This window comes from Streptomyces sp. NPDC056224, from assembly GCF_042267665.1.
GTDB lineage: Bacteria > Actinomycetota > Actinomycetes > Streptomycetales > Streptomycetaceae > Streptomyces.
This window is the reverse complement of record NZ_JBHJTK010000026.1, coordinates 1-56,652: the sequence shown is the minus strand read 5'-3', so window position 1 is coordinate 56,652 and position 56,652 is coordinate 1. Positions and strand designations below refer to the sequence as shown.

Annotated in this window: 51 protein-coding genes and 2 pseudogenes (1 of these 53 only partly in view); 28 read left to right on the top strand and 25 right to left on the bottom strand. The window is 71.8% G+C overall.

What is annotated here, in order from left to right:
- The 3 genes from ACFCZ1_RS26000 to ACFCZ1_RS25990 form a co-directional block, all read left to right on the top strand.
- Positions 1–149: the 3' portion of a GNAT family N-acetyltransferase gene (locus ACFCZ1_RS26000; protein WP_376680673.1), read on the top strand. The gene continues 376 nt to the left of window position 1, outside the view; only the last 149 of its 525 coding nucleotides appear in the window; its start codon lies beyond the left edge, outside the window; the stop codon is at positions 147–149.
- Positions 150–225: 76 nt separating this feature from the next.
- Positions 226–738, top strand: a complete 513-nt coding sequence (locus ACFCZ1_RS25995; RefSeq protein ID WP_376680672.1) for a SigE family RNA polymerase sigma factor — start codon at positions 226–228, stop codon at positions 736–738.
- A 59-nt stretch (positions 739–797) separates the two neighbouring features.
- A complete protein-coding gene (locus ACFCZ1_RS25990; RefSeq protein WP_376680671.1) occupies positions 798–2,078 on the top strand; it encodes a hypothetical protein in 1,281 nt (426 codons plus the stop codon).
- A 70-nt stretch (positions 2,079–2,148) separates the two neighbouring features.
- Here the strand turns inward: ACFCZ1_RS25990 and ACFCZ1_RS25985 are convergent, their stop codons facing one another.
- Positions 2,149–3,834: a bifunctional 3'-5' exonuclease/DNA polymerase gene (locus ACFCZ1_RS25985; protein ID WP_376680670.1), complete on the bottom strand. Its 1,686-nt coding sequence runs from the start codon at positions 3,832–3,834 to the stop codon at positions 2,149–2,151.
- A 733-nt stretch (positions 3,835–4,567) separates the two neighbouring features.
- On the opposite strand from ACFCZ1_RS25985, the gene ACFCZ1_RS25980 reads away from it, so the two are divergent.
- Both ACFCZ1_RS25980 and ACFCZ1_RS25975 read left to right on the top strand, forming a co-directional pair.
- Positions 4,568–5,746 (top strand): DUF2786 domain-containing protein, encoded by a 1,179-nt coding sequence (locus ACFCZ1_RS25980; RefSeq protein WP_376680669.1) that lies wholly within the window; start codon positions 4,568–4,570, stop codon positions 5,744–5,746.
- A gap of 207 nt (positions 5,747–5,953) precedes the next feature.
- Positions 5,954–6,199, top strand: a complete 246-nt coding sequence (locus ACFCZ1_RS25975; protein WP_376680668.1) for a DUF397 domain-containing protein — start codon at positions 5,954–5,956, stop codon at positions 6,197–6,199.
- Positions 6,200–6,314: 115 nt separating this feature from the next.
- On the opposite strand, the gene ACFCZ1_RS25970 is transcribed toward ACFCZ1_RS25975, so the two are convergent.
- A complete protein-coding gene (locus tag ACFCZ1_RS25970) occupies positions 6,315–6,833 on the bottom strand; it encodes an ATP-binding protein (RefSeq protein WP_376680667.1) in 519 nt (172 codons plus the stop codon).
- 339 nt (positions 6,834–7,172) lie between these two features.
- Between ACFCZ1_RS25970 and ACFCZ1_RS25965 the strand changes: the two genes are divergently transcribed.
- The 6 genes and pseudogenes from ACFCZ1_RS25965 to ACFCZ1_RS25940 form a co-directional block, all read left to right on the top strand.
- A complete protein-coding gene (locus tag ACFCZ1_RS25965; RefSeq protein WP_376680666.1) occupies positions 7,173–8,051 on the top strand; it encodes a helix-turn-helix domain-containing protein in 879 nt (292 codons plus the stop codon).
- 89 nt (positions 8,052–8,140) lie between these two features.
- Positions 8,141–9,598 carry an aldehyde dehydrogenase family protein gene (locus ACFCZ1_RS25960; RefSeq protein WP_376680665.1) on the top strand — a complete coding sequence of 486 codons (1,458 nt, stop codon included), beginning with the start codon at positions 8,141–8,143 and terminating at the stop codon, positions 9,596–9,598.
- A 57-nt stretch (positions 9,599–9,655) separates the two neighbouring features.
- A complete protein-coding gene (gene mrdA, locus ACFCZ1_RS25955; RefSeq protein ID WP_376680664.1) occupies positions 9,656–11,743 on the top strand; it encodes a penicillin-binding protein 2 in 2,088 nt (695 codons plus the stop codon).
- Positions 11,744–11,828: 85 nt separating this feature from the next.
- Positions 11,829–12,341, top strand: coding sequence for a DinB family protein (locus ACFCZ1_RS25950; RefSeq protein WP_376680663.1), 513 nt, complete (start codon positions 11,829–11,831; stop codon positions 12,339–12,341).
- A 74-nt stretch (positions 12,342–12,415) separates the two neighbouring features.
- Positions 12,416–13,174, top strand: a complete 759-nt coding sequence (locus ACFCZ1_RS25945) for a MerR family transcriptional regulator (protein ID WP_376680662.1) — start codon at positions 12,416–12,418, stop codon at positions 13,172–13,174.
- Positions 13,175–13,292: 118 nt separating this feature from the next.
- A pseudogene (locus ACFCZ1_RS25940) lies at positions 13,293–13,940 on the top strand (DedA family protein); the annotation flags it as partial.
- A 133-nt stretch (positions 13,941–14,073) separates the two neighbouring features.
- Here the strand turns inward: ACFCZ1_RS25940 and ACFCZ1_RS25935 are convergent.
- A complete protein-coding gene (locus ACFCZ1_RS25935) occupies positions 14,074–15,714 on the bottom strand; it encodes a threonine/serine exporter ThrE family protein (RefSeq protein WP_376680661.1) in 1,641 nt (546 codons plus the stop codon).
- 188 nt (positions 15,715–15,902) lie between these two features.
- Positions 15,903–16,397 carry an inorganic diphosphatase gene (locus ACFCZ1_RS25930; protein ID WP_008742522.1) on the bottom strand — a complete coding sequence of 165 codons (495 nt, stop codon included), beginning with the start codon at positions 16,395–16,397 and terminating at the stop codon, positions 15,903–15,905.
- A 161-nt stretch (positions 16,398–16,558) separates the two neighbouring features.
- Here ACFCZ1_RS25930 and dacB point away from each other — a divergent pair, with 161 nt between their 5' ends.
- From dacB to ACFCZ1_RS25895, 7 genes are all read left to right on the top strand, one after another.
- Positions 16,559–18,025 (top strand): D-alanyl-D-alanine carboxypeptidase/D-alanyl-D-alanine-endopeptidase, encoded by a 1,467-nt coding sequence (dacB, locus tag ACFCZ1_RS25925; protein ID WP_376680660.1) that lies wholly within the window; start codon positions 16,559–16,561, stop codon positions 18,023–18,025.
- 26 nt (positions 18,026–18,051) lie between these two features.
- On the top strand, positions 18,052–19,197 hold the full coding sequence (locus ACFCZ1_RS25920; RefSeq protein ID WP_376680659.1) for a zinc-dependent metalloprotease: 1,146 nt from the start codon (positions 18,052–18,054) through the stop codon (positions 19,195–19,197).
- Between the two features lie 206 nt (positions 19,198–19,403).
- Positions 19,404–20,459, top strand: a complete 1,056-nt coding sequence (gene tilS, locus ACFCZ1_RS25915) for a tRNA lysidine(34) synthetase TilS (protein ID WP_376680658.1) — start codon at positions 19,404–19,406, stop codon at positions 20,457–20,459.
- Positions 20,460–20,524: 65 nt separating this feature from the next.
- Complete coding sequence (gene hpt, locus ACFCZ1_RS25910) at positions 20,525–21,085, top strand: hypoxanthine phosphoribosyltransferase (protein WP_362394741.1); 561 nt, start codon at positions 20,525–20,527, stop codon at positions 21,083–21,085.
- A gap of 222 nt (positions 21,086–21,307) precedes the next feature.
- Positions 21,308–23,344, top strand: a complete 2,037-nt coding sequence (ftsH, locus tag ACFCZ1_RS25905) for an ATP-dependent zinc metalloprotease FtsH (protein WP_376680657.1) — start codon at positions 21,308–21,310, stop codon at positions 23,342–23,344.
- 76 nt (positions 23,345–23,420) lie between these two features.
- Positions 23,421–24,029: a GTP cyclohydrolase I FolE gene (gene folE, locus ACFCZ1_RS25900; protein ID WP_376680656.1), complete on the top strand. Its 609-nt coding sequence runs from the start codon at positions 23,421–23,423 to the stop codon at positions 24,027–24,029.
- A gap of 315 nt (positions 24,030–24,344) precedes the next feature.
- Positions 24,345–24,701: a hypothetical protein gene (locus ACFCZ1_RS25895; RefSeq protein ID WP_376680655.1), complete on the top strand. Its 357-nt coding sequence runs from the start codon at positions 24,345–24,347 to the stop codon at positions 24,699–24,701.
- Here the strand turns inward: ACFCZ1_RS25895 and ACFCZ1_RS25890 are convergent.
- Positions 24,698–25,186, bottom strand: a complete 489-nt coding sequence (locus ACFCZ1_RS25890) for a DUF3180 domain-containing protein (protein ID WP_376680654.1) — start codon at positions 25,184–25,186, stop codon at positions 24,698–24,700. The genes ACFCZ1_RS25895 and ACFCZ1_RS25890 overlap by 4 nt on opposite strands.
- Positions 25,187–25,467: 281 nt before the next feature.
- On the opposite strand from ACFCZ1_RS25890, the gene ACFCZ1_RS25885 reads away from it, so the two are divergent.
- Positions 25,468–27,420: a zinc ribbon domain-containing protein gene (locus ACFCZ1_RS25885; RefSeq protein ID WP_376680653.1), complete on the top strand. Its 1,953-nt coding sequence runs from the start codon at positions 25,468–25,470 to the stop codon at positions 27,418–27,420.
- On the opposite strand, the gene folK is transcribed toward ACFCZ1_RS25885, so the two are convergent.
- From folK to ACFCZ1_RS25860, 5 genes are all read right to left on the bottom strand, one after another.
- The gene (gene folK / locus ACFCZ1_RS25880; protein WP_376680652.1) at positions 27,380–27,988 is read right to left on the bottom strand and encodes a 2-amino-4-hydroxy-6-hydroxymethyldihydropteridine diphosphokinase; all 609 of its coding nucleotides are present in this window, start codon (positions 27,986–27,988) and stop codon (positions 27,380–27,382) included. The two genes, ACFCZ1_RS25885 and folK, sit on opposite strands and share 41 nt — an antisense overlap.
- Positions 27,985–28,344, bottom strand: a complete 360-nt coding sequence (gene folB / locus ACFCZ1_RS25875) for a dihydroneopterin aldolase (RefSeq protein ID WP_030010912.1) — start codon at positions 28,342–28,344, stop codon at positions 27,985–27,987. The genes folK and folB overlap by 4 nt, the downstream gene beginning before the upstream one ends.
- Positions 28,345–28,475: 131 nt before the next feature.
- Positions 28,476–28,919 (bottom strand): nuclear transport factor 2 family protein, encoded by a 444-nt coding sequence (locus tag ACFCZ1_RS25870; protein WP_376680651.1) that lies wholly within the window; start codon positions 28,917–28,919, stop codon positions 28,476–28,478.
- Positions 28,920–28,941: 22 nt separating this feature from the next.
- Entirely contained in the window at positions 28,942–29,814 is an 873-nt protein-coding gene (folP, locus tag ACFCZ1_RS25865; RefSeq protein WP_376680650.1) for a dihydropteroate synthase, read from the bottom strand.
- 80 nt (positions 29,815–29,894) lie between these two features.
- A complete protein-coding gene (locus tag ACFCZ1_RS25860) occupies positions 29,895–31,745 on the bottom strand; it encodes a phosphatidylglycerol lysyltransferase domain-containing protein (RefSeq protein ID WP_376680649.1) in 1,851 nt (616 codons plus the stop codon).
- A 154-nt stretch (positions 31,746–31,899) separates the two neighbouring features.
- Here ACFCZ1_RS25860 and ACFCZ1_RS25855 point away from each other — a divergent pair, with 154 nt between their 5' ends.
- Positions 31,900–33,009, top strand: a complete 1,110-nt coding sequence (locus tag ACFCZ1_RS25855; RefSeq protein ID WP_376680648.1) for an alpha/beta hydrolase — start codon at positions 31,900–31,902, stop codon at positions 33,007–33,009.
- Positions 33,010–33,077: 68 nt separating this feature from the next.
- On the opposite strand, the gene ACFCZ1_RS25850 is transcribed toward ACFCZ1_RS25855, so the two are convergent.
- Positions 33,078–34,046, bottom strand: coding sequence for an ABC transporter ATP-binding protein (locus ACFCZ1_RS25850; RefSeq protein ID WP_376680647.1), 969 nt, complete (start codon positions 34,044–34,046; stop codon positions 33,078–33,080).
- A gap of 144 nt (positions 34,047–34,190) precedes the next feature.
- Between ACFCZ1_RS25850 and ACFCZ1_RS25845 the strand changes: the two genes are divergently transcribed.
- From ACFCZ1_RS25845 to ACFCZ1_RS25830, 4 genes are all read left to right on the top strand, one after another.
- On the top strand, positions 34,191–34,922 hold the full coding sequence (locus ACFCZ1_RS25845; RefSeq protein ID WP_376680646.1) for an ABC transporter permease: 732 nt from the start codon (positions 34,191–34,193) through the stop codon (positions 34,920–34,922).
- Between the two features lie 4 nt (positions 34,923–34,926).
- Positions 34,927–35,598 (top strand): ABC transporter permease, encoded by a 672-nt coding sequence (locus ACFCZ1_RS25840; RefSeq protein ID WP_376680645.1) that lies wholly within the window; start codon positions 34,927–34,929, stop codon positions 35,596–35,598.
- Positions 35,599–35,629: 31 nt separating this feature from the next.
- Positions 35,630–36,616 carry an ABC transporter substrate-binding protein gene (locus ACFCZ1_RS25835; RefSeq protein ID WP_376680644.1) on the top strand — a complete coding sequence of 329 codons (987 nt, stop codon included), beginning with the start codon at positions 35,630–35,632 and terminating at the stop codon, positions 36,614–36,616.
- Positions 36,617–37,009: 393 nt separating this feature from the next.
- Complete coding sequence (locus ACFCZ1_RS25830; protein ID WP_376680643.1) at positions 37,010–37,966, top strand: hypothetical protein; 957 nt, start codon at positions 37,010–37,012, stop codon at positions 37,964–37,966.
- A 6-nt stretch (positions 37,967–37,972) separates the two neighbouring features.
- Here ACFCZ1_RS25830 and ACFCZ1_RS25825 read toward each other — a convergent pair whose 3' ends face one another.
- The 7 genes and pseudogenes from ACFCZ1_RS25825 to ACFCZ1_RS25795 form a co-directional block, all read right to left on the bottom strand.
- Positions 37,973–39,214: an alpha/beta hydrolase family protein gene (locus ACFCZ1_RS25825; RefSeq protein ID WP_376680642.1), complete on the bottom strand. Its 1,242-nt coding sequence runs from the start codon at positions 39,212–39,214 to the stop codon at positions 37,973–37,975.
- Positions 39,215–39,323: 109 nt separating this feature from the next.
- Positions 39,324–39,659, bottom strand: coding sequence for a hypothetical protein (locus ACFCZ1_RS25820; RefSeq protein ID WP_376680641.1), 336 nt, complete (start codon positions 39,657–39,659; stop codon positions 39,324–39,326).
- 70 nt (positions 39,660–39,729) lie between these two features.
- Positions 39,730–39,945 carry a hypothetical protein gene (locus tag ACFCZ1_RS25815; RefSeq protein WP_376680640.1) on the bottom strand — a complete coding sequence of 72 codons (216 nt, stop codon included), beginning with the start codon at positions 39,943–39,945 and terminating at the stop codon, positions 39,730–39,732.
- Positions 39,946–39,973: 28 nt separating this feature from the next.
- Positions 39,974–40,825, bottom strand: coding sequence for an arylamine N-acetyltransferase (locus tag ACFCZ1_RS25810; protein ID WP_376680639.1), 852 nt, complete (start codon positions 40,823–40,825; stop codon positions 39,974–39,976).
- 14 nt (positions 40,826–40,839) lie between these two features.
- Positions 40,840–41,193: pseudogene (locus ACFCZ1_RS25805) on the bottom strand (recombinase family protein); the annotation flags it as partial.
- A 42-nt stretch (positions 41,194–41,235) separates the two neighbouring features.
- A complete protein-coding gene (locus ACFCZ1_RS25800) occupies positions 41,236–41,859 on the bottom strand; it encodes a histidine phosphatase family protein (RefSeq protein ID WP_376680638.1) in 624 nt (207 codons plus the stop codon).
- A gap of 181 nt (positions 41,860–42,040) precedes the next feature.
- Complete coding sequence (locus tag ACFCZ1_RS25795) at positions 42,041–43,183, bottom strand: NADH-quinone oxidoreductase subunit D (RefSeq protein WP_376680637.1); 1,143 nt, start codon at positions 43,181–43,183, stop codon at positions 42,041–42,043.
- A 31-nt stretch (positions 43,184–43,214) separates the two neighbouring features.
- Here ACFCZ1_RS25795 and ACFCZ1_RS25790 point away from each other — a divergent pair, with 31 nt between their 5' ends.
- Positions 43,215–43,706, top strand: a complete 492-nt coding sequence (locus tag ACFCZ1_RS25790) for a PH domain-containing protein (RefSeq protein ID WP_376680636.1) — start codon at positions 43,215–43,217, stop codon at positions 43,704–43,706.
- A complete protein-coding gene (locus tag ACFCZ1_RS25785; protein ID WP_376680635.1) occupies positions 43,703–45,247 on the top strand; it encodes a PH domain-containing protein in 1,545 nt (514 codons plus the stop codon). Before ACFCZ1_RS25790 ends, ACFCZ1_RS25785 begins: the two co-directional genes overlap by 4 nt.
- Before the next feature lie 95 nt (positions 45,248–45,342).
- Here the strand turns inward: ACFCZ1_RS25785 and ACFCZ1_RS25780 are convergent, their stop codons facing one another.
- Positions 45,343–46,020 carry a response regulator gene (locus ACFCZ1_RS25780; protein ID WP_376680634.1) on the bottom strand — a complete coding sequence of 226 codons (678 nt, stop codon included), beginning with the start codon at positions 46,018–46,020 and terminating at the stop codon, positions 45,343–45,345.
- 17 nt (positions 46,021–46,037) lie between these two features.
- Complete coding sequence (locus tag ACFCZ1_RS25775; protein ID WP_376680633.1) at positions 46,038–47,240, bottom strand: sensor histidine kinase; 1,203 nt, start codon at positions 47,238–47,240, stop codon at positions 46,038–46,040.
- 107 nt (positions 47,241–47,347) lie between these two features.
- Between ACFCZ1_RS25775 and ACFCZ1_RS25770 the strand changes: the two genes are divergently transcribed.
- Entirely contained in the window at positions 47,348–48,349 is a 1,002-nt protein-coding gene (locus ACFCZ1_RS25770) for an SAM-dependent methyltransferase (RefSeq protein WP_376680632.1), read from the top strand.
- Between the two features lie 15 nt (positions 48,350–48,364).
- Here the strand turns inward: ACFCZ1_RS25770 and ACFCZ1_RS25765 are convergent, their stop codons facing one another.
- The 5 genes from ACFCZ1_RS25765 to ACFCZ1_RS25745 form a co-directional block, all read right to left on the bottom strand.
- Positions 48,365–49,444, bottom strand: coding sequence for a C40 family peptidase (locus ACFCZ1_RS25765; protein WP_376680631.1), 1,080 nt, complete (start codon positions 49,442–49,444; stop codon positions 48,365–48,367).
- Between the two features lie 48 nt (positions 49,445–49,492).
- Positions 49,493–49,975, bottom strand: coding sequence for a poly-gamma-glutamate biosynthesis protein PgsC/CapC (locus ACFCZ1_RS25760; RefSeq protein ID WP_376680630.1), 483 nt, complete (start codon positions 49,973–49,975; stop codon positions 49,493–49,495).
- The gene (pgsB, locus tag ACFCZ1_RS25755) at positions 49,972–51,810 is read right to left on the bottom strand and encodes a poly-gamma-glutamate synthase PgsB (protein WP_376680629.1); all 1,839 of its coding nucleotides are present in this window, start codon (positions 51,808–51,810) and stop codon (positions 49,972–49,974) included. The genes ACFCZ1_RS25760 and pgsB overlap by 4 nt, the downstream gene beginning before the upstream one ends.
- A gap of 6 nt (positions 51,811–51,816) precedes the next feature.
- Positions 51,817–54,057 carry a cache and HAMP domain-containing protein gene (locus ACFCZ1_RS25750; protein ID WP_376680702.1) on the bottom strand — a complete coding sequence of 747 codons (2,241 nt, stop codon included), beginning with the start codon at positions 54,055–54,057 and terminating at the stop codon, positions 51,817–51,819.
- 145 nt (positions 54,058–54,202) lie between these two features.
- Positions 54,203–55,456: a CapA family protein gene (locus ACFCZ1_RS25745; RefSeq protein WP_376680701.1), complete on the bottom strand. Its 1,254-nt coding sequence runs from the start codon at positions 55,454–55,456 to the stop codon at positions 54,203–54,205.
- A 158-nt stretch (positions 55,457–55,614) separates the two neighbouring features.
- Here ACFCZ1_RS25745 and ACFCZ1_RS25740 point away from each other — a divergent pair, with 158 nt between their 5' ends.
- Positions 55,615–56,517 (top strand): hypothetical protein, encoded by a 903-nt coding sequence (locus ACFCZ1_RS25740; RefSeq protein WP_376680628.1) that lies wholly within the window; start codon positions 55,615–55,617, stop codon positions 56,515–56,517.
- Positions 56,518–56,652: the final 135 nt, after the last annotated feature.

Here is a 56,652-nt window from a genome sequence, read left to right as displayed (position 1 = left end):
TGCGCGAGGTGCTGCGCCTGGCCCGCGAGGCCGGGGTGGCCGGGGTACAGCTGGAGACCGCGTACGGCAACACGGTGGCGCAGGGGCTCTACGAGGCGGAGGGCTTCGTCCGCGACGAGTTCCACGTCTACTTCCACGACCTGGGCTGATCCGCTTGCGGCAGGGGTGAAACATTCCCGCACCGCCGTCGCGTCAATGGGGTGGGACGGGCGCGAGGGGGAGTGCATGCGGCAGGGTCGCAGGGACGGGTTCCGCGAGTTCGCGGCAGGCAGGTCGGGGCATCTGTACCGGTCGGCGTGCCTGCTGGCGAGCGGGGACACCCATCTCGCGGAGGACCTGGTGCAGGAGACCCTGGGGCGGATGTACCTGCTCTGGGGGCGGATCTCCCGCATCGACAATCCGGCGGCGTACGCGCAGACGGTGCTGGTCCGGGAGTTCCTGACCCATCGGCGTCGCCGGTCGGCGGGAGAGCGCCCGGTCGGGGAGCTCCCCGACCGGGGCGCGGCGGACGGCGACGCCGATCCGGCGCTGCGGATGACGCTGCTGGAGGCACTCGGGCGGCTGTCGCCGAAGGACCGGGCCGTGCTGGTGCTGCGCTACTGGGAGGACCGCAGCGTCGAGGAGACCGCCGACGCGATGAACGCCAGCTCGGCTGCGGTGCGCACCCGGACCTCGCGGGCCCTGGGCCGGCTCCGGGAGCAACTCGGCGGAAATCTGGCCGAGTTCGCGGAGCGCTGAGACCGCCGGTCCGTTCCCCGCTTTCCTCACCCACCTTGAAATGGAAGGTTTGGTTCCGCATGCCCTTTGAAGATGAGCTCGGCGAAGCGCTCCGGCGCGCGGGGGACGGTTTCACGGCCGACCGGCTGGCCCTCGCCGCGGCCGGCGAGCAGCGCGGCCGACGGCTGGTGGCCCGCCGCCGCGCCGCGGTGGTCGGCGGATCGGTGCTGGCCCTGGCCGTGATCGGGATGGCCGGCGCCTACTCCGGCGGGCTGCTCGGCGGCTCCCGCTCCGGCTCCGGCCCCGGACAGGTCGACGTGGCGGCGCCGCCGACCCTGCCGAGCAGCGGGTCCGGCAAGAACGGCGGCTCCGACCCGAACCTGAAGGGAACCGGCACCGGAGCGGTCACCGCCGACCAGCTGCTGGCCGTGTTGCAGGAGTTGCTGCCCGGCGGGAAGCTGATCGGCACCCAGGCGCGCGGCAGCGACCAGTCCCCGATGGTCTCCGGGGTGTACGACGACGGCGGCGGCAAGGCTGCCATCAGCGTCGGCCTGTCCCGGGTGGACCCGAACGGCAGCAATGCCCGCGAGCTGACCCGGTGCGGGGACAAGAACATCCAGGAGTACGACGACTGCACCACCGAGCAGCTGGCGGACGGTTCCAGGCTGCTGCTCTACAAGGGCTACGAGTACCCGGACCGCCGGGTGGACACCAAGGTCTGGCGGGCCGCGCTCGTGACCCCGCAGGGCTTCATGGTCGACGCGTCCGAGTGGAACGCGTCCGCGGAGAAGGACGCCCCGCTCTCCCGGCCCAACCCGCCGCTGACCAGCGCCCAGTTGAAGACCGTGGTCACCTCGGCCCTGTGGCACCCGGCGCTGAACGACCTGCGCCCGGCCGAGACGGAGCGGGCCGCCCCGCCGGAGTCGTGGGGCGCGCTGCCGTCCATGAGGCCCGAGGCGGCCCTGGAGCGTCTGGCGGCCGACCAAGGGATTCCGGTCGTCTCCAAGGGCGGGCAGGACTCCTCGTACGGTTACGTCGTGCTCGACGACGGCAAGGGCAAGTCCCTGGTCCAGCTCAACGTGAGCAACGCCGAGAGCACTTCGGGCTTCACGGGCGCTGGTGTCACCACGCTGCCCGACGGCACCAGGGTGAAGGTCACGCAGCGGCCCGCCGAGAAGGGCAGGGGCGTGGTCGAGTGGACGGTCGACACCCTGCGCAAGAACGGGTTGCGCGTGGTGGTCTCGGCCTACAACACCGCCAACCAGAGCGGCACGGCCACCCGCGAGACGCCCGCGCTGACGCTGGAGCAGCTCAAGGAGCTCGTGCTGGCCCCCGGCTGGGACGGGAGCCAGAACTCCTAGGTGCGGTGCGGCCCCACAGGTTGGCCGGGGGCCGTGCCCCGGTGAACCCTGCCGGTCACGGCACGCGCGCTCATTTGGCGTCGGCGTAGCACTCGACGACCGCCGTCGTGAACGGGAAGCGGACCGGGGTGTCGCCGAAGGCGATCCGGCCGGCCCGGTCGCCGGCGGCGCGGATCGCCTCGGCGACGGCCCCGGCCTCCTCGGTCGGGCAGTGCACGATCACCTCGTCGTGCTGGAAGAACACCAGCTCGGCGCGCATCCCGGCGAGGGTCTGCCGCAGGGCGGCGAGCAGCAGCAGGGCCCAGTCGGCGGCGCTGCCCTGCACGACGAAGTTACGGGTGAACCGGCCCCGGGCCCGGGTGTCGGCCGAGGCGTAGCCCGGGGTCCAGCCGCGGTTCTCCCGGTCCTCCCGGTCCTGCGGGATCCCGGCCTCGCCGTCGTCGGACTCGGCGGAGCCCACCGGCGGCGGGCAGGTGCGGCCCAGCCAGGTCCGTACGAGCCGCCCCTCCTCGCCCGCCTTCGCCGCGTCGTCGACGTACGCCACCGCCCGCGGGAAGCGGCGGCGCAGCGCGGCCAGGTTCTTGAGGCCGTCCCCGGAGGTCTGCCCGTAGACGGCGCCCAGGACGGCGAGCTTGGCCTTGTCCCGGTCGCCGGAGAAGCCCTGGCGGGAGACGGCGGTGTAGAGGTCCTCGGGCCGGCCTGCCACCTCCATGAAGGCGGGGTCGCGGGAGATCGCGGCGAGCACGCGCGGCTCCATCTGGTCGGCGTCGGCGACGACCAGCCGCCAGCCCGGATCGGCGACGACGGCCCGGCGGATCACCTTGGGGATCTGCAGGGCCCCGCCGCCGTTGGTCACCCAGCGGCCGGTGAGGGTGCCGCCGGGGATGAACTCCGGGCGGAAGCGGCCCTCGTGGACCCAGTCCGCGAGCCAGCCCCAGCCGTGGGCGGTGTAGATCCGGTACAGCTTCTTGTACTCGATCAGCGGCTCGACGGCCGGGTGGTCCAGCTCCTGGATCGCCCAGCGGCGGGTCGACCCGAGCTTGATCCCGGCCTCCGCGAAGGCCTTGATGACGTCGGCGGGCAGATCGGGGCGCACGCGTCGGCCGAAGGCGGCGGAGATCCGGTCGGCGAGCTCGGCGAGCCGGCGGGGCTCGCCGCCGCCCGCGTACCGCTCGCCGAGCAGCTCGGTCAGCAGGGCCCGGTGCACGTCGGCCCGCCAGGGCAGACCCGCGCGGTTCATCTCGGCGGCCACGAGGAAGGCGGCGGACTCGGCTGCCGTGAGCAGCCGCATCCGGTCGGGGTGGGCGGTGGCGTCGAGCCGTCCCGCCTGGTCGGCGTGGAGGGCGAGCAGGGCGTCGAGGGGGACGGGTGCGGGCTGCGGGTCGAAGAGGGAGTCCTGCGTGCCGGGCACGGCGGCGCGCTGCGGGGGATCGGGCGGTACGGGGGCGTTGTTGAGCCGGGCCCAGGCGGCCGCCGCCGAGCGGGGCTCCCCGGACCGCCCCTCGTGGCCGAGCAGCAGCAGCTCGCAGTCCTCGATGTCGTGGCACCGCTCGACCCGCACCCCTGCGGCGAGCAGCCGGGGGTACACGGCGGTGGTGGACCGCCAGACCCACCGCGTCCCGGCCGGCGCGGCCCGCACCGCCTCGGCGGGCTCGCGCACGCGGATCCGCGCCCCCGCGCCCGGTTCCACGGGCGCGGCGTGCCACCACCCGTCGCCGTCTTCGGCGAGGGCCCACCGGGACGCGCGGTCGCTCATGGGTGCGAGTGTCCCACCGCCCTCTGACACTCCCCGCCTGCGCCGCGCTGCCGGGGACTCCGCCCCCGCCTGCGCCGGGGGACTCCGCCCCCGCGCCTCACACGCCGGTGGGGCTGGATCCCGTTCGAGGCGCGGGGTCCGGGGCGGAGCCCCCGGCAGCGGCGCCGCGGACGGGCGCCGGGCCCGGGCGCGGGGCACCGACCGCGCGTCCACCGCCAGGGCGGACGCCGGGGCGCGGTCCGGGAGCTCGGGGAGGACGCCCGCGTCCGGAGGCGTCCAGGAAGCCCGCGGCGATCGCCGAGTGCGTCGCCACCGGCACCGGCACCGGCACCGGCACCGGCACCTCGACCGGCTGCGCGGCCGAGCCCGACAGCGCGGCCCGGGCCCGCTGCGGCCCGGGCCCGCTGCGCCCCGGGCCCGCTGCGCCCCGGACAGCGAGCCCGGGGCGCAGCGGGCCCCGACGGCCCCGGCCGGCTCCGCTCCGCCCGGCGCGCGCTGCGGCGTCCCGCAGCGGATGCCCACCCGCACCGTCCGCCGCCGGAGCGCGACGGCCCGGTCATCCGGACCGTGTACCCCACGGCGGCGCCGCGGGTCGGGTACGAGCCGACCGGGCTCGGCCGCAGCCTGACCGTCCTGGCCAGGGCCTCGGCGCCTGGTCGCCCGCCCACCGCCCGCGGATCGAGGCCCCCCGCCGGGAAGAGGACGAGAAGGCGGACATGCCAAGCTGAGAGGTGTGAGAGACCTTGCCGAGACCGTCGACCGAGCCTTCGCCGCCGCCCTCTACGCCCAGGACGACACCGGGCTGGACACCGGGGCCTCGCTGCTCGCCGCCGAGCCGGCGCGATGGGGCGGGGTCGGGCGGGAGCTGCTGGCGCGCGGGGAGGCGTTCGTACGGCAGGGCTGGGAGCGCGGCTGGCAGCCGGCCGACGTGCTCCGGCTGGTCCGGCGCGACCTGGAGGAGCGGCACCTGCGGATCACCGGCGACCTGATCGCCGCCGAAGCGCGCAGGTACGCCCGTCTCCCGGAGCGGTGGAGCGGGGCCGAGGTGTGGTGGACGAGCGACGAGGAGTACGCCGAGCAGCTCGCCCGGCGCGAGAAGGCGGACCGGTTCACGCTGGCCACCGCCTGCCTGGAGGTGTTCCGGCTGCTGGTCCGGCTGCCCTCGATCGAGCCGGTGGGCCCGCTGCCCGGTGACCCGGCCGACGCCCTCGCCGGACACGCGCACATCGAGCCCCGGATGCTCGGCCGCATCCGGGCGCTCCTGGCGAAGGCCGAGGCCACCACCTTCCCGGAGGAGGCGGAGGCGCTGAGCGCCAAGGCCCAGGAACTGATGGCCCGGCACACCGTGGACGAGGCGCTGCTGGCGGCGCGCGGCGGGGCTCCCGCGCAGGTCCCGGGGGCCTGCCGGATCGGTGTGGAGCCGCCGTACGAGGAGGCCAAGGCGGTATTGCTCGACGCGGTGGCCACCGCCAACCGCTGCCGGGCGGTGTGGAACAGCGGCTTCGGGTTCTCGACGGTGGTCGGCTTCGAGAGCGACCTGGAGGCCGTGGAGCTGCTGTACACCTCGCTGCTCGTACAGGGCACGGCGGCGATGACCCGGGCGGAGGCCGCGCAGCGCGCCGGGGGACGCAAGCGGACCAAGACGTTCCGCCAGTCCTTCCTCCTCGCGTACGCCAGCCGGCTCGGACGGCGGCTCGCCGAGACCGCCGAGCACACGGTGAGCGAGGCCCCCGGCAACCTGCCGGCCCTGGTGGCCCGCGACGTCGCCGTCACCTCGCGGGCCGAGGAGATGTTCCCGCGGACCACGACGACCCGGCTGCGCGGGGCGACCGATCTCGCGGGCTGGGAGGACGGCACGGCGGCGGCGGACGCGGCGCACGTGGGCGGCCGGGGCAAACCGCTGCCGCGGTAGCCGGTGCCGCGGTAGCCGGTGCTCCGCGGGGCCGCCGGGCAGCTCCTGGACTCGTTCGACGAGGTGGCGAACGCCCTTCGCCCGTAAGGGTGATCCCTATCTGTGACCAGGGAAGCACCCCGCGTGCACGTGCATCTGCCCATGCATGCACTTATGAACACAGCTATGATCCGGTGCAGTTGACATCTGCACTATCGGGGGCTTCCTGTGGACCACGCGTACAACGGGACGGCAGCTGCAGAACTCGCTTCCTTGTTTGAGCTGACGTGGCAGAAGAGCAGACACAGCAACTCGCAGGGTTCCTGCGTTGAGTTCGCGAAGCTGCCCGGCGGCGACGTCGCCATGCGCAACTCGCGCTTTCCGGACGGTCCGGCGCTCGTCTATACGCCGGCCGAGATAGAGGCCCTGCTCCTGGGTGTCAAGGACGGCGAGTTCGACCACCTGATCGGCTGACGGAACAGCGCATCCAATCAAGCCGTGCACGTGCACTGGCCGGGAATGATCATTGCGATCAGTCCCGGCCAGTTGTCGTGAATCGTCTGTGCGAATCGCCCGCTGGATCGGCTGTTCAGTCCTGTCGGTCCTGGAGCAGGAAGAGCGCCCAGACCACCTTGCCGGTCAGCCGTCCCGCGAGCGGGTGCCAACCCCAGCTGTCGCTGTACGAGTCCACCAGGAACAGCCCGCGCCCGGACTCCAGGTCGAAGTTCTCCGCCGTCCGCTCGGGGGAGAAGGAACCCCCGGGCCGGTCCTCGCTGGGATCGCGCACCGCGCACACCAGCCGGGTGCTCCACCGCATCAGGTGCAGCCGTACCGGCGGCTCCGACTCGCCGCCCCCGCACCGCGATTCCTCAGGCAGGGCATGGCGCAGCGCGTTGGTGACGAGCTCGGAGACGACCAGTGACACGTCGTCGAAGCGTTCTTCGAGACCCCATTGGCCCAGTGTCGACCGACAGAAGGAGCGGGCGCCCCGCACCGCTTCGAGCCGTGCGGGCAGAGCGCAGGAGGCAGACCCGGAGACAGCCGTGGGGTCGACCGGGGGAAGCCCCTGCCGTAACGGCTCGAGCATGGTCGATCCATTCGTCCCCATGCGAGGCACTCCCGGGATTCGCGGCCGGAGCGGTCAACTCCGTCCAGAAAGAACTGCGGGGTGGGTCCGCGGCGCCGGCGCTGAGTGCACGCAGGTGCGCGGGGACCATCGTTCCGAATGGCGGAGCCGGATGCAAGGGCAGATGCACGTGCACGCGCCGGACCTGTCCACTCCCGTGATGGTTCTTGCTCATTTCTTCCTACGCATCCTGACGGACTTCTTTTCCGGGAGCCCGGATTCCGTTACAGAACGAGTACGGACCGATGCGTTTTGGTGGCAGACTGCGGCCCTGGGGTACGGGGGCCCCCGACGCGCACACGCCACGCGCACGCCATTGCGATGGGGAGGGCAGTACTAGTGACCGCAGAAGCGAGCGGTTCTGTGGTGCGCCGCATCCTCCTGGGCTCCCAGCTCAGGCGACTCCGAGAATCCCGCGGCATCACCCGTGAGGCGGCCGGCTACTCGATCCGCGCATCCGAATCGAAGATCAGCCGCTTGGAGTTGGGAAGGGTGAGCTTCAAGGCCAGGGACGTCGAGGACCTCCTCACTCTCTACGGGGTCACCGACACCGCCGAGCGCGAGTCCCTGCTGGGGCTGGTCCGGGAGGCCAACGCCACGGGCTGGTGGCACAGTTACGGCGACGTGCTGCCCGGCTGGTTCCAGACGTACATCGGCCTGGAGGGCGCCGCCTCGCTCATCCGGATCTACGAAGTGCAGTTCGTCCACGGGCTGTTGCAGACCGAGGCCTACGCCCACGCCGTCGTCAGCCGCGGCATGCCCGGAGCCACCGCCGCCGAGATCGACCGCCGCGTCGCGCTGCGCCTGGAGCGCCAGAAGGTCCTCGTCTCCGAGAACGCGCCGGTCTTCCACGCCGTCCTCGACGAGGCCGCGCTGCGCCGCCCGTACGGAGACCGCGACGTCATGCGCGGCCAGCTGGAGCACCTCATCGAGGTCTCCCAGCGTCCCAACGTGCAGCTCCAGGTGATGCCGTTCTCCTTCGGCGGCCACGCGGGCGAAAGCGGAGCCTTCACCCTGCTGCGCTTTCCCGAGTCGGACCTCCAGGACATCGTCTATCTGGAACAGCTCACCAGTGCCCTCTACCTGGACAAGGACGAGGAAGTGGGGCAGTACGGCCGGGCGATGGAGCGGCTCCAGGCCGACTGCCCGGACGCGGACCGGACCCGGGATCTTCTCCGTGGCCTGCTCCAACTGTCTTGATTCGCACGTAGTATGACGTCTGATCAGTGCATGATGACCGATCGGTCTCCGGTGCAGCGCACGGGTGCGCGCTCGCAGTAAGGGATGGCATGTCCATATTCAGCGACCTCGCTCACCAGTACATCGACGGCGAATGGCTGGCCGGCACCGGTTCGTGGGACATCATCGACGTCAACCCGTACAACGGGGAGAAGCTCGCCGCCATCACCGTGGCCACCGTCGAGCAGGTGGACCAGGCCTACCGCGGCGCCGAGCGCGCACAGCGGGAATGGGCCGCCACCAGCCCGTACGCCAGACGCGCGGTCCTGGAGCGCGCCCTGCGGATCACCGAGGAGCGCGAGAAGGAGATCATCGAGGCGATGATCGACGAGCTCGGCGGGACCCGTCCCAAGGCCGAGTACGAGGTCTACCTCGCCCAGGAGTTCATGCGCGAGGCGATCCAGCTCGCCGTCCGGCCCGAGGGCCGCATCCTGGCCTCGCCGGTCGAGGGCAAGGAGAACCGGGTCCAGCGCCTCCCGGTCGGCGTGATCACCGTGATCAGCCCGTTCAACTTCCCCTTCCTGGTCACCCTGAAGTCGGTCGCCCCGGCGCTGGCGCTGGGCAACGCGGTGGTGATCAAGCCCAACCAGAACGCACCCGTGGTCGGCGGCGGGGTCATCGCCAGGATCTTCGAGGACGCGGGACTGCCGGCTGGCCTGCTCAACGTCCTGGTGACCGACATAGCGGAGATAGGCGACGCGCTCCTGACCCACCCCGTCCCCAAGGTCATCTCCTTCGCGGGTTCGGACCGGGTCGGACGGCACGTCGGGGAGGTCGCCGCCAAGCACTTCAAGCGGACGGTCCTGGAGCTCAGCGGCAACAGCGCGCTCGTCGTCCTCGACGACGCCGACCTCGACTACGCGGTGGACGCGGCCGTCTTCAGCCGCTTCGTCTACCAGGGCCAGGTCTGTATGGCCGCCAACCGGATCCTGGTCGACGCCTCCGTCGCGGAGGAGTTCACCGAGAAGTTCGTCGCCCGTGTGCGGGCGCTGAAGACGGGCGACCCGCACGAGGCCGACACCCACATCGGCCCTCTGATCAACTCCTTCCAGGCCGACGCCCTGACCGCACTCGTGGACCTGGCCGTGGAATCCGGCGCGCAGGCACTCGTGCGGGGGTCTACGCGCGGCAACCTCGTCGAGCCGACCGTCCTGACCGGCCTGCCCGAGGACTCCCCGCTGCTGGGCCAGGAGATCTTCGGCCCGGTGGCCCTGCTGGTGGTCTTCGACGGCGAGGACGAGGCCGTACGGCTGACCAACGCGACCCCGTACGGGCTGAGCGGCGCCGTGCACACCCGGGACGTGGAACGCGGCGTCCGCTTCGCGCAGCGGATCGAGACGGGGATGATGCACGTCAACGACTCCACCATCGGGGACGAGCCGCTGGCCGCCTTCGGCGGGGAGAAGGCGTCGGGGCTGGGCCGCCTCAACGGCGAGGCCACCGTCGAGGCCTTCACCACGCAGAAGTGGATCTCCGTGCAGCACGGCCGGACGCGCTTCCCGTTCTAGCCGGCGGTCGCTCTAGACTCGGCCGGGCGTACGCGGCGCCGCCCGGGGGAGAGCAAGTTGAGCAACATACCGGAGACCGGCCGGACCCCTCGGGTCCAGAACCGGCTCGTCGTCATCCAGATCGTGGTCTTCTCGCTGCTGCTCACCCTGGGCGGACGCCTCTGGTACCTCCAGATACGCAATGGCCAGGAGTACACGGACGAGGCGAAGAACAACCACGTCCAGCGCGTGGTCCAGCCCGCCGTCCGCGGCTCGGTCCTCGACTCGCGCGGGGTCCCGCTCGCCGACAGCCAGACCCACCTCGTGGTCTCCGCCAGCCGCACCGAGCTGCTGGCGATGAAGGACAAGGGCAAGGCCGTCCTCACCCGCCTCGCCGGCGTCCTCGGCATGGATCCGCAGGAGGTCACCGACAAGGTCCGGCTCTGCGACGCCAAGACCAAGCAGCCCTGCTGGAACGGCTCCCCCTACCAGCCGATCCCGGTCAGCGCCGAGGCCACCACCGAGCAGGCGCTGCAGATCCACGAGCACGCCGAGGACTTCCCCGGCATCACCGCCGAGCCCACCGCCATGCGCCGTTACGCCGGGCCGGACGGGGCCAACACCTCCCAGGTGCTCGGCTACCTCTCGCCGGTCACGGACGAGGAGATCGCCAAGGCGAAGAACTCCGACTCCCCCTACCTGCGCTCCGACCAGGTCGGCCGCTCCGGCCTGGAGCGCACGTACGACAAGGAGCTGCGCGGCAAGGCGGGCATCACCCGCTACGAGGTGGACAACCTCGGCCGGGTCACGGGCCAGGGCCAGACCGACAAGGCGGTGCCCGGCTCGAACATCGTGACCTCGATCGACTCCCGCGTGCAGGCGGTCGCCGAGCGCGAGCTGAACAACGCGATGGTCGAGGCCCGCAAGACGTACGACAAGAACACCCGCCGCAGCTACGAGGCGGACGCGGGCGCCGTCGTCGTCATGGAGACCAAGACGGGCCGGGTCGTGGCGATGGCCTCGAACCCGACCTACGACCCGAACGCCTGGGTCGGCGGCATCTCCGCCAAGGACTACGCCGCGCTCACCGACAAGGACTCGAACTACCCGCTGCTGAACCGGGCGATCCAGGCCCAGGCGGCGCCCGGCTCCATCTTCAAGGTGGTCTCCTCGACCGCGGCCGTCAATGCCGGGTACCCGTTCAACAACCGCTACCCCTGCCCCAGCTCGTACTCGGTGGGCAGCCAGACCTTCACGAACTTCGAGTCGCAGGGCCACGGCGACATCACCATCGGCCGGGCCCTGGAGGTCTCCTGCGACACCGTCTACTACTCCATCGCGGACCAGGAGTGGAAGAAGGACGGCGGCATCAACCCGAAGAAGACGCCGAACGACTGGTTCTTCAAGACCGCCCACGACTTCGGGCTGGGCAAGCCCACCGGCATCGACCTGCCGAACGAGGTGAGCGGCCGGATCCCCGACCGCAAGTGGAAGCAGGACTTCTTCGAGGCGAACAAGGCCGCCTGGTGCCGGGACGGCAAGAAGAACGGCACCTTCGCCGAGAAGATCGCCTACGAGAACTGCCGCCAGGGCAACCAGATGCGCGAGGGCGACGCCATCAACTACTCGATCGGCCAGGGTGACACGCTCGTCACGCCGATCCAGATGGCCTCCGTGTACGCGGCCATCGCCAACGGCGGCACGCTCCACCAGCCCAGCATCGGCAAGGCCGTCGTGAGCGCCGACGGCAGCTCGGTCCGGGAGATCGCGCCGAAGGTGCAGGGCAAGCTGCCGATGGACGAGAAGACCCGCGACGACATCGACGAGGCCCTCGCCGGTGTGGCCACCAACGGCAGCGCCGCCTGGCGCTTCGGCGGCTGGCCGCAGAAGCAGATCCCGATGCACGCCAAGACCGGCACCGCCGAGGTGCAGGGCAAGCAGACCACCTCGTGGTTCGCCTCGTACACCGACGACTACGCGATCGTCATGACGATCTCCCAGGGCGGCACCGGCTCCGGCGCGTCGGGGCCCGCCGTCCGCAAGATCTACGAGGCGATGTACGGGCTCGACCCGACGGGCAGGCAGGACCTCTCCAAGGCCCTGCTGCCGCAGCCCGCCACCGCGCTCCCCGCCCTTCGTCCGGACGGGGAGGACGCGCCCAACTGAGGGCCGATTTAGGACGGGTGCTGACCTCAATGGTCCGTAGCGTGGTTCTCGTCAGCAGGAGACGGCAACACGGAGGCGGCAGACCATGACCCAGAGTTCCCCCGAGGTCCCCGGCGACGAGCGCGGCACGCTCCTCGCCTTCGTCGAGGCCCAGCGCGCGGCGCTGCGCCGGTCCGTGCTCGGGCTCACCGAGGAGCAGGCCGCGAGCCGCCCCAGCGCCAGCGAGCTGTCGCTGTCGGGGCTGCTGAAGCACGCGGCCGAGGTGGAGCTCGCCTGGCTGCGGATGGCCCAGCAGCAGCCGAACGAGCGGCAGCGCGGAAGGGAGACGTGGAGCGAGGGCTTCCGCCTCGTCGGGGGCGAGGGCATCCCGGACGTCCTGGCCTTCTGGGACGGGGTCGCGGCGGAGACGGCGGCCTTCGTCGCGGCCCTCCCCGGCCTCGACGAGACCTTCCCGCTCCCCCCGGCGCCCTGGTTCCCCAAGGACGGCAAGGTCTCCATGCGCTGGATGCTCCTGCACCTGGTGGAGGAATTCGCCCGGCACGCGGGCCACGCGGACGTCATCCGCGAATCCATCGACGGCACCAAGGCCATGGGTTAGCACTCCGGGCTTGCACCTCACGTGGCGTGAGGACCCACAGTGAAGGGCGTTACCCAACCAGAGGAGCGGAAGCGATGGGCTACTCCGTGGGCCAGGTCGCCGGATTCGCCGGAGTCACGGTGCGCACCCTGCACCACTACGACGAGATCGGCCTGCTCTCCCCGAGCGGCCGCAGCCACGCAGGTCACCGGCGGTACGACGACGCCGACCTGGACCGGCTGCAGCGGATCCTGTTCTACCGGGAGCTCGGCTTCCCCCTCGACGAGGTCGCGGTCCTGCTGGACGACCCGGAATCGGATCCGCGGGAGCATCTGCGCCGGCAGCATGCCCTGCTGACCGACCGGATCGCCCGGCTCCAGCAGATGGCCAAGGCCGTTGAGCACGCCATGGAGGCGAAGAAGATGGGCATCAACCTCACGCCCGAGGAGAAGTTCGAGGTCTTCGGGGACAAGGACCCCGAGCAGTACGCGCAGGAGGCGGAGCAGCGCTGGGGCGGCACCGAGGCTTATGCGGAGTCGCAGCGGCGGGCCGCCTCGTACACGAAGGACGACTGGAAGAGGATCCAGGACCAGGTCGCCGACTGGGGCGCCCGCTACGCGGCGCTGATGGAGGCCGGCGAGCCCGCCGAGGGCGGGCGCGCGATGGACCTGGCAGAGGAGCACCGGCTGCACATCTCCACCTGGTACTACGACTGCCCGTACGAGATGCACACGTGCCTCGGTGAGATGTACGTGGCGGACGAGCGCTTCAAGGCGTTCTACGACGCGATGGGGCCCGGTCTCGCCGAGCACCTGCGGGACGCGATCACGGCCAACGCCGTGCGCAAGGCGTAGCCGAATCGTCACTCATGCGACCCCCTCCGGCTCTGGAACCGGGCGGGGGTCGTGTGCGTTGATAATTGAGACCGCCCGCTCCGCAGCACGCCCCCCGATCCAGGAGAGTCCGGAAACCGTGTACACGCTTGCGCTCGGCCCTCAGTGGCTGTCCCCGGACTACCTGATTTCGCATTTCGGACTGATCGGCATCCTGGTCATCGTCTTCGCGGAGTCGGGACTCTTCGCGTTCCTGCCCGGCGACTCGCTGCTGTTCACGGCGGGTCTGCTCGTCGCCAACGGCGAGTACATCAAGCAGCCGCTCTGGCTGGTCTGCACGCTGATCTCGGCCGCCGCGATCATCGGTGACCAGGTCGGCTACATGATCGGCAAGTTCTTCGGGCCGAAGCTCTTCAACCGGCCGAAGTCCAAGGTCTTCAAGCGGGAGAACCTCGACAAGGCGCACGAGTTCATGGACAAGCACGGCCCGAAGGCCATCGTGCTCGCCCGGTTCGTGCCGATCATCCGCACCTTCGCCCCGATGGTCGCGGGCGCCGGCTCGATGAAGTACCGCACGTTCCTGACGTACAACGTCATCGGCGGCATCGGCTGGGGCGCGGGCATCACGATCGCGGGCTACTGGCTCGGCCAGATCGACCTCATCAAGACCAACATCGAGGCGATCCTGGTCCTGATCGTCCTCGTCTCGCTCATCCCGGTGATCTTCGAGGTCCTCAAGGCCCGCAAGGAGAACAAGGCGAACGCCGCCGAGGAGCCCTTCGAGGCCGACGGCTCCCAGACGCAGGGTCAGCGCCGCCGCCACGCGAAGCGCTGAGGCCCGCCTGTCGGCCCGTGCGGCCCGTACGGCGCACGAACGCCCCGGAGGCCCCGCAAGGGCCGCCGGGGCGTTCTCGTGCCCCTCAGAAGCCGCGGGTGCGCTTGGCCGCGCGACGCTTGGCGGCGCTGGCCGCCCCCGGGATCCGCATGAACAGCCGTGAGGTCTCCGACCCCAGGTTGACCCCGATCGCGATGGCGAGGGCGATGGCCGCGGCGTTCACCAGTGAGCCGAGGCCCTCGTTCAGCCGGTCCTCGGCGATCAGCAGCAGCCCGTAGTACGTCGCCGAACCGGGCAGCAGCGGTCCGATCGCCGCGGTCGTGTACGGCAGGGCGGAGGCGAAGCGGTAGCGGGAGAAGAGCTGCCCGAACAGGCCCACCAGCCCGGCGGCGATGGCGGTGGACGGCACGGGCGGGATGCCGCCCGCGTAGTGCAGGGCTCCGAAGGTCACCCAGGCGACCCCGCCGTTCAGCGTCACGATCCACACGGTGGAGCGCTCCTGCTGGAGCAGGATCGCGAAGGTGAAGACCAGCACCATCGAGGCCGCGATCTGCAGCGGCGGCCGCTGCTGGATCTGCAGGACCTCCTCCGGCCGCGGGGAGGCGTCGAACTGCAGCCCGACGTACAGGACGACCAGCACGCCCATGATGATGCCGATGAAGAGGTACATGACCTCCAGCAGCCGGGCGGAGGCGGTGATGTAGAACCCGGTCAGGCCGTCCTGCACGGCCGCGACCAGGGCCCGCCCGGGCAGCAGCGCGAAGAGCCCGCCGGTGATCACGGCGGAGGCCTTGACGTCGATCCCCGTCATGCTCAGCGCCACCCCGATCGCGGCGGGCGGCATCGCCGCGACCACGAACTGGTAGAACTCCGGCAGCCCGCGCCCGGCGCACAGCCATGCCAGCCGGTCGCCGAGCACTGCCCCGAGCGCCGCCGCGAAGAACACCAGCACCCCGCCGCCGACCAGGGTGGAAGCGGCCCCGGCGAGCAGCCCGGCCGCGGCGGTGAGCATCCAGCCGGGGTACGGGTGGCGGTTGCGGCGGATCTCGGCGAGGCGCCGGTAGGCCTCCTCCAGGGAGACGTCGATCTCGGGGGCGCTGATGTCGTCCACCAGCCGGTAGACGGCCGCGAGCCGGTTGTAGTCGGTGCCGCGGCGGCGCACGGTCCGGTTCGCCGAGACCGGGTGGTCCACCAGCGAGGGCTGGTGGGTGATCGACAGCAGGGTGAAGGTGACGGTGGGCTCGCAGCGGTCCAGCCCGTAGGAACGGGTCACCGCGAACATGGCGGCCTCCACGTCCTCGGCGCCCTCGCCGCCCGCGAGCAGCAGCTCGCCGATGCGCAGGGTCAGGTCGAGCACGCGGCCCACGGCGGGCCCGGTCTCGGTCTGCCGCTGCACCAGGTCGGGGACGGGCCGTACGTCGACCGGCATGCGCAGCATCGTGCGCATCCGGTCCTGCCAGGGGGACTCCGTCAGGCCGGCGACGGGAAACCCCTGGCCGGGCGTGTAGGCGGGCGGGGAGTGCGCGGCGCTGTAGGTGGCGGGGGCGGCGAAGGCCGATCCCCCGGGTTCGGGCTGCACCGTCCCGGTGCCCGCCGGAAGGGCGAACTCCGAGGTGGGCTGATCCTCCTCGTGAACGTCCGGCTCCATCCCGGGCGGCGCAGTGAAGGCGCTCCGCGCCTCGTCGGACTGGGGCTTCCGGTCCTCCACCCCATCGGCTTCCGCCACGCGCCCTCCAGTCCGTGATCACCCGCGCTACCAGTATGCGGAACCGTTTCCTCCCCCGCGTACCCCGGCCCGCCCGGATGTCACCCGCCCCCGGACGCGACAGCGGGCGGCACCCCCGCAGGGGTACCGCCCGCCATGTCACAGGGGGCGCGGGGGATTCCCCCGGCCCGTTACCGCCGAGCCCGAGCTCAGTGGTGGCCGCCCTGGGCCTCAAGACGCTTGTACGAGGCCTCGATCTCGGCCTCGGCCTCGGTGCGGCCGACCCAGTTCGCACCCTCGACCGACTTGCCCGGCTCCAGGTCCTTGTAGACCTCGAAGAAGTGCTGGATCTCCAGGCGGTCGAACTCGGACACGTGGTGGATGTCGCGCAGGTGCTCGACACGCGGGTCGGAGGCCGGCACGCACAGCAGCTTGTCGTCGCCGCCCGCCTCGTCCGTCATGCGGAACATGCCGATGGCGCGGCACTTGATCAGGCAGCCCGGGAAGGTCGGCTCGTCAAGGATGACCAGCGCGTCCAGCGGGTCGCCGTCCTCGCCGAGGGTGTTCTCGACGAAGCCGTAGTCGGCCGGGTAGCTGGTCGAGGTGAAGAGGCGACGGTCCAGACGGATCCGGCCGGTCTCGTGGTCCACCTCGTACTTGTTCCGCGAACCCTTGGGGATCTCGATGGTGACGTCGAACTCCACGTCCTGCTCCTCCATGATCAGCTTCATTGCTTCGAGACTGCTTCGATTGGACTGCGTGCGCGTCCGGACCAGCCTCCCCCAGCTACCGCTGGGAGGTGCCCCCAGCCGGGTGGGGTGCCATGCTCGCGGCAAGACGCAGTGGTTAAGTGTCCCTCACGCATATGTGTGATCGCGAAAGGGGCTGGTCCGAGGTGCCATTGGTCAAGACGTGGCAGCTCACCGCGGGCTCGGCCGTCGCCGGCCTCGCCCTGTCGGTGGCAGTGGTGACCGCCGCCGGTCCGTGGGACTCCGGCCAGCGTAAGGCCGAGCGGGACAAGGCCGCCTCCTGGGGCCGTACGGGTGGCGCAGATCACGGCGACGGGGCCCTGCCGCAGGCCGCCCCCAGCGCGGCCGGCGTACTCGTCGGCATCGGCCCCGGCACCCCGCGCACGGAGGCGGCGGCCGCCTCCGAGGGCCTCGCCGCCGTGCTGCGGCCGCTCCTCGCCGACCCGGCCCTCGGCACCGTCCGTACCGCCTCGGTCGTCGACACCGCCACCGGGCAGGTGCTGTACGAGTCCGGGGCGCGGGACGCGATGACCCCCGCCTCCACCATCAAGATCGCCACGGCCGCGGCGGCCCTGGCCGCCCTCGGACCCGAGCACCGGATCAGGACCACCGTCGTGCCCGGCGCCGCTCCCGGGCAGATCCTCCTCGTCGGCGGGGGCGACCCCTCCCTCACCGCCAAGAAGAAGAGCCCCGCCGGATCCGGCGGCAGCCTCGTCGCCCTCGCGGCCGACACGGCCCAGGCCCTCAAGGCCGCCGGCACCGACACCGTGACCGTGGGCTATGACGACAGCCTCTACAGCGGCCCCGCCCGCCACCCGATCGGCGAGAACCCCAACATCGCACCCGTCACCGCCCTCGCCGCCGACGAGGGCCGGCCCGACGATTCCACCTCCGGCCCGGTGGACCGGACCGCCGACCCCGCCAAGGACGCCGCCCGCTCCTTCGCCGCCCTGCTGACCGAGCGCGGCATCAAGGTCACCGGCCAGCCCGCCCGGGCCACGGCCGCGGACGGCGCACAGCCGCTCGCCGCCACCCTCTCCACCCCGCTGGGCGGCCTCGTCGAGCGGATGCTGACCAACAGCGACAACGACATCGCCGAGGCCCTGGCCCGCCAGACCGCCCTCGCCTCCGGCCAGCCGGCCAGCTTCGAAGGCGCCGAGAAGGCCGTCACCGACCGCCTCGCCGCCCTCGGCGTCGACGTGTCCGGCTCCCGCTTCGCCGACGGCAGCGGCCTGGGCCGGTCCGACAAGATCAGCGCCGGCCTGCTGACCGGGCTGCTCGCCAAGGCCGCCGACCCCGAGCGCCCCGAACTGCGCCCGGTCCTCACCGGACTGCCCGTCGCCGGGTTCACCGGGACCCTGCGCACCCGCAACGCCGGCGGCTCCCCGGCCGCCGGCCTGCTCCGCGCCAAGACCGGCACCCTGACCGGCGTGAACTCCCTCGCGGGCACCGTCGTCGACCCGTCCGGCCGACTCCTCGCCTTCGCCTTCCTGACCGCGAACAGCGCCGACGGCCCGGCTGCAGAGAAGGGCCTCGACAAGCTCGCCGCGGCGGTGGCCGGCACTCCGCAGGGGGTCCGCTGAAGGCCTGGTCCACGTACGGTTGACGCATGACGAGCATCAGTGGTGCGGAGATGGTCGACTGGAACCTCGCGGTGGCGACCGCGACCCGGCTGGTGCGGCCCGGCCCGGAGGTCAGCCGGGACGAGGCCCGGGCCGTCGTCGCGGAACTGCGCGGGCACGCCAGAACCTCGGAACGGTACGTACGCGAGTTCACCCGGATGATCCAGGACGGGACGCCGGCCCACGACACCCCGGTCCTGGTCGTCGACCGGGCCGGCTGGATCAAGGCCAACGTGGCCGGCTTCCGCGAGCTGCTCCAGCCGCTCCTCGGCAAGATGCAGGAACGCCGGGACGGGACCCCCGGCGCGGCCGTCTTCGGCACCGTCGGGGGCAAGGTCACCGGTGTCGAGCTGGGCATGCTGCTCAGCTTCCTGGCCTCCCGGGTCCTCGGCCAGTACGAGACCTTCGCGCCGGTCTCCCGCGACCTTCCCGGCTCGGCGGCGCAGGGCGGCCGGCTGCTGCTCGTCGCGCCCAACATCGTGCACGTCGAGCGCGAGCTGGAAGTGAGCCCGCACGACTTCCGGCTGTGGGTCTGCCTGCACGAGGAGACGCACCGTACCCAGTTCACGGCCGTCCCGTGGCTCCGCGACCACCTCGAAGGCGAGATCCAGACGTTCCTCGGCGCCACCGAGCTGGACCCGATGTCCGTCCTGGAGCGCCTGCGCGACGCCGCCCAGTCCTTCGCCGGCGCCCGCCCCGACGCAGAGCGGGCCGAGGAGGGCCGTTCCCTCGTCGAACTCGTGCAGACCCCCGAGCAGCGGGAGGTGCTGGGCCGCCTCACCGCCGTCATGTCCCTGCTGGAGGGCCACGCCGACTTCGTCATGGACGGGGTCGGTCCGCAGGTGGTGCCCTCGGTCGCCGAGATCCGGGAGAAGTTCCAGCAGCGCCGGGCCAGCGGGGCGGGCCGCCTCGACGTCGCCCTGCGCAAGCTGCTCGGCCTCGACGCCAAGCTGCGCCAGTACCGCGACGGCGAGCGCTTCGTGCGCGCCGTCGTCGGCCAGGTCGGCATGGACGGCTTCAACCGGGTCTGGACCTCCCCGAACACACTGCCGACCAAGGCGGAGATCGCCCGGCCGGCGGACTGGGTGGCCCGGGTCCACCGCAAGGGGAGCGAAGAGAGCGAAAAGGCGTGACGCAGGGGGCGTAAACATGTCTCACTGGGGGAAGCAGCATCACCCGTCCGAGGGACCGTGGGCCGTGGAAGGGCGTGCGATGCTCGGGGAACGGCTCGGCTCTGTCACCATCGACGCACTCTGAGTGACATTCCCCGTCTCCTGGGGCAACCGGGCAGCACCCCCAAGCCTCCGAGGCATCCGAACACCATCGAAGGGCACCGGACATGGGTCCCCATCCTGCGGTCGCGGCGATACGCCTGGCGGTCCGCCGCGTACTCCACGACGTCCTCACCGACCTCACCGACCTCCCCCCGACCCGGTCCGGGCGGACCGCCCGCGCCGACACCCGCGGGGGAGCGCTGCCGCTCGTCCTCGTCGCCTGCTCCGGCGGCGCCGACTCCATGGCGCTCGCCTCGGCCCTCGCCTTCGAGGCCCCCAAGCTCGGCATCCGGGCCGGCGGCATCACCGTCGACCACGGGCTCCAGGCCGGCTCCGACCTGCGCGCCGCCGAGGTCGTCAGCCGCATGACCGCCCTCGGCCTCGACCCGGTGGAGTCCGTCGCCGTGCGCGTCGGCCGCGAGGGCGGACCCGAGGCCGCCGCCCGCGACGCCCGCTACGGCGCCCTGGACGAGGCCGCCGACCGGCTGGGCGCCGCCGCCGTGCTGCTCGGCCACACCCGGGACGATCAAGCCGAAACCGTCCTGCTGGGCCTCGCCCGCGGCTCCGGCATCCGCTCGCTCTCCGGCATGGCGGAGGTCTCGGGCGGTCCCGGCCGCAGCCACCGCTACCGCCGCCCCTTCCTGCAGATCGACCGGCAGACCGCCCGCAAGGCCTGCATGGTCCAGTCCCTCCCCGTTTGGGACGACCCGCACAACATCGATCCCGCCTACACCCGCTCCCGCCTGCGCCACGAGGGACTGCCCGCCCTGGAGAAGGCGCTGGGCAAGGGGGTCGTGGAGGCGCTCGCCCGCACCGCCCAGCTCTCCCGCGACGACGCCGACGCCCTGGACGCCTGGGCCGCCGAGGCGGAGACCGGCGTCCGGGACGAGGACGGCCGCCTGGAGTGCGCCAAGCTGTACGCCCTGCCCCCGGCCGTCCGCCGCCGGGTCCTGCGCAGGGCCGTGGTCGCCGCGGGTTCCCCCTCGGGATCGCTCTTCGCCCGGCACATCGAGGAAGTGGACCGTCTCATCACCGGATGGCGCGGTCAGGGCGCCATCAACCTGCCCGGCCGGGTCGAGGCCCAGCGTCAGGGTGGCAGACTGGTCATTCGGCAGGGCTGATTGGTGCTGAAACACGGCTGAGTCCTCCGGGGGCACCCCCGGAGCCCCGGTCGACAACGAAAGTGATGCGGGTGGACGAGAAGGACATGGGCGGCGACCTCCAGTCGGTGCTCATCACCAAGGAAGAGATCGACGCGAAGCTGGCCGAGCTGGCCGCGAAGATCGACGCGGAATACGCGGGCAAGGACCTGCTCATCGTCGGCGTCCTCAAGGGCGCGGTGATGGTGATGGCGGACCTGGCGCGCGCCTTGTCCACCCCGCTCACCATGGACTGGATGGCGGTCTCCTCGTACGGCGCCGGGACCCAGTCCTCCGGCGTGGTGCGGATCCTCAAGGACCTGGACACCGACATCAAGGACAAGCACGTCCTGATCGTCGAGGACATCATCGACTCCGGTCTGACGCTGTCCTGGCTGCTGTCGAACCTCGGCTCGCGCCAGCCGGCCTCCCTGGAGGTCGTCACGCTGCTGCGCAAGCCCGACGCCGCGAAGGTCGCGATCGACGTGAAGTGGGTCGGCTTCGACATCCCGAACGAGTTTGTCGTGGGCTACGGCCTCGACTACGCGGAGAAGTACCGCAACCTGCCGTTCGTCGGCACGCTCGCCCCGCACGTCTACGGCGGCTGATCCCGCTCCGGCCCCTGTTCCCGTTCCCGTCCCCGGGGCGCCTGTGCGGGCTCCGGGGAACCTGAGGGCGATTCCCGCCGTTGGAGCAGGGGAAAGCGGGTCTGTCAGCCGTCCCACGAGGCCGCGGGTGACAATACAGGGGTACATTCCGAAGAACAGTCTTTACTCACAGCAGCATTTACCTACGGGCAGGAGGGACGGGGTGCCTGGCGCCCCGTATGGATGGACGTGAAGCGATACTTCCGTGGGCCGGTCATGTGGATCGTGCTGGCCGTCCTCGCCGTGGTCGTGTTGATGAATGTCGTCGGCTCCGGCGGCGGCTACAAGTCGGTGGACACCAGCGAGGTCATCAAGGCGATCAACAGTGGCCAGGTGGAGACAGCCAAGCTGACCACCGGCGACAGCCAGATGATCAAGATCGAGCTCAAGAAGGACCAGAAGCTCGGCAAGCACGAAGGCACCAAGTTCCAGGCCAACTACATCGGGGATCAGGGCGTCCAGCTCGCCCAGAACCTCCAGACCAAGTACGAAGCCGGTCAGATTCCGGACGGCTACTCCGTCACTCCGGACAAGACCAGCCCGTTCCTGAGCGTGCTGCTCTCGCTCCTGCCCTTCGTCCTCATCGTCGTGGTCTTCCTGTTCCTGATGAACCAGATGCAGGGCGGCGGCTCCCGGGTCATGAACTTCGGGAAGTCCAAGGCCAAGCTCATCACCAAGGACACCCCGAAGACGACGTTCTCCGATGTCGCGGGCGCGGACGAGGCCGTCGAGGAACTCCACGAGATCAAGGAGTTCCTCCAGGAGCCGGCGAAGTTCCAGGCCGTCGGCGCCAAGATCCCCAAGGGTGTGCTGCTGTACGGCCCGCCCGGCACCGGTAAGACCCTGCTCGCGCGCGCCGTCGCGGGCGAGGCCGGTGTCCCCTTCTACTCGATCTCCGGTTCCGACTTCGTCGAGATGTTCGTCGGTGTCGGTGCCTCGCGTGTCCGCGACCTGTTCGAGCAGGCCAAGGCCAACGCCCCGGCGATCGTCTTCGTCGACGAGATCGACGCAGTCGGCCGGCACCGCGGTGCGGGTCTCGGCGGCGGTCACGACGAGCGCGAGCAGACCCTCAACCAGCTGCTGGTCGAGATGGACGGCTTCGACGTGAAGGGCGGCGTCATCCTGATCGCCGCCACGAACCGTCCGGACATCCTCGACCCGGCGCTCCTGCGCCCGGGCCGCTTCGACCGGCAGATCGCGGTCGACCGTCCCGACATGCAGGGCCGGCTGGAGATCCTCAAGGTCCACCAGAAGGGCAAGCCGGTCGCCCCGGACGTCGACCTGGGCGCGGTCGCCCGTCGTACGCCCGGCTTCACCGGTGCCGATCTCTCCAACGTCCTCAACGAAGCGGCCCTGCTGACCGCCCGTACGGACAAGAAGCTGATCGACAACCACTCGCTGGACGAGGCGATCGACCGCGTCGTGGCGGGCCCGCAGAAGCGGACCCGGATCATGTCGGACCGGGAAAAGAAGATCACCGCGTACCACGAGGGCGGACACGCCCTGGTCGCGGCGGCCTCCCCGAACTCCGACCCGGTCCACAAGATCACGATCCTGTCCCGCGGCCGGGCACTGGGCTACACCATGGTCCTGCCCGACGAGGACAAGTACTCGACCACGCGCAACGAGATGCTCGACCAGCTGGCGTACATGCTGGGCGGGCGCGCGGCCGAGGAACTGGTCTTCCACGACCCGACCACGGGCGCGGCGAACGACATCGAGAAGGCCACCGCCACGGCGCGGGCCATGGTCACGCAGTACGGCATGACCGAGCGTCTCGGTGCGATCAAGTTCGGCGGCGACAACACCGAGCCGTTCCTGGGCCGCGAGATGTCGCACCCCCGGGACTACTCGGAAGAGGTCGCGGCGCTGGTCGACGAAGAGGTCAAGAAGCTCATCGAGACCGCGCACAACGAGGCCTGGGAGATCCTCGTCGAGAACCGCGACGTTCTCGACAACCTGGTCCTCGCGCTGCTGGAGAAGGAAACGCTGAACAAGGAGCAGATCGCCGAGATCTTCTCCACGATCGTGAAGCGTCCGGCCCGCCCCGCGTGGACCGGCTCCTCCCGCCGCACCCCCTCCACCCGTCCGCCGGTGCTCTCTCCCAAGGAGCTCCAGCTGACGAACTCGGCGAACGGCACCTCGGCGGCGACCGCCGTCACGCCGGTCTCCACGGAGAAGGGCATCGAGGTGGCCCCTGAGGACCGCCCGGAGGCCTGATCCACCCGGAATGGAAGCAGCGCCCCCCAGGTTCTAGCCTGGGGGGCGCTGCAGTTTTCAAAGGAACGAGGAACAGATGACCGACCCAGTGACCCTGACCGGTGGCGAGGGCAGGATCGGCGAGTTCGACGAGAAGCGGGCCGAAGCGGCCGTACGTGAACTCCTGATCGCGGTCGGCGAGGACCCGGACCGCGAGGGCCTTCTGGAGACGCCGGCGCGCGTGGCGCGGGCGTACCGGGAGATCCTGGCCGGTCTGTGGCAGAAGCCCGAGGATGTGCTGACCACGGTGTTCGACCTGGGACACGACGAGCTGGTCCTCGTGAAGGGGATCGAAATCGTATCTCTGTGTGAACATCACCTGCTGCCGTTCCACGGTGTCGCCCACGTCGGCTATATCCCGGCGGAGAACGGCAAGATCACCGGCCTGTCGAAGCTGGCCCGCCTCGTGGACGTCTACGCTCGCCGCCCGCAGGTGCAGGAACGTCTTACTACGCAGATAGCAGACTCCCTGATGGAGATCCTCGACGCGCGCGGTGCCATCGTGGTGATCGAAGCCGAGCACATGTGTATGTCGGTCCGCGGCATCCGCAAGCCGGGTGCCAAGACCACCACGTCCGCGGTCCGCGGCCAGCTCCGCGCCACGGCCACCCGAGCTGAGGCTATGAGCCTCATCATGGCGCGCTAGTCGGATTGTCAGTGCTGTCCGCTACGGTTCCCCTCCGTGACTTCACAGAGGGGACCGGTGCTTTGGGGTCTACCGAGTAGGCAGACCGTCAACACTGTTGGCGGGCGGCTCCGGGCCTGCGATGTCCGCCCAGGAGATCACTTATGGACACTGCGGGAAGGCCGGACTGAACAGACCGTGGTCACCGACGTGCGAGCGGCGAGGACCCGCGCACTCGTCGACGTGACGACGGACCACGCGACGTTCGCCGTAGCTCCCGATCAGCTGCTGTGAACCCCTGACGGATGGACCCACGCACGCGACGCCGTCGGCACCGTGGTGGCCTGGGCTCACGCGCGCAAGCTGAGCCGGGAACGGCTTTCGATTCAGCCGGGATACCAGTTCGGCTATCTGTTTCTGGCGGAGCTCGCCGAGATCATCGGCGCGCGGTTCACGCCCCGCCCGAGTGGCTCGGCATCGCAGCTCGTGGTCGCCGACAGCTGGCCGACGCGCGGGACGTTCCAGGCGGAGGAGCACCCCGTCGAACTCGATGAGTCGGCATGGGTCGAGGTCAGGTCCGTCACGCTGCGCGCACCGAGTACCAAGCCGTCCACGCTGTACGACTTCGGGCTCACCCCTCACCCAGACTTTCTCGTGAACGGGCATCTGGTCCGCACGCCGTGGGAGACCTAGGCGCGGGACGCGGCCTCGGGGGGCTGGTCGTCGTCCTCAGGGAGCTTGAGGACGTGCTCCAGGAAGAGCGCGGCGGCAATGACCGCCGCGCCCGCCAGGACCGAGAAGCCGGCGTACCAGGCCTGGTCGCGGCGGGCGGGGACGTCGAGGGAGTCGGTCAGCAGGAAGATGCCGACACCGCCGTACGCGCCGGCCACCAGGGCCGCCACCAGTGCGCTGGCCTGGCCGAAGACGACCGCGCGGGCCGCCATCAGCGGCTCCACGCCCTTGGCCCCCGGCCGCCGCTCGCGCTGCGCCCTGAGGCGGGAGCGCATCGACAGGGCCGTCGCCAGCAGCACCGCGGCGATGACGCCCAGGACGATTGGCGCGGCCAGTGGAACGCCCGGCAGCGTGCCGTACGCGTTCCACAGGCGGGCACCCGCCCAGGACAGCACCCCGGCGACGACGAAGATCCCCGCCAGGACCGCAGGCCTCAGTTGCTTCACGTGCCCGTTCCCCGCTTTCCGCGCCGATCAGTCAGGCAGTCCACAGGCTCGCACAGTTCGCTGTGCATGCGTAGCGACCGTGTCGGGTTCTCGCCGTGATGTCCGTCCTGCGGGGATGTCGTATGTGAGTTTGTGCGTCGAATGCGTGACTTTCTTTTGGGGTCGTCGTTGATCGGATGACAGCACTGGACGGCAGGGGGCGAACGGTGAATCGGAGGGTGCGGCTCGCCCGGGGTGAGGTCGCTCGGACCGCTTGTGCCCGTGGTCTGTTGCGGAGGGGCGTGGACGACGAGAGCGGTGATCAGCTGTCCTCGTCCGTGCTGGCGGAGCGGGTCGGCTGGTGTGCCGATCTGGTGGCCGGCATGGTCGCCGACCTGCTGGCTTCGCACTGGAATGCCGCCGATGTGGATGTGCTCGCCTCCGGAGAGGACTACGGAGGCAGAAGGTTGCCGCCCAACGCGTGCGTGGCGCTGCGCCGCCTGGGATGGACCGTCGCGCCGCCGAAGGGTGTTCGTGTCAATGACCGGATCGTGCGCATGGCGCAGGAGCAGGCCGGACGCCTATTGCGGTCGGTGAAGTGGCGTGCCGACCTGATTGGCGGGGTGCTTGCGACCTGGCCCGCCGACCCGGCAGGGCGCACGGGACGGGAGTGGGATGCGGTGCGTGCGGCGGTGCCGGACGGGAAACATCTGCCATCCAGCATCCTCAAGGGCCGCACCCGGCAGATCAGCGCGTTCCTCGGGAAGCACGGCGCGATGCCAGCCGATCTCTTCGAGGTGGAGGGAGTGCCCCAGGCGGCAAGGATGCTGCTGCTTTCCACCTGTGACAGGCAGCAGGCCACCATCGAGCGGGCGGATGAGCCGGGCCGTGTGCTGCTGCGCTTGCAGCTTCCCACCCGTCCCGACCCGCAGTCATACCGGGATTGGACATGGGTGTCCTGCCCGGTCTCCCTGCCGCCGACGATCCCCATGGGCGCGGCGCTGCACCTGCCCACCCTTCGTCTGTCCAGGGGCTGCGTACGCGCCGATCTCCCCTACACCCACCCGGTGCCGAAGACCGCCCGCACTGGGCACACGGTCGGGCTCGGCGTGGACTGGGGCTTGAACACCCTGCTCAGCGCGGGCGCGGCCCGGCTGCACGACGACGGGCGGATCACCGCTCTCGGGTCCGGGTGCATGTTCCGGGCGGCTGGTGTCCTCGCCAAGCAGCACCGGCTGCGCAGGCAGGGCGAGCGCTTGCATGCCAAGGCCGACCACTACCGGCGACTCACCGCCGGAGACGAGCAGCATGCCCTGGCGGCCAAACACACCGTCTTGAGCGACGAGATCGCGTACGTGTCCGCACGCCGGTCGAGCCTGAACGACGCATTGGCGTGGGCCTCCGCCCGGTGGGCGGTCGACCAGGCCATCGCCGCCGGGGCGACTGTCATCTACGTCGAGGACCTCCGGTCGCTGGAAACCCGTGGGATGGGCCGCAGCGTCACCACGCGCCTGTCCCAGCAGGTGCGCGGGCAGATCGTGGACCGTATGCGGCACGTGGCCGCCGAGACGGGCATCGCCGTCGTCACCGTCCCCGCCCGGAACACCTCCAAGCACTGCCCCCGGTGCCTCACCCCACTGCGGCACCGCAAAGCCCCCGACCGGCCCACCACATCCGGCTGGAAATGGGCCGTCTGCCCCAGCTGCCGCTGGCAGGGAGACCGTGATCAGGGTGCCTGGCAGCGCATCGCGGCACGCGGCCTGACCCACCAGAGCAAGAGCGTGACCGACCGCACCACAGGCTCCGTGGCCATCCGCACCGTCGTGGACATACTCGAAGCGGACGCGGTCATCACACCCACCGCGATGAGAGCCAGGCGGCAGGACCGGTCCAGGACCGGCGCCACACCGCACAAGACAGCACGCCCCGCGCCCAGGCGACGCAGGGCACCCTCCCCCGCCCGACCCTCGGGGCCGGCGGGAAAGCGTCCGGAGGGACACGCTCACACGGACCGGCGACGGCTGCCCCGCGCAGCCGATCGGCACCAGGGCGTGACGACGATCAGCACCCCCACCGGCCGACACCGGCCACGAGGAGCACCACTGGGCGCGGGATTTCACCTCCACGCCCACGCCACCCCTCCACGGTGGGAGATTCCGTACCCGGACATAGTCCTGGCCGCAGGATCACGCAGCCGATCAGAGACGCGAACGACTACTCGGGGAGGCGGAGTTCCAGGTCCGGGCGCGCCGTGACTCCGGTCAGGCCGATTCCGGCCAGGAGCGCGCCGACGGCGCCGTGACCGGGGAGCTGCGCCTCCGCGTCGATGTCGTTCCAGGGGGCCAGCACGAAGGCGCGCTGGTGGGCGCGCGGGTGCGGCAGGGTGAGGACGGGGTCCTCGGAGGTCACCTCGGCGTACGCGATGATGTCGACGTCGATCGTGCGCGGCCCCCAGCGCTCCTCGCGGACGCGGTCGAAGGCCTCCTCGATGGCCTGACCCCGCTCCAGGAGCGAGGACGGCGGCAGGGTGGTCCGCACCTTGACGACCGCGTTGAAGTACGCGGGCTGCGAGCCGGGCTCGACGCCCCACGGCTCGGTCTCGTACACGGGGGAGACGGCCTTGACCCGCAGGCCCGGGGTGTCGCCGAGGGCGTCGATGGCGCCCTGCAGGGTCTCCAGCCGGTTGCCGAGGTTCGCGCCGAGCGCGATGACGGCCCATTTCGGGTTGGACAGGGTGGTGTCCGCCGCGTCGACCGTCTCCACGACGGAGGCGGGTACCGGCTGCACGGTGGGGTCGCTCTGAGTGTTCAGTCCGTTGTTCATGCGCGGCTCCGGGTGATCGTGATGGTCACGTCGTCGAAGGGGACGGTGATGGGCGCGTCCGGCTTGTGGACGACGACCTCGACCTGTGCCACCGCTTCGTGCTTGAGGCACTGCTGGGCGATCCGCTCGGCGAGGGTCTCGATCAGGTCGACGGGCTCTCCCTGCACCACGTCGACGACCTCTTCGGCGACGACCCCGTAGTGCACGGTCTTCGCCAGGTCGTCCCCGGCCGCCGCGGGCCGGGTGTCGAGGTGCAGCACCAGGTCGACGATGAAGGTCTGGCCTTCTTCGCGCTCCCGGGGGAAGACGCCGTGGTGCCCGCGAGCCTTGAGGCCGCGCAGCGCGACACGATCCACGCGAATCACTCCTGCTTTCGTAGGTGCTTCCGGTCCCGGGGCTGCCCGGGGCCATGGGCCTACGCCGAGTGCGGTCGGCGTCGTCCGTCTTCGAATTTACCTGCGAAACACCCCGGACCCCGCCGGTGGGGTCAGGAGCCGTCCTCCTCGTCGTCCTCGTCGGACTCCGTGAGCACGGGAGAACCGTGGTGGGACCAGAGCCGCCAGCCCTCGGATGTGCGTCGGAACACATTCGTGGCGACGACCAGCTGACCGACCAGCGGGCCGAGTTCCCCGCCGTCCTCGGCGGGGCCGCCGCTGAGGATGTTCTCCGTACAGGTCACCAGCGCGGTGTCGCCGATGACGGCGACCTTGGTGTCGGTGAGGAAGAACTGGATGTAGTCCGTGTGGGACATGATCAGCGCGTACGAGCGCAGCACCTCGCCGCGGCCGGAGAGCACCGGCCAGCCCGGGTGTACGCAGGAGACCTCGTCATCGAGCCAGAGCGCCGACAGTGCGTCGAAGTCCCCCCGCTCCATGGCCTCGTAGAAGGCCGTGTTGACCTCTTCGACCGCTTCGATGTCGGTTCTGCTCACAGGGCTCCTTCTCGGTCGGTGGTCACAGCGCTCCTTCCACCGCGCGGGCCACCCGAACCGCGTCCGCGGTGGCCCGTACCTCGTGGACCCGTACGGCCCAGGCACCCTGGTGGGCGGCGATGGCGGAGACGGCGGCGGTGGCGGCATCGCGCTCGCGGGCGGGCGGCGGCGCGGCGTCGGCGGCGCCGGCCAGGACCCGGCCGAGGAAACGCTTCCGCGAGGCGGCGACCAGCAGGGGGAAGCCGAGGGCGCGCAGCTCGGGCAGGTGGGCGACGAGGGCCAGGTCGTGTTCGGCGTTCTTCGCGAAGCCGAGGCCCGGGTCGACGACGAGCCGCTCGGGGGCGATCCCGCCGGTCACGACGGCGTCGATCCGGGCCCGGAGCTCGGAGGTGACCTCGGCGAGTACGTCCTCGTAGACGGCGAGGCTGTTCATGCCGTCGCTGAAGCCGCGCCAGTGCATCACCACGAACGGCACCTCGGCGGCCGCGACGGCCGGGATCATCCCGGGGTCGGCGAGCCCGCCGCTGACGTCGTTGACCAGGACCGCGCCGGCGGCGACGGCCTGCGCGGCGACGCTCGCGCGCATGGTGTCGACGGAGACGGTGACGCCCTCGGAGGCGAGGCCGCGCACGACGGGGACGACCCGGCGCAGCTCTTCCTCCTCGTCGACGCGGGTGGCACCGGGCCGGGTGGACTCGCCGCCGACGTCGACGAGGTCGGCGCCCTGGGCGACGAGCTCGAGGCCGCGCTTGACGGCGGCGGTGGTGTCGAACCAGCGGCCGCCGTCGGAGAAGGAGTCGGGGGTGACGTTGACGACGGCCATGACCGCGCAGCGGTCCCACTCGGGCAGACCTGCGACCCGGCCCCTGCCGGTGGCTCCGCGCTTCGTGTTCATAGGTCCAAGGGTAGGGCTGACCTGGATAGGCCAGGGCCCCGGCGCCGTCGGCTGCCGGGGCCCTGGAGACGTACGAGCCGCTACGCGGCCTGGACCTCGCGCTCCGCCTGGGCAGGGACCTTGGCGTGGGTGTGCGTGTGGGCGCAGGTGCGCTCGGGCTTGGGAGGGCGGCGGCTGGCGAAGAGCCGGGGCAGGGCCAGCGTGACGAAGCCCTCGGCCTGCATCACGGCGAAGCCGATGCGGGGCAGGTCGCGGTGGGTGCGGTAGACCATGAAGCGCGGCTCCCAGCGGGGGCGGAACTTCGCGTTGAACTTGTACAGCGACTCGATCTGGAACCAGCGGGAGAGGAAGACCAGCAGGTTCCGCCACAACCGCAGCACCGGGCCGGCGCCGATCTTCTCGCCGCGGGCGAGGGCCGAGCGGAACATCGCGAAGTTCAGGGAGACCTTCTCGATGCCCAGCGCGGGGGAGGCCTCCAGCGAAGCCACGATGAGCAGCTCGTTCATGCCGGGGTCGGCGGCGCGGTCGCGGCGCATCAGCTCCAGCGACATGCCGTCCTTGCCCCAGGGCACGAAGTGCAGGACGGCCTTGAGGTCGCCGAACGGGCTGGTGTCGCCCTCCTCGACGCGGTGGGCGGTGGCGATGAAGCAGTCGCCGTCGCCCTCCTCGCCGACCCGGCCCAGTGCCATGGAGAAGCCGCGCTCGGTGTCGGTGCCGCGCCAGGCCTCGGCGGCGCCGCGCACCTGCTCCAGCTCCTTCTCGGTCAGCTCGCTGACCCGGCGGACCTTGGTGGTGTAGCCGTTGCGCTCGATGCGCTTCACCATCTGGCGGACATTGCGCATGGGACGGCCCGCGAGGGAGAAGTCTTTGACATCGACAATCGCCTCGTCACCCAGCTCCAGGGCGTCCAGACCGGTCTCGCGGGTCCAGACCTCGCCGCCGGTCTCGCTGCAGCCCACGACGGCCGGGGTCCAGGAGTGGGCCTTGGCCTCCTCCATGAACCGCTCGATGGCGCCGGGCCAGGCCTCGACGTCGCCGATGGGGTCGCCGGAGGCGAGCATCACACCGGAGACGACGCGGTAGGTGACGGCGGCCTTGCCGCTGGGGGAGAAGACGACGGCCTTGTCGCGGCGGAGCGCGAAGTGGCCGAGCGAGTCGCGGCCGCCGTGCTTGGCGAGCAGCTCGCGCAGCTTGCCCTCGTCATCGGCGGTGAGCCGGGCGGCCGGGTGCTCGGGACGGAAGGCCAGGTAGATGGTGGTGAGCGCGGTCAGCATGCCGAGGGCGCCGAGGGAGTACCCGACGGTCCAGGACACCGAGTGCGTGTACTCGACGGGGCCCTCGAAGCCGAAGAGGCCGTAGACGACGTGCGTGATCTGCTCGTACAGGCTCGGGTTGCCGACGACCCGCCCCGGGTGGACGTTGACGATGACCAGGCCCAGACCGATGGAACCGGCGCTCATCAGCACGAAGTTCGCGAGCGCCTTCCAGCGGCTGCGCGGGTCGGGAAGCGCCTTGAATTCACTCTGGTGGCGCAGCAGCAGCGCGAAGAGCACCGCCGCGATGACCACGCCGATGATCGAGTGCCGGTACGCGAACTGGGCCACGGCGCCGGCCGGCAGCAGTACGACCGCCGCCCTCCAGGCCCGGCGCTTGCGGCGCTTGAGGCCGTGCGCGAGCAGCAGGAGCAGCACGCCCGCGCTGATGGCGAGGGCCGCGGCGAAGGGGCCGAACACCGGCAGGACTTCGGCCACCGCGTGGATCCGGCTGTGACGGAACCGCGGGAAGACTCCCGCCGCGACGTCCAGAAGGCCGACGATCATGACGGCCGTACCTACCAGGCCGGGCACCGACTCCGGCCGTGGGCCACGGAGGATTCGGCGTACCCCGCTCGGAACCTGTCCCGACTTATCGCCATCTATCCTGCTAGACATCGCTTCCCGTTGCTCCGCGAGAGATCATGTGGCCGAAGGCCGCGACAGCCTCCGGTGTGTGTGGTGCGTCCATTAGGACGACATCGACGGGGAGCGGGTTCACTCTTCCGCCGGAAATTTCCAGTCCTGCCATCAGAAAGTCGACTGACTGCTCATGGGTCTCACCAGTAACACGGTCCTGGCGCTGGCCATCATCGCCGGTGTGCTGCTCTTCGCGGCCACCGTCTGGTTCTGGCCGAAGCTCTCGGGCCGCACCTGGCGCGCGTTCGCCGGGCGGATCGGCCTGCTGCTGGCGACCCAGCTGGCACTGTTCTCGGCTGTGGGGCTCGCGGCCAACAAGTCGTTCCTCTTCTACGGTTCCTGGGCCGACCTGTTCGGTCAGGAGACGTCGATGGGCAAGGTCGTCGACCACTCGATGAGCAGCAAGGACATCAAGGTCGTCGACAAGCAGAAGCTGGACGTCCCCGGTGGCGCGAAGCCCCAGGTGGGCGGTCAGATCCTGAAGGTTGCCATAACCGGGCAGAAGTCGAAGATAACGAGCCCCGGCTACGTGTGGCTCCCGCCGGAGTACTTCCAGCCGCAGCACAAGGACCAGAACTTCCCGGCGTCCATCGTGCTGACCGGCTACCCGGGCACCGCAGAGAACCTGATCAAAGGGCTCGACTACCCGATGAAGGCCTTCAGCCTGTCCAAGGCGGGCAAGATGAAGCCGATGATCCTCGTCATGCTGCGTCCCACAGTCGCACCCCCGCGTGACACCGAGTGCGTTGACATACCCGGCGGCCCGCAGACCGAGACCTTCTTCGCGCAGGACCTCCCGCAGGCCATCACGGACACCTTCCGCGTCGGCAAGGACCCCAGGAACATGGGCTTCATCGGGAATTCCACGGGCGGTTACTGTGCCCTGAAGATCGCCGCGCACTACCCCCAGACCTTCGGTGCCGCCGCGGGCCTGTCCGCGTACTACGAGGCGCCCGACGACCCGACCACCGGCGACCTGTTCCACGGCGACGGCGCCCTGAAGAAGCGCGCCGACGTCCTGCACAGCATCGAGCACAAGAAGCCGAGCGGTACGTCCTTCCTCGTCACCAGCAGCGAGACGGGCGAGCCTAACCTCGGTGACACCAGGAAGTTCATCAAGCTGGTCAAGGGCCCGGACCGGGTCTCCTCGATCATCCTCGACAGCGGTGGCCACAACTTCAACACGTGGCGGCGCGAGATCCCGCCGATGCTGGTGTGGATGAGCAACCGCATCCAGGCCTGAGTGCCCCGGTGCTGCCGGCGAAGGGGCCCGACTCCGGTCGGGCCCTTTCCCTTTCTCTTTCCCATTCCCTATGCCTCCTGCAACTGCGCCCGGCGCAGCGCCCGGTGGACCCCCTCCGGCGTCAGTACGCCGACGAGCTCGCCCGAGGCCGGGTCCGTGACGCCGATCCGGCCCGAGTCCTCCTGGAGCAGGGCGGAGAGCGCCTCGCGCAGCGTCGCGCCCAGTTCCACCGCCCCGGCCGGGGCCGGAGTCCTGCCGTCCGCCGCCGTCAGATCGGCCGCCTCGACCGGGGTGACCGCGAGGCGCTTGAGGCCCCGGTCGGCGCCGACGAAGGAGGCCACGTACGGGGTGGCCGGGGCCCCGAGCACCGCGGCCGGCCGCGCGAACTGCTCGATGGTGCCCGTTCCGTAGACGGCCATGCGGTCCCCGAGCCGGATCGCCTCCTCCAGGTCGTGCGTGACGAGCAGGATCGTCTTGCGCACCGTCTTCTGCAGCGCCAGGAACTCGTTCTGCAGCCGCTCGCGCACCACCGGGTCCACCGCCCCGAACGGCTCGTCCATCAGCAGCACCGGCGGATCGGCGGCGAGCGCGCGGGCCACGCCGACGCGCTGGCGCTGTCCGCCGGACAGCTGCTCCGGGTACCTGCCCCCGTACACGGCCGGGTCCAGGCCCACGAGTTCGAGCAGCTCGGCCGCCCGGGCACGCGCCTTGGCCTTCGGGGTGCCGGTCAGCTGCGGCACGGTCGCCGTGTTCTCCAGCACCGTCCTGTGCGGGAACAGCCCGACCTGCTGGATGACGTACCCGATCCGGCGGCGCAGCTCGACCGGGTCGGCGGCGGCGATGTCCTCGCCGCCCAGCAGGATCCGGCCGGAGGTGGGCTCGATCAGCCGGTTGACCATCTTCATGGTGGTCGTCTTGCCGCAGCCGGACGGTCCCACGAGCGTGACCAGCTCGCCCTCCGCCACCTCGAAGGACAGGTCCTCGACGGCTGTCGTCCCGTCGGGATAGCGCTTGGTCACATGCTCGAATCGGATCACATCGCCATCCTTCCCTACCCGGACCCCCTGGTGGCGAAGGGTTCATGAGGAGAGTGTTACGCGACTGCGAAGGAATCCGGCCATCGACGGCGGTGGGGGTTAGGGTCCCTCTTGTACGTACGTTCGGTGGCGGGGGTGAGGGGCATGGCCGGGCAGAACTGCCTGGTGGCGAACGACTGGATCTGCTGGGAGTACGTCTCCTCCCGCTCCCGGGAACTCACCGACGCCACCCTCGAACACATCTGGATCACGGGCGTCTCGGTCCTCATCGGCATCGCCGTGTCCGTCCCGCTCGCCCTGCTGGCCCGCCGCGGCCGGCGCTGGGCGGCGCCCGTGCTCGCCTTCACCACGCTGCTCTACACCGTCCCCTCGCTCGCCATGTTCTCCCTCCTGCTGCCCGTGTTCGGCCTCTCGGCGGCGCTGGTGGTGACCGGGCTGGTGCTGTATTCGCTGACCATCCTCGTCCGCAACGTCCTGGCCGGTCTGGAGGCCGTGCCCGCTGACGTACGGGAGGCGGCGCGCGGCATGGGATACGGGCCCGGGCGGCTGTTGTGGCAGGTCGAACTGCCCCTGGCGCTGCCCGCGCTGCTCGCCGGGGTGCGGATCGCGACCGTCTCCACGATCGCGCTGACCACGGTCGGTTCCATCGTCGGCAAGGGCGGCCTCGGCAATCTCATCGCCCCGGCCGTGAACAGCTCCTTCAAGGCCCAGGTGCTCACCGCCTCGGTGCTGTGCGTGCTGCTCGCGCTGGTGGCCGACCTGCTGCTGCTCGGCGCGCAGCGGCTGCTCACGCCGTGGACCCGGGCGTCCGGCGCCCGGCCCGCGGCCTCCGGCGACCCCGCGGCGCGGCCCGCGGCCTCCGGCAAGGGGGCCTGAGGCGATGGGCGTACTGGGACAGGCCTGGGACTGGCTGGCGAACGGCGCCAACTGGTCCGGCGAGAGCGGCGTGTGGCACCGGCTCGGCGAGCACGTCTACGTCAGCGGGATCGCCCTCGCGATCGCCTGCGCGGTGGCCCTGCCCGTCGGCCTGTACCTCGGCCACCTCGGCAAGGGCGGCGCCCTCGCCGTCAACGTCTCCAACATCGGCCGGGCCGTGCCCGTCTTCGCGGTACTGGCCCTGTTCATGGTCTCCCCGCTGCGCAACGCGGGTTACCTGCCCACCATCGCCGCGCTCGTGCTGTTCGCGCTGCCGCCGCTCCTGACGAACACGTATGTCGGCATGCGCGAGGTGGACCGGTCGGTGGTGGAGGCCGCCCGTGGCATGGGCATGTCCGGGTCCCAGCTGTTCCTCCGGGTCGAACTGCCGCTGGCCCGTCCGCTGGTGATGACCGGGCTGCGCTCGGCCGCCGTACAGGTCATCGCCACGGCCACGATCGCGGCGATGGTCGGCCAGGGCGGTCTGGGCCGGATCATCACGGCCGGATTCAACACGTACAACACCGCGCAGGTCGTCGCGGGCGCCCTGCTGGTGGCTGCGCTGGCCCTGCTGGTGGAGGGCGCGCTGGTGGCGGCCGACCGGTTGCTGCCCCGGCGGGCGGCGACGTCCCGCTGATCCCTTTCCCCGCCTCGAACGGAGTACCCCCATGAGCAAGACCACCCGTGTCCTCGGCGCGTCCCTGGGCGCCCTCGCCCTGACGGTGTCGCTGGCCGCGTGCGGCGGCGACAGCCTGGAGAAGAGCAAGGACGGCGGCTCGGGCGCCTCCTCCGGGTCCTCCTCGGGCGGGGGCAAGGGCGCCCTGGTCATCGGCGCGGCCGGGTTCACCGAGTCCAACGTGCTGGCCGAGCTGTACGCACAGGTCCTCAAGGACGCGGGCCACAGCACCTCCGTCAAGACGGTCAGCAACCGTGAGCTGTACGAACCGTCGCTGGAGAAGGGCGAGATCGACATCGTCCCGGAGTACGCGGCCACCCTCGCGGAGTTCCTCAACGCCAAGGTGAACGGCCCCAAGGCGCCCGAGGAGAAGCCGGTCGCGTCGAGCGACGTCGCGGCGACGGTGGCGGGTCTGGAGAAGCTCGCGGGCCCGCTCGGGCTGAAGGCGCTGCCCGCGGGCGCGGCGGTCGACCAGAACGCCTTCGCGGTGAGCGGCGAATTCGCCCGGAAGAACAACCTGAAGACCCTTTCCGATCTCGGGAAGGCCGGGCTGAAGGTGAAGATCGCGGCGGGCGACGAATGCGCCGTCCGCCCCTTCTGCGCACCCGGGTTGACCAAGACGTACGGAATCGATGTTTCCGGTATCGACCCCAAGGGCGTCGGCACCCCGCAGGCCAAGCAGGCGGTGAAGGACGGCGCGGACCAGCTGGTCCTGACCACCACCACGGACGCCACGCTCGACGCCTTCGGCCTGGTCCTGCTGGAGGACGACAAGAAGCTCCAGAACGCCGACAACGTGCTTCCCGTGGTCAACGCCAAGGACGCGGGCACCCCGGAGATCGCGGCCGCCCTCGACAAGCTGACCAAGGCGCTCACGACGGCCGACCTGGTCGACCTGAACCGCAAGGTGGACGCGGAGCGCGCCAAGCCGGCCGACGTGGCGAAGGCCTACCTGCAGTCCAAGGGCCTCATCGGGTGAACCGACGTGCTCCCCGGCCTCGCGGCCGGGGAGCCTGCGGGCCGCACCCTGCGGCCCCCGCACCCTGCGCCCCGGCATGCCCGGCCCCGCATGCCAGGCCCCGCATGCCCGGCCCGGCGCGCGGCACCGGCCGGCATCCGCGAATGCGTAGTAGTCATAACGAAGGCGCACACACGCGACCGTAGGACCCCGGGTCCGGTCACATGCCCGCAAAAAGGCGGTAAGGGGCACGGGAAAAGCCCGCACCCGACCCTCCAGGCCCGGCACCGTCCTTCCACGGGAGGGCCGCGCGGCACGAAGGTGCGGGAGTTCCGCGCGGTCGTCGGCAACTGCCCGGCAGAGATTGCCGCACGGGTACCCCACATGGCCTCTACTCCCTGTAAATTTCAGGCCATGCCCCGTGGACGCCACCGCAATCCCGAACCCCTGCACCGGCTGCTCACGCCGACGGCCGTCGCCGGTGTGTCCCTCGTCAGTGCCGGCGCGGCCTGGCTGCTCGTGGAACCCGTGCCGTTGCGGCTGCTCGTGGCCCTCGCGGCCGCCGCCGGGGTCACCGGCGGCGTCGTGATGCGCGCCTGGGACCGCTCGGCGGGCCGCCGCGTCGCGGAGCTGGCGCGCGAGCGCGTCAAGGACGAGTGGAAGACGGACGAGCGGATAGCCGAGCTCGAATCCGATCTCGAAGAGGCCCGGGCGCTGCGCGCCAGGCTGGATGCCAAGCTGCGCGCCAAGCGGGTCGAACTGGCCGGGCTGCGCGGCGAGCACGCGGCGCTGCTGCGGCGGTACGCGACGGCCGAGACCGAGCGCGCGAGCGCGCTGGAGGGCCGTCGGCTGCTGGCCATCGAGGCCTCCGCGGCCCCGGCCGCCGCACCGAAGGAACTTCCTGTGGTCTCCGAGGAGCGCACCTCGGCGGGCGCACCCACCTCGGTCGGCTACGCCCGGGCCCACGCGGCCCTGGGCGCGCTGGTCCGCAAGGCGCAGCGCCGGGAGCTGCCCGCGGCACCGTCGGGCCCCGCGTCCTCGGTCCCGGCGCGCCGGCCGGCCGCGGCGGTGGCCCCGTACGCGGCGCAGCGGCGGGCGACGTCCCGGGTCGAGGGCGGCTTCGACTTCTTCGGCGCCAAGAACGCGGAGCAGGCCCGCGCGGCGATCGAGGCGGTCCAGAACGAGGACCTGGCCGACGTGGTCGGCGCCGAGGCCCTCGCGGTCCACGAGGCGGAGACGGCCGGGCCCCCGGCCGAGCCGAAGGCTCCCGAGGCTCCCGAGGCATCCGAGGCGGGTCAGGTCATCGACCTGACGGCCCATGACGAGACGGAACCGATCGGCGTGGTCCGCCTGCGGACCGCGATCTCCTAGCGCCGCCTAGCGGAGCGAGTCGAACCAGCGGACGGCCTGGGGCGCCGAGCGGATCGCCGTGGTGGAGTGGTCGGCGTCCGGGCCCTGGTCGACGATCTTCGCCCGGACCCCGTGGCGGGCCAGGTCGGCGGCGCAGGCACGGGCGTTGGCGATGGGCACGTCGGTGTCGCCGCCGCTCGTGTAGAGGCGTACGGGTACGGCGGGCTTCCAGTCGCAGGAGCCGTCGTTTGCCTTCAGTACCTCTGCCAGGACCCCGCGAGGGTCGCGGATGTTCTCGGCCCACTCCGGGGTGAGCAGTTCCTGCGGCGTCGCGGGGAGCGCGGCCACGATGTCCTTCACCTGGTGGTTCCCGTCGAACAAGTTTTCCACAGCCTGTGCATGGGGTGCACGGAACACCTCGGCCGGGTCCTCGTAGAGCGGGTGCAGCCGGTTCTGCGCGGTGAGGAAGTAGGAGAGGTAGAAGACGGCCGAGGCCGGTGCGATCCGGCCGTCGGTGATCGCGGGCATCTCGGAGCCGGTCAGGTCGTACGGGCCGGCCATCGGGGCCAGCGCCCGCAGCCGGAAGCCGCTCCGGCCCCGGGAGAGCTCGCGGCCGAGGGCCATCGCCACCTGGCCGCCCTGCGAGAAGCCGGTGGCGTACACGTCCCGGGTGACGGGGCGGCCCAGCCGGCCGGCGGCGGTGCGGGCGGCTTCGAGCATGTCGACGGAGGCGGTGACCGCGGAACGGGTGTCCATGTACGGATGGGCGCCCGGGCCGCCGCCCAGGCCCAGGTAGTCCGGAGCGGCGACGGCGCGGCCGGCCGAAGCGTGCAGGTACGGGGTGAGCCGGTTGTAACCGGCGCCTCCGGACGGGGCGTCGTCGCGGGTGGCGAGAGTGCCGTGGGTGTCGGAGACCAGGTCGAGGCGGTGCGGGCCGCCGCGCGGCAGGACGAGGAGCCCGGTGGCGGTGGTGGGGCGGCCCTGGGGGTCCACGGTGGCGTAGGCCAGCCGGTACGCGCTCACGCCGTACCGGACGGTCCCGGGGTCGATGCCGAGCGTGGCGAGTTCGGCGACGACCTGGTCGCGGCCGAGCGTGTCGAGCGGGGTGACGGAGATCAGGGCGCCGCGGGCGGCGGCGGCGGGTGCGGCGGGCGCGGCCAGGGCCGCCGGGGCGGCGATCCCGCCCAGTACGGCCGCGAGGGCCACGGCTGCGGCGCCGCGCCGCAGCACCTGCCGGCGCCGGTGCTTGCTGTGCTGCGTGATCGTCATGCGGGCAACGCTAGGGGCGCCCGTCTGCCGCCAACATCCGGTCCGCCCCCGCCGGTTGAGGGGGAAAGCCCCCGGGCACCGCACCTCGGAGGTCGGCGGCAGCCGCGCATCAGGGGTAGGCGAGGACGACGAGCACGCCCGCCACCTCCAGCAGCAGTTGCGCGCGCAGCGCGCCCCGCGCCACGCGCACCGGCGCGGCCATCGCCGCGACGAGCGCCAGCACCACGGCGACGAGCAGGGCCCCGAAGGCCGTGGCCGGGAACGGCGCGCATCCGATGTCGTTGACGAAGCACCGGCCGCCCTTGTCGGTGCTCAGCACCAGGATCTTCGCGGCGAAGAGCACGGGGAGGAACAGCACGGCGGTGATCCCCGCGCGGGTCCGGATGCGGACCGCGTCCTTCGACGGGGGCTCGGAGACGGCGGCGGGCTGTGGCTTCCAGGACATGGCCCCATCCTGTGCCGCGGCGGCGCTACGGGGATCCGCGCGGGTACTCAGGCCGCGCCGCCTCCCGTACTCAGAACAGCGGCAGCTGCCCCGGATGCGGAGCCAACGTGAAACCGTCGAGCGTGGGCGCCGAGGCGCCCAGCACCACCCGGGCCCGGGAGCCGGGGCAGGACACGAGGTCGCCGCGGGCCCGCCCGGCCGGCGGATCGTGCCGGGCGATCCTCCCGGCGGTCACGGCGCAGTCGCGGCCGCAGGCGGGACAAGCGCGACGGGGGGAGTGGGACATGCCCCAAGTCTGCCCTGCGGCACCGACATCAGCCGTGCCGGGCGGCCAGCCATGTCCGGTGCGCCCGGTCCACCCGGGACCACAGTGCCGCCCGGTCCGCGGCGGTGAGGTCGTCCAGGTTCCTCCGGAAGACGCTCCCGATGACCTCGAAGAACTCCTCGGCGTCGGTCAGTTCGCGCTCGCTCGTCCCCTTCGCGCCGTCGACGCGGGTCAGGATCCGGCCGCGCAGCGCGTCCGCGCCCTGCGCGTCACGCCGCAGCACCGCGAAGGTCCGTACGAACGGGGACTCCCCGGCCGTCGAGAGCCACGTGTGCATGGCCTCGAAGTCGGCCGTGACGGCCGGGGCGGCACGGAAGTTCACGCGGGGCATGGGACCGGCGAACTTGCGGAGCGTCCAGCCCGGACCCTCGCCCTCCAGCGGTTCCAGCCGCTCCAGCGCGTACCGGAACCCGCCCTGCTCGTAGGCGCCCTCGCGCAGCGGCAGCGGTTCGTACGGCCCGTCGCCGAGCCCGGCGTCCACCCAGTACGTCGTCCCGTCGACGCGGACGGTCAGCGTGAGGTGCCCGCCGCTGATCCCGCGGTCCGCGGGATCGGCGTTGACGCCGCCGGCGTGCCGCGTCACCTCGTAGCCCAGGGATTCCAGGAGCAGCGCGAAGCCGCCGTTGAGGTGGAAGCAGTAGCCCCCGCGCCCGGCGGCGAAGCGCCGGGCGGACAGCTCGGGGTCGATGCCGGGCGGCCGGCCGAGCTGGATGTCGACGTTGTCGTAGGCGATGTGTTCGAGATGCGCCCGCTGAAGGGCGAACAGCCCCTCGGCGGAGGGGCCGCCGGGGTCGGCGATGCCGATCCGGCCCAGATAGCCGGCGTGTATGCCAGAGGTCATCCGGCCACCCTAGTGCTGTGACCGGCAAGGTCCACCGGGTCGCGGCCGTTGGTCTTCGCGGCCGCCACGACGGGGCGTCGGCCGCCCTTGCTGCCCTTGGCCTCGGCGGCTCGCAGTCCGTCGTAGGTCAGCTCGCGCCGGAGGGCGCGTTGGAGTTCGCCGGCGGCGGCGAGGGTCTGCACCATGAACTTCACGGTGGACAGCAGTTCTCCGGTGCGCGGGCGCTGGAGGGGGTGGAGGCGGCCGGAGGTCCCGCCGTCCTCCTCAAAGGCGACCGGGCCCTCGATCCCGGCCTCGTCCAGGACGAGGTTCTGCCGGGCGGTCGACTGCTGGTCGGTCGAGACCCGCTTGTAGACCAGGTTCGCCACCGAGGTCCTCCTATGGATCAACACCGACCGCACCTACGGGCCTCAGACGTGGAGCTCCTGCGGGAAGCCGGTCCAGCGGAGCTCGGCGGGGAGGTGGCCGGTGTCGTTGAAGAGGAGAACCGCCGGGGGGCGTCCGGGTGCGTAGCGGATGACGGTCAGTGCCGCGTTGGCATGGTTGATGCCCATCCAGCGCCACTTCGGCGCGTCGAGGGCGGCTCGGACGAGCCAACCGACGAGGAAGTTGTGGGTGACGACGAGTTCGTGGCGCGGCTCGTCGCCGGGGACGGGTCCGGTGAACTCCGCGAACGCCGCCGCCGCGAGCCGGGGCCCGTCCTCGCGCTCCTGGGCCGGGAACTGGTCCAGGAACCCGAGCATGGCGTCAGCCGTCTCGGGCGGCAGCTCCTCACGTGCCGGCAGGTACGGGATGTAGTCGCCGGCCGCTGCGGAGAGCTGCACGGGGACGCCGTCGAGCCGTTCGCCGACCAGCAGGGCGGTCTGTTCGGCACGGGCGAGTGGCCCGTGGTGGATCGCCGCCAGCGGAACCCCACGGAGCCGCTCCCCCAGCAGGGCGGCCTGGCGGCGGCCCGCATCCGTCAGTTCGCTCTCGTCCGGGGACGCCTCGCCGTGGCGGGTGAGATAGAGGTAGCGGGCGGCAGTACCGGTCATGGGGGGGCGAGTCCTCCAGTGCAGTCGATCTTGCATGCTCATGGAGGGACGCCGACCCGCGCGGACTGGTTCCACGAGGGGTGGAGCCGGGCATCATGCCGGATCAGCGCGTCGCCAGGTCTGGACGACGGGTCCTAGATCTCGCCGTCGTCGTCCTTTCCGGCCACAGCACTGGATCGGCCTACTTGTCGATGTCCCCGACGACGAAGAACAGCGAGCCCAGGATCGCCACCATGTCCGCGACCAGCTGTCCCGGCAGGAGCACGGCGAGGGCCTGGATGTTGTTGTACGAGGCGCTTCGCAGCTTCAGCCGGTAAGGGGTCTTCTCGCCCTTCGAGACGAGGTAGTAGCCGTTGATGCCGAGGGGGTTCTCGGTCCAGGCGTACGTGTGGCCCTCGGGCGCCTTCAGGACCTTGGGCAGACGCTGGTTGACCGGGCCCGGCGGGAGTTCGGCCATCCGGTCCAGGCAGGCCACGGCGAGGTCGAGCGCGTTGTGGGTCTGGTCGAGCAGGACCTCGAAGCGGGCCAGGCAGTCGCCGTCGGTGCGGGTGATCACCTTGAGGACGTCCTGGAGCTCGCCGTACGCGAGGTACGGCTCGTCGCGCCGCAGGTCGAAGTCGACGCCGGAGGCGCGGGCGATGGGGCCGGAGACCCCGTACGCGTGCACCGCCTCGGCGGACAGGACGCCGACGCCGCGGGTGCGGCCCCGGAAGATCTCGTTGCCGTGGACGAGCTTGTCGTAGACGTCCATGCGGGTGCGGACGTCGGCGATGGCCTCGCGGGCCCGGCCGAGCCAGCCGGCCGGCAGGTCCTCCTTGAGGCCGCCGACACGGTTGAACATGTAGTGCATGCGGCCGCCGGAGATCTCCTCCATGACGGCCTGGAGCTCCTCGCGCTCGCGGAACGCGTGGAAGATCGGGGTGATTCCGCCCAGTTCGAGGGGGTACGAGCCGAGGAACATCAGGTGGTTCAGCACCCGGTTCAGCTCGGCCAGCAGGGTCCGCATCCACACGGCCCGCTCGGGGACCTCCATGCCGAGCATCCGCTCGACGGCCATGACCACGCCGAGCTCGTTGGAGAACGCGGACAGCCAGTCGTGGCGGTTCGCGAGCATCACGATCTGCCGGTAGTCACGGGCTTCGAAGAGCTTCTCGGCACCGCGGTGCATGTAGCCGACCACCGGCTCGGCGCTGACGATCCGCTCGCCGTCCAGGACGAGGCGCAGGCGCAGCACGCCGTGCGTGGAAGGGTGCTGGGGCCCGATGTTGAGCACCATGTCGGTGCTCTCCGCCGCGCCGCCGATGCCGACCGTGGTCTCCGTCATGCGGGCATTGTCTCAGCCCTAGGGTTGATGCATGGATACGGGGACGAAGGGTGAGACGGACGAGTCCGCGTGGGTGGGGCTGCCGGGTGGGCTGCTCGCTCTGCGGCGGCTGCTGCTGGTGGTCTGGGCGACCGTTGCCGCGGTGGCGACCGGCGTCGTGCTGGGTCTGCTCGCCGGACCCGTGTGGGCGGCCCTGGCGGGGTGCTGCCTCGTGGCGCCGGCCTGGGGATGGGTGTTGCTCGGCCGGAACTGGCGTTCCTGGCGTTACGCCGAGCGCGCGGACGACCTGCTGATCGTCCGGGGCGTGCTGTGGCGCAAGGAGACCGTGGTCCCGTACGGGCGGATGCAGCTGGTCGAGGTGTCCTCGGGCCCACTGGAGCGGCGCTTCGGGCTGGCCTCCGTGCAACTGCACACGGCGGCCGCGGCGACGGACGCCAGGATCCCGGGCCTGGTGCCGGCCGAGGCGCAGCGGCTGCGCGACCGGCTCACCGCGCTCGGCGAAGCAAGGTCGGCGGGCCTGTGACCGCCGGTCCGGCGGACGGCGAGCCGGCCGTACCGTACCCGTCTGCTGCCGAGCCCGCCGCCCACCTTGCCGGGCCCGCCGCCCACCTTGCCGGGCCCGCTGCCCAGCTCGCCGGGCCTGCCGCCGACCTTGCCGCGCCCGCCGCCGCGCTCGCTGCCGGGCCCGCCGCCCACCTTGCCGGGCCCGCTGCCGCGCCCGCCGCGCCCGCTGCCGACCTTGCCGCGCCCGCCGCCGCGCTCGCGGGCGGACCGGCGGGCGAGCGGCGTCTGCACCTGCTCACCCCGCTGCGGCGCGCCTGGGTGCCCATCGCCGCGACCGTCGGCGTGGTCGCCCAGCAGGGCGACCGGGCGGAGCGCTGGATGGCGGAACTGCCCGTGCTCCTGCGGGTGGCGGCGCTCGTGGCCCTGCTCCTGGTGTTCGGCACGTACGGCTTCCTGAGCTGGTGGTTCACGCACTACGCCGTCACCGACACCGAGCTGCGCATCCGCAGCGGGCTGGTCTTCCGGCGTACGGCGCACATCCGCCTCGACCGGATCCAGGCGGTCGACGTCACCCGCCCGCTGCTGGCCCGGCTGGCCGGGGTCGCCAGCCTGCGGCTCGACGTCATCGGCACCGAGGAGAAGGACGAGCTGGCCTTCCTGGGCGAGGAGGAGGCCGCGGCCCTGCGCGCCGAGCTCCTCGCCCGGGCGGCCGGCTTCGCCCCCGAGGAGGCGGCGCGCGTGGGCGAGGCCCCCGAACGGGAGCTGCTGCGCGTACGCCCGCGCGACCTCGCCGTGTCGCTGCTGCTGAGCCTCGGCGTGTGGGCGGCACTGGCCGGCGGGATCACCGCACCCGCGGTCGCCTGGTGGATCAGCTCCAGCCCGTGGGCGGCCGTGGTCACCCTGCTCCCGGTGCTCGGCGCCGTCTGGTCCGCCAGCGCGGGCCGCTTCCTCGCCGAGTACGACTGGACGGTCGCCGAGTCCCCGGACGGGCTGCGCCTGGACCACGGACTGCTGGACCGGGCCCACGAGACCGTGCCGCCGGGGCGCGTGCAGACCGTACGGATCGTGGAGCCGCTGCTGTGGCGGCGGCGCGACCGGGTCCGGGTGGAGCTGGCCGTGGCGGGTTCGAAGAACGAGGTCCTGGTCCCGGTGGCCTCACGGGCCGCCGCGTACGCCGTGATCGCCCGGGTCCTGCCGGGGGTGGACCTGGCGGCCCTGTCCTTCACCGGCTCCCCGCGGACCGGTTCGCGCTGGGTGGTCCCGGTGTGGTGGAAGGGCTACGCCCTGGCCGTCTCCCCGGAGGTGTTCGCCGCCCGCCGCGGCCGCCTGTGCCGCCGTACGGAGATCGTGCCGCACGCCAAGGTGCAGAGCGTCCGCCTCACCCAGGGCCCCTGGGAGCGTGCCCGCGGCGTGGCCGACGTCCACGTGGACACCGGCGCGAACGCCACCGTCACGGCGAGGCTGCGGGCCGCGGACGAGGCCGCCGTCCTGCTGGCCGCCCAGGCCGTCCGGGCCCGCACCTCCCGCGCGTCGGCCCGTCCGGACCGCTGGATGACGTAGGAGTCGGACGGGGGTCGATCGCGGCACGGACGGAGTCGCCCCCGGGCCGGGCGGGCCGGGGAACGCCGGGCGGGCCGGGGGAACACCGCGCGGGGCTACGCGGCCGGGCCGCCGCCCGCCCGGACCAGCCCCGTCTCGTACGCGAGGACCACGACCTGGACGCGGTCGCGCAGGCTCAGCTTCGTCAGGATGCGGCCCACGTGCGTCTTCACCGTCGCCTCCGACAGGACCAGCCGGGCCGCGATCTCGCCGTTCGACAGGCCCTGCGCCACCAGCAGCATGACCTCGCGCTCGCGCTCCGTCAGCCGCTCGACCTCCTTGTTCCGCGGCTCCTCGGTGGTGGTCGGCAGCATCGGGGCGAACCGGTCCAGCAGCCGCCGCGTCGTCGACGGGGCGACCACGGCGTCGCCGCTGTGCACGGACCGGATCGCCGCCAGCAGCTCGGCGGGCGGCACGTCCTTCAGCATGAAGCCGCTCGCGCCCGCCTTCAGCCCGGAGAACGCGTACTCGTCCAGGTCGAAGGTGGTCAGGATGATCACCTTCGGGTGTTCCGGCGGCTCACAGATCCGCCGCGTCGCCTCGACCCCGTCGAGCTTCGGCATGCGCACGTCCATCAGCACCACGTCCACCTTGGTGGCCCGCAGCACCTCCAGGGCCTCCAGACCGTTGCCCGCCTCGGCGACGACCTCCATGTCCGGCTGGGCTGCGAGCACCATCCGGAAGCCGGTGCGCAGCAGCACCTGGTCGTCGACCAGCATCACGCGGATGGACATCCGTCACCTCGTCCTTTTCAACTCTTCTTCAGGGGGAGCAGTGCGCTGATCCGGAAGCCGCCGCCCGGCCGCGGCCCGGTGTCCAGGGTTCCGCCGACCATGCCGATCCGCTCGCGCATGCCGATCAGGCCGTGCCCGGCGCCGTCGGCGCCGCCGTCCTCGTACAACTCGTGTGCCGCGCCCCGCCCGTCGTCCTCGACGAGCAGGCCGAGCCCGTCGTCGAAGTAGACCAGCCGCACGCTCGCCTTCGCGTCGGGGCCCCCGTGCTTGCGCGTGTTGGTCAGCGCCTCCTGGACGATCCGGTACGCGGTCAGCTCGACGCCGCTGGGCAGCCGCCGCGGCGCGCCCTCGACCTCGAAGTCCACGGAGAGCCCGGCCGCCCGTACCTGCTCGACCAGGACCTCGATCTGTTCGACGTCCGGCTGCGGCACGTAGTCCTCCGACTCCTGCGGCTCGCCGGTGCGCAGCACGCCCAGCAGCCGGCGCATCTCGGCGAGGGCCTGGCGGCCGGTGCCGGAGATGGTCTGGAGGGCCTCCTTGGCCTGTTCGGGGGCCACGTCCATGACGTACGCCGCCCCGTCCGCCTGGACCACCATCACCGAGACGTTGTGCGCGACGACGTCGTGCAGTTCGCGGGCGATCCGGGCGCGCTCGGCGGCCACGGCCACCTTGGCCTGGGCCTCGCGCTGGTTCTCCAGCCGCTGGTTGCGCTCGATGAGCTGGGCGTAATAGGCCCGGCGGGTGCGCAGCGAGTCGCCCAGCACCCAGGCGAGGACGAACGGGACGATCATGAACAGGGTGAAGAGGACGTTGTCGACGTCGTTCGTGCCCTTGTCCACGCCGTACCGCAGGAAGTAGAGCGGCGCGGCGGCCAGCCCCCAGCCCAGGGCGGTGCGGGACACCCAGCGCGGGACCTCGCTCGCGGCGACCGTGAAGAGGATGACGAGCATCGCGAAGTCGTAGAACCCGGCGACGATGCCCAGGGCCAGCTGGTAGAGCCCGGCGCCGAGGGTGAGCCAGAACATCGCCTGGGTCCACCTGCGGCGCAGCGCCACGGCGACGCTCAGGGCGGCCACCGCGGGGACGGCTGCGAGCCGCAGGGTGGTGCTGAGGCCGGTTTCGGACACGACGTTCACCATCGAGATCCCGAAGAAGAGGACAGCCCAGAAGCTGTCGACGCCCGTCGGGTGTCTGCGGAGGAAGTCGTAGAGGCGCTGCACGTAACCCAGAGTAGGGAACGTAGATAGGTGCTGGAGTCAACCAGAGGTGCGAACCTCGCGCCGGGCGCGTACTCCCCAAGGTGGACGGTGACCATAACCTTTGCGTGATGCGTGCTCAGGGAGAGGCTCAGGGGGACGGCGTGATTCCGGTCCGGTGGCGGGCGGCGATGGAGGCCGCGCTGTACGGGCCCGGCGGTTTCTACGTGCGGCCGGGCGGTCCGGGTCCCGCCGGGCACTTCCGTACGTCGGTGCACGCGTCCGGGCTGTACGCGGGGGCCGTGGCGCGGCTGCTGCGGTGGGTGGACGCCGAGCTCGGGCACCCGGAGGGGCTGGACCTGGTCGACGTGGGGGCCGGGCGGGGGGAGCTGCTGGCCGGGGTGCTCGCCGCACTGCCCGCGGAGGTGGCCGCGCGGGTGCGCGCGTACGCCGTGGAGCGGGCGGAGCGGCCCCCCGGGCTCGACCCCCGGATCCGCTGGGTCGCGGCGCCGCCGGAACGGACCACGGGGCTGCTCTTCGCGAACGAATGGCTGGACAACGTGCCGTTGGAGGTCGCGGAGGACGGGCGCTACGTCCTGGTCGCGCCGGACGGTACGGAGAGCCCCGGCGGCCCGGTCGACGGAGCGGACCTGGCCTGGCTGGAGCGGTGGTGGCCGGGCGGCGGGCGCGCGGAGATCGGCCGGGCGCGCGACGAGGCCTGGGCGGCGGCCGTGGCGAGCGTGGAGCGGGGTCTGGCCGTGGCGGTGGACTACGCCCACACGCGCGACGCGCGGCCCCCGTACGGAACCCTGACGGGCTTCCGGGAGGGCCGGGAGGTTCCCCCGGTCCCCGACGGCGGCTGCGACGTCACCGCCCACGTGGCACTGGACGCCTGCGCGGGCCCGGGGTCGGTGCTGCTGACCCAGCGCGAGGCCCTGACCGCCCTCGGCCTCTCGGGCGCCCGCCCTCCACTGGCCCTGGCCTCGGCCGACCCGGCGGCCTACGTCCGCGCCCTCGCCTCGGCGGGCGAGGCGGCGGAACTGACCTCCCGCACGGGCCTGGGCGCCTTCGGCTGGCTGGTCCAGCCGGTCGGCATCGCGCCGTGGCCGCAGGCCGGGTCACGGCACGACTAGGCCCGGCCCCTGTCGCTAGAGCCGCTTCGCGCTGCGCAGGGTCGTCGCGTAGTAGCCGTTGCCGTCGAGGCGCGAGGTACCGCCCTTGTCGCCGATGGTCGGGCCGTTGGCCTCCTCCCGGCTGGAGATGAAGATCTTGTGGCCGTCGGTGTCCGTGCCCAGGTAGATGCCCGTGTGGTCGAGGCGGTCCTTGGTGCGCGCGTCGAGCTTGAAGAACAGCAGGTCGCCCGGCTGGATCACGTCGATCGAGACGGGCCGGTCCTGCGGCCCGACCCCCTTGAGGGGCAGGATGTCCGCGCCCAGGGCGGCGCGGGCCATGCCGTTCGCGGTCCGCGGCAGGCCGGAGCCGGGCTTGTCGCCGGACAGGAGCGGGTAGCGGGCGCGGTAGCCGAAGACGGTGCGGACGAAGCCGGAGCAGTCCATGGACCGGTACCGGGCGGTCTGGGGCTGTTTCGTGGTGCCGTCGCGGAAGGTGTACGGGGTGCCGAGGTAGTCGTAGAAGTCCGACTGCTCCAGGCGCAGGTCGTTGCCGGCCGAGCCGGCGGGGTTGAGCGGGCCGAAGGAGGCGTCACCGGCGTACGAGGTGCCCTGCGCGTCCTTCTTCACCGGGGCCTGGTCGCCGTACTGGAAGGCCATCGCGAAGATGTCGTCCTCCTGGCTCCCGAAGTACTTCTTGAACCACTCCTTGAACCACTGCTCGTTCTCCGCGCCCGGCTTCCACGGCTCCGGCATGAGGCGGACCCAGTTCTCGGTCACGACCCTGGCCGTGGTGTTGGCCGGCTCGGTGAAGGTGCGGCTCGGTCCGGTGAGGGTGGCGGTGCGGGCGCCGTCGGTGAAGGTGGCCAGCACCTGCCCGGTGCCGTTGCGCAGCACCGACCGCTCGGGGCTCTGGAGGCGTTCCCACTTCTGGGCGCCGGCCTCGGCCGGGCCGGCCCCGGCCGTGATGTTCCCGCCGGCGACGACCTGGACGGCGGGCGCCTTGGCCTGCTCCTGCGCGCGCAGCGCGTACGTGAGGTACGCGCTGCCGGCCAGCAGCGCGAGCACGGTGACCGCGTGCAGCGCGGAACGTGTGCGGCTCTTCGACTTGGCGGTCATGCGGGGGGCTCCGGAGCGGTTGGGGACGGGCGCGGGGTTCTTCGGGGGCTACGCGGCCGGCATGACGCCGAGCAGGATGCCGGCGGTCAGCACGACGTACGTCATGAGGGTGGCGCTGCCGGTGGCGAGCAGGGTGGCGCCCTTCGGCTGGCGGACCAGCTGGTAGCCGATCAGGCCCGGCACGATGAAGCCGAGGGTCTGGTTCGTGTAGAGGAGCGGGAACTCCATCTGGAGCACGATCACCACGGTGGCCTGGAGCAGGACGCCGAGCAGCACGACGGCCGCGAACAGCCGCTTGCCGTAGAGGATCACGAAGCGCTGCACGACGAGCGTCAGCGCGTACGTCGTGACGGTCACGCCGACCACGAGTGCGGCTCGCTGGAGGTCTTCCAGGAGGGTCAGCGCCAGCCAGCCGGGGGTGATCATTCCGCCGGGGGAGAGGTTGGTCGTGAGGTAGCAGACGAGCGAGAACAGCAGACCCAGGGCAATGCCGATCGCGGCGATCTCGGGGGTGAGGACGGCGGGGATCAACGGGTTTCTCCTGGCTTCTGCCACGGCCCCTGCGGGGGGTTCGGGTGGATCTGCGGCGCCTGCGCCTGCGTCTGCGGCCAGGCCGGTACGGGCGTGGCGGCGCGGATGCCGTACGGGTCGGGGGCGGAGGCGGGGACGCGCGGCGCCTGCCCGTACGTACCCGGCCCCTGCGGGACCGGGGCGGGGGGGACGTGTCCGTACGCCCCCCGCCCGTCGGTGCCCCCACCGCCGTAACCCTGCGCGTGCGGACCCTGGCCGCCGTGCGGTCCCTGCGTCTGCGGGCCCTGGCCGTCGGGGTGCCGGCCGTACGGAACCTGCGCGTACGGGCCCTGTGCGTGCGGGCCCTGGCCGTCCGGGTGCTGGCCGTACGGAACCTGCGTCTGCGGGCCCTGGCCGTGCGGGCCCTGCGACTGCGGGCCCCGGCTGTCGGCGCGCGGGCCGCCGGAACCCTGTGCGTACGGGCCCTGGCCGTCCGGGTGCCGGCCGTACGGAACCTGCGCCTGCGGTCGCCGCGCGTGCGGGACACCGCCGTGCGGAACCTGTGCGTACCGGTCTTCGCCGTACGGGGCGTCCGCGTACGGGTCGGTGGGGCGGGCGAACTGCCCCGTCTGCTCCTGCGGCCATCCCGGGTCCTCGCCCTCGGCGGCGTCCGCCTCGTCCGACGGCAGCTCCGCGAGGTGCTCCAGCAGCACCTCGCCCTGCCCGTGGATGTTGCCGATGGCGACGAGCGAGGAGCTGGGGCCGAGGTGCCCCAGCAGCTCCCGCATGAACTCCTCGCCGTCGCGGTGGTCGCCGCCCAGGTCGACGGCGCGATCGCGCCACTCGGCCGGGATCGCGTCGATGGCGCTCTTGGCCGGGTGGCCGATCACGAAGACCTTGTCCGGCCGCAGTTCGGGGACGATCGCGCCCATCTGGCCGTTGCGCTCGACCCGGTCGGGCCGGCAGTTGATCACCACGTTCAGGGGGCGTTCCACCGCACCCAGGTCCAGCAGCTGGTTGATGTTCATCAGCGTCGACTCGGGGTCGTTCGCCGCGAAGACGTTGGCGAAGCGCAGCCGCTTCCCGCCAGGGGCCAGGTAGCGCTCGACCGAGAGCACGCCCGGGTCCGGCGGCGCCTCGTACATCCCCCGCAGGGCGGTGTCCCGGTCGACGCCGAGGAGCTCGGCGACGGTGAGCGCGATGGCGACGTTCTCCTTGAAGGTGAACCAGCTGAAACCGCGCAGCTCCTCGTCGCTGACCGTGTCGGGGTCGGCGTACAGCAGCCGGCAGTCGCGGGCGTCGGCCTCCTCCTGGAGGACGTCGAAGCGCTCCTTCTCGGCGGTGACGCAGATCCCGCCGTACGGCATCGAGCGGGACAGGGAGCGGGCGATGTCGTCGAGGGTCGGGCCCATCTCGGCGACGTGGTCCTCGCGGACGTTGCACAGGACGCCGATGGTCGACTGGATCAGCTTGGACTGGTTGATCTCCTGGAGCGCCGGCATGACCGCCATGCACTCCATGACGAGCGCGTCCGGACGGTAGGCGGAGGCGCGCCGCACGATGCCGATCTGCTCCACGACGTTGGCGATGCCGAACTTGCGGTAGACCGGTTCCTCGGTGGCGTCCGGGTGGATGAAGCGGGCCGCGGTGCCGGTGGTCTTGGCGACCGTGACCAGCCCGCCGCCGCGCAGCGCCCCCGCGCACAGCCGGGTGATGGAGCTCTTGCCGCGGATGCCGTTGACCAGCACCCGGTTCGGTATCCGGTGCAGGCTGGCGAAGTGCCGCCGCTGCTCCACGATGCCCGCGACGAGCATGATCGCGCAGCAGACGAGCAGTACGCAGTAGAGGAAGAGCACGGGGGATCAGTTCCTTCCGGCCGGGGCGGAGGGCCGCCCGCCGGCCTGCTTGCGCTGCTGCTGTCGCTGCTGGAGCTGCTGGCGGATGATCTCCAGGCTGCGTGTCACGGCACCCACCTCGTCGTGGTGGCGCGGGTAGAGCACCGTGCGCCGGTCGCCGTCGGCGAGGGCCTCGGCGCGCCGGGCGAGTTCGCGCAGCGGGGCGACGACGATGATCTGGAGCCAGCCCAGGCAGGCCGCGCCGACCGCGAAGCCGAGCAGGCCGGCGAGGACGGTGCGGTTCTGCAGGCTGTACTCGTGGATGGCCAGCCCCCTGGCGGACTGCCAGCTGACCACGGTCCAGTCCATGGGCTTGGCGGCGCCGCCGCCCACGAACGGGGCGGCGGCCGCGATGACGTGGTCGCCGCCGCTGCGGTAGAGGATGCTGCCGGGCCGCGGGGACATGCCGACCTTGAGGGCGGAGCCGTCGACGAGGGCGTCGAGCCGCTCGTCGTCGAGCTTCTCGAAGGCGCGGTAGCCGCTGTTGGAGGCGATGATCCGGTGCTGGGAGTCGACCACCCGGATCTCGCCCAGACCCGGCCGCCTGAGCAGCGAGTTGAGGAAGTCGATGCGGAACTCGCCGACGACCGCCGTGCCGCCCTGGCCGGGGATCGGGGCGGTCGCGACGATGACCGGCTCCTTGCCGCCGTCGTGGAGGGCGATCGGCTCCTTGCGGGGCCCCTTGCCGGAGTCGGTCTGCGGGGGGCCGCCCGCCTGGGCGAGGACCTTGCCGGTGCCGTCGAGCACGTACAGGGACGCGTAGCGCAGGTGTTCGCGCGCGGTGCGCTCCAGGACGGTGGTCATGTGCTGCGGGCTGGTGTCGTCGCCCATCAGCGAGGCGACGGACAGCAGGTCGGCCTGCCCCTCGTTGAGGGCGCGCCGGATCCGGTCGTTGAGGGTGTCGGTGCGCTCCCGCTGGTCGCTGACCAGCTGCTGCGGTACGACGACGTCCTCGCCGGCCCGGTTGACCAGCAGGCCCAGCGGCACGCACCAGGCCAGGAGCAGGACCCCGCACAGCGCGAGGAGCGCACGGGCGCCCGTGCGGCGCTTGCGCCGGTCGCGGGAGGCCGCCGGGTCCGCGTCGTCCAGCAGCTGGCCGCGCAACCGCTCCAGGGCGGTCCCGATCCGGGCCGCCTCGCCCCCGCGGGGGACGGACACCGGGCGGGTCAGGTCGCCGCGGGTCAGCCGCCGGCTCTCCAGGAACAGCGCGATCAGCGGGCGCTGCACGGTGCCGACGAGGAGGGCGACGACCAGGGCGCCGACCAGCAGCAGCGCGCCCGCCAGGACCAGCCCGACGACCGCGTCGGAGGTGCGCGCGGGGTTCTGCGCGACGTTGACCATGGCGACGACGGTCAGTTCCAGGCTGGTGGCGCTGGTGCCGACGCCCGGTTCGGGTCCGGCGAGGCGGGCGTAGCCCGCGGCGGCGCGTTCACCGCCCCATTCGCCTCCCATCAGGCTGCCGCTGACCCCGAGGAAGCCGCCGGAGCCGGGCTCCTTCGCGGTCAGGGGGTTGGCCTTGGTCCGCTTGGCCGCGGTCTTGGCGAACGAGCGGAGCTGCTTGGTGTCGCGTTTGACGTCCGCTCGCTGGAGGTCGGTGAGGACCATTTCGGGCTCGGGGATGCCGTCGTTGCTGAGCACGGTGCCGTCGGAGCCGACGACGGCGATGGCCCGGAAGTTGCCGAGGCTGATGCCGGGGAAGCGCAGGCTGCTGGAGGCGACCAGCAACTGCTGGGGCTGGTCCTTCCAGGACAGCAGGGCCAGGGTGAGCAGCCGGGTCTCGCCGTTGGCCAGTTTGACCATGCGGGGGGCCAGGCCGCCTTCACCGGAGAGCCGGGTGCGGTCGATCGCCGTCAGGGGGAGGTTCTCGCCGCGGGCGGCCAGCAGCCGGCCCGAGCCGATCTCGACGACCGCGGTGCCGCGCCACTTCTGGTAGACGCTGCCGATCTTGTCGAGCACGGCGTCCGGGGCGACGGGCTTCCCGGTGGAGAACAGGGCCGCGGCCCGGTCGAGGTCGGTGACGCTCTCGTCCAGCGAGGCGCGCAGGGCGATCGCGCCGTCCTCGGCGAAGTGCTGCTGGGAGGTGAGCACGGCCGCGGGCAGCCGGTCCTCGCGGACGGTGCCCAGGCTCAGCGCGGTGAACCCCGCCAGGGCGAGCAGCAGGACCGACAGCACGGTGATCGGCGGTCTGATGCCGCCGAGCAGTGACATGTCGGCCCTGCGGCCGGCCTTGCGCCGCTTGCTGCGGGATGCGGCCACGGAGCGGGGTCCTTCCTGGGCTGGAGGGGAGAGCGGGAGATCGTACGTACGCGGGCGGGTGAGCGGGGTGTGCGCGGCGGGTGAGCGGGGTGTGGGGCTACCCGGGCAGTCCGCGCAGGGGTCGCAGTCCGTCCTTGCCGGCGCCGCGGTTGAGCATGGTGCCCTGGGTGCGCTCGAAGGCCAGGCGGTAGCGGGCGCGCTGCTCCGGCAGCAGGGTCTTGTCGTTCTGGAGGGCCTCCACGACGTCGACCAGGCGGTGGTCGCGCACCGGCTGGGTGTTCGTGCCGGGCAGGTCCGACCCCGGGGTGCTCTCGGGGTCCGGCGGGATGTCGGTGAAGGTGGGCACGAAGCGGGCCTGGACGTCCCAGCGGCCGTTCTTCTCGCTGAACTCGAACCAGCCGATGGCGCCCTCCTCGGTCAGACCGCTGGGCACGTCGTGGCGGGCGAGCTGGTTGCCGAGGCCGTAGGCGACCCAGGTGCCGTCGACCTTCTCCATCGGCTGCACGACGTGGGCGTGGTGGCCGATGACCAGGTTGATCCCGGTCTCCTTGGCGATCTTGCGGGCCAGTTCCAGCTGCGGGTTGCTCGGGTTCGGCTGGTGCTCGCGGCCCCAGTGGATGGAGAGGATCACCACCTCGGCGCCGGCCGCGCGGGCCTTCTTCTCGGCCGCGGCGATGGCCTTGAAGCTGATGAGGTTGGCCAGCCAGGGCTTGTCCTTGGGGACCTCTCGCCCGTTGAAGCCGAAGGCGAAGGAGATCTGGGCGACCTTGACGCCCTTGACGTCGAGGATCAGGGGCTTGTCGTCCTCTTCCTTGCTCCGGGCGGAGCCGGTGTGCTTGAGGCCCTCCCGGTCCAGGGTGTCCAGGGTGCGGAAGACGCCCTCGGGGCCGTGGTCGAGGGTGTGGTTCGAGGCCGTCGAGCAGGTGTCGTACCCGACGTTCTTGATCGTCTTGGCGATCTGCGGCGGGACGAGGAAGTCGGGGTAGGTCTGGAAGGGGCCGTTCGGCTGGCCCAGGACCGGCTCCATGTGGCAGATGCCGAGGTCGGCCTTGCTGATGACCGGCTTGACCCCGGCCATGATCCGGTCGAAGTCGTACCCCGTGTGGCCGGCCGCCTTGGCGTCCCGGGCGGCCTGGTCGGTCAGCTGGGGGTGGATGAGGATGTCGCCCGCGGCGGCGACGGTGAAGGACCGGCCCGTGCTCCCGGCACCCGACCCCGCCGCGTCGCCCGACGCCGGCGCCGGCTTCTCCTGCGGGCCGCCGAGGAGGCCGCACCCCGCGAGCGAGAGGCTCAGCGGGAGGACGAGGAGCGCGGCGCGGGTCAGGGCGGAGACCGGACGGGCAGGGGCGATTTTCACTCAGCTATTTTCAGCCAGTGAAGACTGTGAAGTTCACGAGGGGCATAACGATTGGTGCGATCATTTGCGGCGCGATCATGTCGCTGGTTGCTTACGCCGCTTTTGATCCAACCAATTCGGTCGAAAAGGGGGCCGTATCCTCTGCGCCGCCTGTGGCGGAGGACATAGACCTGCTGGGCCGGGTCACCGCCTTCGCCGCGGAATTCGGCGCGACGGGCGGCTACCGTGCGCCCACGCAGGCAGAGAAGACGATCATCGTCGAGGGTGTCTCGGCCCTTTTCGAGGGGAACGTCGACGCGGCGCGCGCACGGCTGGCCGAGGTGGACTACAAGCTCGACACCTTCACCGACACGGCCGGCGGACGCCGCTTCGCGGAGGTCTCCGACGGGGCGGGCCGGTCCGGCTCCGCGACCCGGGGCTGGGGCCGCGTCTACGTCGACCTCGGCGGGCCCCCGCGCTGGTCGGTCCAGGTTCCGCACCCGGTCGCCGACCAGGGCACGGAGCGGCTCGGGGTCAGGGTGCTGCGCGGCGCCCCGGGCGGGGTCATGGTCATGGCGGGGGCCCACCGTACGGCGGGGGCGGGCGCCGGCCCCGGCGAGGGCGAGGGCGAGGGCGAGGGCGGCGACGAGGCGGACGGCGGGGGCGAGGGGGCCCCGGCCGACATGGCGCACCGCACCGACTCGGTCTTCCACGCCGTGATCGCGGAACTCGTCCGGCGCGGCCTGCCGGGCATCCAGCTGCACGGCTTCGCCGACGACTCCGTCCCCGGCACCGACTCCGTCGTCTCCACCGGCGCGGGGAGCCGGGCCGTCGAGGACGCCGAACGGCTCGCCGGGAAGCTGGCCGGCCAGGGCTTCGACGTGTGCCGGGCGTGGTCCGCCACCTGCAAGCTGTCGGGCCGGACCAACGAGCAGGGCCGGCTCGCCGCCGGGCACGGGACCCGCTTCCTGCACGTGGAACTGAGCAGGACCACCCGCTCCGGCTCCCGCCGGCTGGACGGGACCGCGGAGGCGATCACGTCCGTCACCACGAGGTGGTCGCGGGGCGCCCCGTAGGGGACGGCGCAGGGGCCGGAACCCCGTGAACGGGATCCCGGCCCCTGCGGCCGGCGGCGGGGTGGTCACGCACCTGTCTCTTATAAACAAAACCCAGCCCACCAGACAACGCGTGATGTCGTATGCCGTCATCTG

Coding starts and splice junctions, on each gene's coding strand:
- ACFCZ1_RS25985 (WP_376680670.1), bottom strand. CDS start 3,834: ATGAGCGACCGCGCGTCCCGGTGGGCCCTCGCCGAAGACGGCGACGGG.
- ACFCZ1_RS25920 (WP_376680659.1), top strand. CDS start 18,052: ATGACGAGCATCAGTGGTGCGGAGATGGTCGACTGGAACCTCGCGGTG.
- ACFCZ1_RS25765 (WP_376680631.1), bottom strand. CDS start 49,444: ATGACCGCCAAGTCGAAGAGCCGCACACGTTCCGCGCTGCACGCGGTC.
- ACFCZ1_RS25810 (WP_376680639.1), bottom strand. CDS start 40,825: ATGACCTCTGGCATACACGCCGGCTATCTGGGCCGGATCGGCATCGCC.
- folP (WP_376680650.1), bottom strand. CDS start 29,814: ATGAACACGAAGCGCGGAGCCACCGGCAGGGGCCGGGTCGCAGGTCTG.
- ACFCZ1_RS25830 (WP_376680643.1), top strand. CDS start 37,010: ATGCCCCGTGGACGCCACCGCAATCCCGAACCCCTGCACCGGCTGCTC.
- ftsH (WP_376680657.1), top strand. CDS start 21,308: ATGGACGTGAAGCGATACTTCCGTGGGCCGGTCATGTGGATCGTGCTG.
- ACFCZ1_RS25960 (WP_376680665.1), top strand. CDS start 8,141: ATGTCCATATTCAGCGACCTCGCTCACCAGTACATCGACGGCGAATGG.
- ACFCZ1_RS25750 (WP_376680702.1), bottom strand. CDS start 54,057: ATGTCACTGCTCGGCGGCATCAGACCGCCGATCACCGTGCTGTCGGTC.
- dacB (WP_376680660.1), top strand. CDS start 16,559: ATGTGTGATCGCGAAAGGGGCTGGTCCGAGGTGCCATTGGTCAAGACG.
- tilS (WP_376680658.1), top strand. CDS start 19,404: ATGGGTCCCCATCCTGCGGTCGCGGCGATACGCCTGGCGGTCCGCCGC.
- ACFCZ1_RS25845 (WP_376680646.1), top strand. CDS start 34,191: ATGGCCGGGCAGAACTGCCTGGTGGCGAACGACTGGATCTGCTGGGAG.
- ACFCZ1_RS25840 (WP_376680645.1), top strand. CDS start 34,927: ATGGGCGTACTGGGACAGGCCTGGGACTGGCTGGCGAACGGCGCCAAC.
- ACFCZ1_RS25825 (WP_376680642.1), bottom strand. CDS start 39,214: ATGACGATCACGCAGCACAGCAAGCACCGGCGCCGGCAGGTGCTGCGG.
- ACFCZ1_RS25965 (WP_376680666.1), top strand. CDS start 7,173: ATGGGGAGGGCAGTACTAGTGACCGCAGAAGCGAGCGGTTCTGTGGTG.
- ACFCZ1_RS25950 (WP_376680663.1), top strand. CDS start 11,829: ATGACCCAGAGTTCCCCCGAGGTCCCCGGCGACGAGCGCGGCACGCTC.
- ACFCZ1_RS25820 (WP_376680641.1), bottom strand. CDS start 39,659: ATGTCCTGGAAGCCACAGCCCGCCGCCGTCTCCGAGCCCCCGTCGAAG.
- ACFCZ1_RS25795 (WP_376680637.1), bottom strand. CDS start 43,183: ATGACGGAGACCACGGTCGGCATCGGCGGCGCGGCGGAGAGCACCGAC.
- ACFCZ1_RS25990 (WP_376680671.1), top strand. CDS start 798: ATGCCCTTTGAAGATGAGCTCGGCGAAGCGCTCCGGCGCGCGGGGGAC.
- ACFCZ1_RS25835 (WP_376680644.1), top strand. CDS start 35,630: ATGAGCAAGACCACCCGTGTCCTCGGCGCGTCCCTGGGCGCCCTCGCC.
- ACFCZ1_RS25770 (WP_376680632.1), top strand. CDS start 47,348: ATGCGTGCTCAGGGAGAGGCTCAGGGGGACGGCGTGATTCCGGTCCGG.
- hpt (WP_362394741.1), top strand. CDS start 20,525: ATGCGGGTGGACGAGAAGGACATGGGCGGCGACCTCCAGTCGGTGCTC.
- ACFCZ1_RS25855 (WP_376680648.1), top strand. CDS start 31,900: ATGGGTCTCACCAGTAACACGGTCCTGGCGCTGGCCATCATCGCCGGT.
- ACFCZ1_RS25790 (WP_376680636.1), top strand. CDS start 43,215: ATGGATACGGGGACGAAGGGTGAGACGGACGAGTCCGCGTGGGTGGGG.
- ACFCZ1_RS25945 (WP_376680662.1), top strand. CDS start 12,416: ATGGGCTACTCCGTGGGCCAGGTCGCCGGATTCGCCGGAGTCACGGTG.
- ACFCZ1_RS25800 (WP_376680638.1), bottom strand. CDS start 41,859: ATGACCGGTACTGCCGCCCGCTACCTCTATCTCACCCGCCACGGCGAG.
- folK (WP_376680652.1), bottom strand. CDS start 27,988: ATGAACAACGGACTGAACACTCAGAGCGACCCCACCGTGCAGCCGGTA.
- ACFCZ1_RS25970 (WP_376680667.1), bottom strand. CDS start 6,833: ATGGGGACGAATGGATCGACCATGCTCGAGCCGTTACGGCAGGGGCTT.
- ACFCZ1_RS25995 (WP_376680672.1), top strand. CDS start 226: ATGCGGCAGGGTCGCAGGGACGGGTTCCGCGAGTTCGCGGCAGGCAGG.
- ACFCZ1_RS25815 (WP_376680640.1), bottom strand. CDS start 39,945: ATGTCCCACTCCCCCCGTCGCGCTTGTCCCGCCTGCGGCCGCGACTGC.
- ACFCZ1_RS25780 (WP_376680634.1), bottom strand. CDS start 46,020: ATGTCCATCCGCGTGATGCTGGTCGACGACCAGGTGCTGCTGCGCACC.
- ACFCZ1_RS25860 (WP_376680649.1), bottom strand. CDS start 31,745: ATGTCTAGCAGGATAGATGGCGATAAGTCGGGACAGGTTCCGAGCGGG.
- folE (WP_376680656.1), top strand. CDS start 23,421: ATGACCGACCCAGTGACCCTGACCGGTGGCGAGGGCAGGATCGGCGAG.